Source organism: Cyanobacterium aponinum PCC 10605, assembly GCF_000317675.1.
Taxonomy (GTDB): domain Bacteria; phylum Cyanobacteriota; class Cyanobacteriia; order Cyanobacteriales; family Cyanobacteriaceae; genus PCC-10605.
In genome coordinates this window covers 3,402,617-3,460,287 of record NC_019776.1, presented here as the reverse complement: position 1 = coordinate 3,460,287, position 57,671 = coordinate 3,402,617, and the positions used below count along the sequence as shown (strand labels likewise).

Genomic DNA, 57,671 nt, shown 5'->3' with positions numbered 1-57,671 from the left:
CACTGGTTGTGCCTAGGTTTTGAGTAATTTTTTGTACATCTTTTTCATCTATTTTTGCCACTAAGTTATTAGTTGTTTGGGCAACCTGACTAATATCAGTAGCTGTTTGACTCAAGGATGCGATCGCATTTTGAAAATCAGTTTTATTATCAGCAATAATTTGATTAAGATTAGAGGCTAAAAGATTAATTTGAATAGCGGTATTAGTATATTCAGACCCTAATTTCTCAATTTGAGTGGTAGCAGTATTAGCGGTATTTGACAAAGTATTGGCGGTGTTTGATAAGCTATCGGCAGTCCTTCCAATACTGGTAAAAGTATTCGAGATAGTATCCATTTCTTTTTGAACTCTGTTAGTAACTCCTGTAACTTCTTGAGTTAAAACAATAAACTGCTCTGTAGCTTTGTTGGTATTATCAACAGCAGTATTCAGATTCTCAAAAAAAGTTTCATCATCAAAACTATCTGCCAATCGAGCTAAACTTTCGATCAAATCAGGACTAGCTTGAGCGGGTATTTTCTCGTTATTACACAATATCAACTGTTTTTGCTCACATTCTTTTCCTAAAGGATTAATATCTTCTCCTACGTTGCTTAAAACCCCTTGAGGAATAATATTAACACTCACTTCTCCCAATAAACCAGAGCGAGTAGTAGAAACAATTACATCTCTGGGGATGGGTAATTTATTATTAATTTCCGTCCACACTTCCACCCCATTACTTGTGGGCTGAATCGAAGCCACTCGCCCCACTGCTACTCCCCGAAAAAAGACCCTTGCACCTTCCCTTAAACCTCCAGCATTTTCAAACATCAATTTTATTTGATAATTACTGCCCCTTAATTGATCTTTTTTCAAGAAAAAAACTATACCCCCAAAAACCAGTAAACCGAGCAATAAAAACAAGCCCACAGAACCTTCTCTCATTAACCTTGAACGAATCATTAATAACCCCCAATTTATTGACTAATAACTTTAATCGGTCCTTGTGTGTTAGCACTAAAAAACTGACGTACTAAAGGATTCTCGGTAGTATCAATGTCTTTGACATTACCTTGCCATTGAATTTTACCATCATATAGGAAAGCGAGGCGATCGCCTGTTCTGCGAATCGTACTTTCTTGGTGAGAAACCATGACATAAGCACAAGATTCACAAACACTACTTTTAAGAGTACGCACAAGATCTTCTACCACCGTTGAAGCAATAGGATCTAATCCTGCAGTAGGCTCATCATACAAGATCACGTCAGGTCTTTCAAAGGGTTTTTCTGGATTGTAAATAACAGCCCTCGCAAAACTAACTCTTTTACGCATTCCCCCCGACAATTCTGCTGGAAAGAGATTCCCCGTAGAAGGAGGTAAACCCACCATTTCTAAAGCTCGATCGACCAATTGACTGATATAGTCATAATCAAGGTCAGAATGTTGATAAAGGGAAAAACCGACATTTTCTCTTACACTCAAAGAATCAAAAAGGGCGGCTTGTTGGAAAACCATGCTTATATGAATAGGATAATCCCCATCATCAATTAAACTGACTCTCTTTTCCCCTTTAATATAAATCTCTCCCGCATCGGGTTGCATAAAACCTGCGATTAATCTTAAGATGGTTGACTTGCCCGTGCCACTAGGGCCAATTACCACTAAAGCATCTCCCTCGTAAATTTTCAAATCGGCATCTTTGAGAATAACTTTATTCCCGAAAGCCTTGCTAACTCCTCTTAATTCTATTAGTGGTTCTTGTGCGGTCATTCCATTACTCTTAAATTCTTGACAACAACTAATTAATAATAAATAAAAAATACTTTTACAGTCTTAATTTTATACATCTTTTGAAATTTGTATCACTTTAGATTTTAATATTTATTTGTTTAGCAAGCTCTTAATGGTGAATAGTTTATAACTGGTAATGGTTTTAGAATGGAAAAGGAATAAGTTATCATGACTAGAAGTATAAAACTTTAACATACAAGGTATGAACCGCAGACCAAAATCTTCCTATTCCCGTTATTCTGAACCCCCAAGCCGTAAAAGTACAAAATCATCTCCTTTGGAAAATATTAACTATACTCTTGCCGCTATCTGTGCAGGTATCTTTATATTGGGGGTAGGAGTTGGTATTGCCTTAAGTTCTGGCCAAACTATAAGTACTCAAAATGTAGCATCAAGGGAGGTGATCGATCGCAGCGCTCCGAATCCCGAAATTTGTGTACAATTTGGAGCAAGTGCCATTGTTTCTGATTTAAGGGTATTTGTCACTCTAAATCCCTTTAATGTGTATGTAACTCAACCTAATATGCGTCCGGGGTGTGTTTTGAAAAGAAATAACTGGTCTATTTTAGAGCAAAGACGCTTAGTCAGTGATAATGATGTGAGACAGTGTAAAAATAGAATGAATACTTTTGGTTTCACTGGTACATTAGAAAGCTCTCCCAAAATCGACTGTATTTATCAGAATGACAGTGCCGGGAATCTATTTTTAAATCCAGAAGGGGCAGTTAATCCTCAAGGAGTTCAAGATTTTTAAATTGTCAAAAAAATCCTCGATCTCAATAATGCCCCACAGAATAATAGTACAAACAGCCAGTTTAATTAATTCTTTCAATACTATCACTCAAGCGTTGTTGTACTTTTGCCATCTCTGTTTCGTATTTAGAGGTAGCTTTAAAAATATCGTCATTAAATTGTTTTTGTGCTTCCATAAATGCCTTCTCAAATTTATCTTTTGCGGTAACAATATCATTTTCTAAATTGGTTGTTAGTTTTTCCACATCTGTTTTGGATTTATCAATTACTGACTGTAAATTTTCAATTTGATTGATTTTTTTTTCTAGTTCATTAATTTTATAAAGTAAAAAGGCATTACTTACTAGAAGGAGGACCAAAATTATCGAGAATATATTTAATAGTGTTCTTTCCGTTTTGTTGGATTTCGTCAATGATTTCTCCGAATCCGTAAATGATTTTGTTGATATTTGAGAAGTCTGTTTTTTCGTCTTTTTTTCATTTACTACAGGTTTTTTATTTTTATTTTCTAAAATAATCCATCCTTCACTAGAAATATTATTAGATAATCCACGCCACGGCTTTGCTTCCTCAAAAGTTTTTTGTGATTTGCTGTTAGTAATAAACACTAATAAACCCTTTTCCTTCGGTAAGCTACAGCTTTTTATCTCATCAATTAATTCTTGTTTATATTTGTCTAAATTACCAATTTTATAAATCAACCTTGCAGAATTTAAAGCATTACTTTCAAGATTATTATTACCAATACTCTCAATTTTTTGGTAATCAATTTTAATTTCTGGTGTCTCCGTAATGGCGTCAGCAATATCTTTTTCTAATCCATCTTTAGCTGTTAAGTATTCATAAATAATCGCCCTGATTTTAGCTTCTTCATCATTATCGTCAATCCAAATTAAAGAATTACGAATTGGACGAGTACGGTTATCAATTCTACCGCTTTTTAAAGCAGTTATTGCCAGAATTAATTGCCTTGATTCACGATATAAAACTAGAGATTCGAATTCAGTGTCTGCCAATTTTTTTACTAATTCAGGCAGTTGAGGTAATTGTTTTTTATTACTTTCTAAAGCATCAAACCAGTTATAAACTTCAGATGTTCCACGAGTTTCAATAAAAATTTTGCTCATAATATTTAATTTATGATTTAATTAATGGTTAATAAGTTTGCTCCTTGAAAAATGGTAAATGCTCCATTATTTCTACACCCGTTAGAAAATTCACTCATGGCATTGAGAAAAGTTTTGTCTCGATCGAGCATCATAAAAATTAATTCGAGAAAAGACATTTTACGTTTTTGTAGGTGAAGTTTTAATAAAAATCTGAGTAAATAACGAAGGGGTTGATCACTATTTTTTGGCTCATAAAAAAGGTTGGGATTAGGCTTCCGAAAATAGAAAATGGGTTGATGATTTTGATCTTCTTCTACCCTAGAAAAATCAACACTACCCAATGTTTCTACGGGAGTCATCACTACTGCAACATGAGGAACGAGAGCATCACTACGGAAAAAACTGAGCAAGTTGCTATATTTTTCTTGTATAGTTGTTACTAATTGATTTTCTCCCGTGCTTTCCCGTAAATATTTTTCACATTTAACAGGAGCAAAAATTACCAATTTAGGGGAATCAAGATCGGCAAAACTACTTTTAAATAAATCATAAATAACTTGAGGTTGATTTAATTCCTCATGCCATTGACTATTATTTTCTATTAAAGCAGGAGTATCGATGGCAATAATAATAGCTACAGATTCCTTGATAAATTTTTCTACTTCCTGTAAATTTTCATTTACACAATAGTCACCAGGATAGTCTTGAAATTGCAACTCAATGGAAGGAGTAACTCCTGTTTTTCCCAAATCGAAATTATAGGTTCTTGCTGTTGTGGTGGATTCTAATCCTCCTCTAATTTTAATGCTATTTTGTTGGGCGGATTCTTTTAATTGCTTTAAACGTTGATCTAAAATAGTTTTGGTATCATCATCAGGAGTTAATTGTAAATTAGTTTTCCCAATAATCTGGTCAAACTGATCATACATGGCACATAAAAGACTTGTTTTTCCCACTCCCGCATGACCTAGCATTGTTACTTTAAGAGTCTGTTTTTTGATTAGGGGTTGCAATATTCTTGAAAGCATAATTTTTGTTCCTTAATTAATCATGAGTTATTGAAGTAAAGAAGAATTGATACTTTCTGTTTCTTCTATTAATTGAATCCACTGTTGACGTAAACGGGTATTATCTCCCAAAATTTGAAACGTATCAGTCCAAATATCCGCTCTGTAAGTCAATAAAAACTTACGCCATTGTCTTTGAGCATCTTTACTTCTCAAAACTAAATCAACAAATTCCTCCACGATGGCAAAAGCCGCTTGACTTGGTACTCTTAAAAAATTATTATCAAGAGCGTTTTTACACTGATAAACTGTTTCTTTGTATAGTTCTTGCAGATTATCTAAAACATCTTGCTCTTTTCCTCCTTTTGGTAAAGGACTATTATCCTGTTTTAAATTATCCAAATTTCCTCGAATATGGTATTGAATTAAACCTCGATAAGATAACTCAAAATTAGCCAGAACAGTAAAACCTTCATGTAAAGTTGAAGATTCTTGAGGAATTAAATGTGCAATATCTGCTAAAAATTTACTACCACGATGAGAACTTAACCCCTTTAAATTACATTTATCAGCTAACAAATTTGTTATTTCTATTTTTAATTCTTCAATGGATTTTTTTAACCCATCATCTAAGTTAAGAAAACGACGAGACAAACCAGTTCTAACCTCATCAATATAGTAACCATAGGCACGGGCATAATCCCCTTCTTTATTTTTTCTCCGTTTTATTTCTTCTAAACTAGGAAAGATACTTTGATCTTTTTGGCACTCTTGAAAAACAGCTTCTACTTGTTCTTTAAAATAATCATCTTGATCATTTCTTTTTTCTCTCAAAACCTCTAACAAATCAGTTAAATCATTGGTTATGTTATCCCAAAAATCATAAAAAAGATCATCAAATTTTGACTCAGATTCAACACTGTCAACTTTATTTAATGTCTGTTTTGCTTTCTGTAATTCTCCTTTAATTGTTAACTGTAAATCAGCTAGTTGATCATAAAAAACTGTGACGTATTTTTGATCTAACTGGTTAATATTGTTACTTAAATAATCAAGAGTTTTTTCTAAAATTTTCTCGTTTACTTCTTCAGGATTCGCACAGTTGGCAATGATATAATCACTAACGTGAATGTGTTTTTCTGTCATGGATTCAATTAAATCTTGGCAGTTAGCGGAATTATCACCATACTTTGAATCCTTATTAGTTTGATTTAACACCATAAATGACCATAATTTTACGGGCAAATCAACTAAAGAAGCATTGACAGTATCGTAAAGTTTAACATCCACATCCGCCCAATAATCTCCCGAAGGTTTAGGCATTTTCACAAACAAGACAAAATCTACGTCTTCAGCTAAAGTTTGAATCATTCTTGTTTCATCACCAATGCCAGTATCTCCTAACCCCGGCATATCCACTACGGCAATTTGCCCTACTTCTTTGTTAGGAAATTGACAAACTATTTTGACTTCTTTAACAGCTAAATAGTTGAAATAAATACGCTCTCCGTTTTCGTCATCTTGGGCTACATATTGGCGAATTTCCTCTTGACGGATATTGCGAGGAGAAGGGGATTTTAAGAGATGACTATACTCGGAAAAATGGATGTGATAACGTTTTAAGTGTTCGTATTTAGCTTGATTTTCAGAGCCTTCTAATCTCAGTGTCGGTAAGGGATTATTGGCAAAATCTTGAATGGAAATGGGACTTTTTCCTAAATCTAAGGTTGTATAGTAAGGATAGATAATTTCGTGAAGAAAACTGCGTTCTGTATAAAACCATACTTCGCCGTAGGTTTCCACATGGGGATTATGATGAATAGTACTACGAACACCTGTACAATGTTGGCGATCGCCATCGGGTATTTCTCCTGAGACTAAACCCGTGATACTTTGTAATAATCGACTTTTACCTTGTCTAGCACGTCCTACTACCCCTATATTGAGAGTTTCTCTTTGAAAACGACTAGATAGTTTACTGAGTTTTTCTAACAATTCCAGTATTTTTGTTTTGGAGTCACTGAAATTGATTTCTTGTAATTTACTCAATACCTTTTCGTCTTGGGTTTTGAATTGTAACTGATTACGATAATCTTCGAGTTTATGCCAAGTAATCTGTAAGTGATTCAGGTTTTCTTCTACTGTTGTCAATTTTTGAGCGAGAGGTTGACGCAGAGAGATTATTTCTTGGATTTTTTGACTTTTATTCATGAGCATTATTGAGTCATAATAAAAAATTATACACTGTTTTGTATAATTAATATTTCATTTTGTTAAATGTCCCATTAAAGTTGATTTAAATAATTAAGTAAAATAATTAATGACTTTACCAAGAGAGCAACCGAAAGCAAAAGAACTAAATTTTAAACAAAAATGTTTTGGATTAATGAGTTATAGTCAATTTTTTATGCTTATAATGTATCAAAATTAAGATTATTGGGATAAAGTTATGTGTGGAATTGTTGGTTATATAGGAACACAAGGCGCGATCGAAATTTTGGTGAGCGGTTTAGAAAAACTAGAATACAGAGGGTATGATTCTGCGGGAGTTGCAACAATTGTCGAGGGGGAAATTCATTCTGTTAGGGCAAAAGGAAAACTATATAACCTCCGCACAAAACTAGAAAAAGAAACCAATATCTCACAAATTGGTATCGGGCATACAAGATGGGCAACTCATGGTAAACCAGAGGAATATAACGCCCATCCCCACCGAGATAATAAAGGTAGATTCGCAGTGGTGCAAAATGGCATTGTCGAAAACTATCAAGAATTGAAGCAGGAATTAATTAGTAAAGGACATGAGTTTATTTCGGATACCGATACAGAAGTTATCCCTCATCTTATTGCCGAATATTATAACCCTGAAAGTAATGATCCTTTTATGGATGCAGTGAATAAAGCTGTTACCCGTTTAGATGGAGCTTTTGCCATTGGGGTGTTATGTGCAGATTTTCCCGATGAGTTAATTGTTGCTCGTCAAAGCGCACCTTTAACCATTGGATTTGGGCAGGGAGAATTTTTCTGTGCTTCCGACGTTACAGCCCTTGTGCATCACACCAACACGGTTTTATCCTTAGATAATGGGGAAATTGCCCGTTTAACGCCGTTAGGGGTAGAAATTTACGACTTTACAGGCAAACGCTTACGGAAAAACCCTCGTACCCTCGATTGGAGTCCTGTAACTGTTGAAAAACAAGGTTATCGCCACTTTATGCTCAAAGAAATTCATGAGCAACCTTCAGTAGTACGTACCTGTTTAGAAGCCTACATTAATCCCGACTGGCATTCCCAAAACAGTGACGAGGAAAACCCCATTACCCTCAATCTCAAGCCTGAAATTTATGAAGATTTAGAACATATCCAGATTGTAGCTTGTGGTACTTCTTGGCACGCAAGTTTAGTGGGTAAATATTTATTAGAACAAATAGCACAAATTCCTACTTTTGTCCAATATGCTTCAGAATATCGTTATGCCCCTTCCCCAATGATGCGTAATACAATTACAATCGGTGTTACCCAGTCAGGAGAAACGGCTGATACCATTGCGGCTCTCGAGATGGAGCGTCAAAGACGTTCTAGTTGCGATCGCACCTATCAAGCTCGTATTTTAGGTATTACAAATCGTCCTGAAAGTACGTTAGGGGGCATGGTAGATCAAGTAATTAACACTTATGCAGGTATCGAGATTGGAGTAGCGGCAACTAAAACTTTTGTGGCTCAAGTGATTGCTTTTTATATCCTTGCTTTAGATTTAGCGGGGCGAAGAAAAACCATTACTCCTTCACGCATGGAGGAGATATTAAAAGGATTACTGCAATTACCCACTCAAATCGAGCAGATTATCCACTCAGAAGAGCCAAAAATCAGAGATTTAGCCCATCAGTTTCCTGATACCAAAGATTTTATCTTCCTCGGTAGAGGTATCAATTTCCCCATTGCCTTAGAAGGTGCGTTAAAACTCAAAGAAATTAGCTATATTCACGCTGAAGGCTATCCTGCTGGTGAAATGAAACATGGTCCGATCGCACTTTTAGATGCTCATGTACCCGTAGTTGCGATCGCCATGGGGGGAAGTGTATATGAGAAGGTGATTTCCAATGCTCAGGAAGCGAAGGCAAGGGATGCTCGTTTAATCGGTGTTTTACCTCAAAACCATCATGAGGATATGTTTCAAGATACTTTAATTGTGCCTGAAGTGGATGAAATCTTATCTCCTATCTTGGCGGTGATACCCTTGCAATTGTTATCTTATTATATTGCATCCATGCGCGGTTTAGACGTGGATCAACCTCGTAATTTGGCGAAATCCGTTACAGTAGAATAATCCTATGGGCGGTGCGATCGCCCCTGTGATAAGGGAATAAAGTTGTATAATTTTAAATTAAGTGATCATGGAAGCAACAAAAGTTATTGGGATGATTGATAATCAAGGACAATTAATTATTAAAGAAAAGATTAATTTAAGTCCGGGTAAAGTAGAAATTGTTATCTTAAAATCTGAAAATATAAATATCCAAGATAACGAGAAAAAAGAATCAAAGATTAAATTTAAAAACCAAACTTTTAGAGATTTATTAGAAAATCAAAATCCCACCGATGAAAATTATGATGTTGATGAGCAAAAATGGAGTTATTTAAAAGAAAAACATAACCTATGAAAGTTTTAATTGATACTAACATTATTCTTGATTTGGCATTAATTAGAAAGCCTTTTTATCAAGAAGCAGATGAAATTTTTACTTTCATTGAACAAGGTAAAATCACTGCTTTTATTAGTGCAACTACGTTTACTGATATTTATTATATTCTCCGAAAACAAAAGGGAAAATATTGGACTTTTGAATTTTTACAACGGTTAAGTGCTTTATGTAAAATTAATCCTATTACAGAAGAAGTTATTATTAAGGCTATCAATAATAGTTATAAAGATTTTGAGGATGATATTCAATATTATTCAGCAATTATTAATAATCTTAATGTGATCGTCACTCGTAATATCAAAGATTTTCCTAAAGATAATATCACTATTTTACAACCAGAAGAATTAATTTTTATTCTGACAGAGCAATAAAGTTATATAATTTTAAATGAAGTCGTATATTAAAAAACAAAGTTAATAAATTTGTGATTGATAAAGATAACCTTAAACAAGTATTAATTAATCTTGGATTTATAGCCAGTGAAAAAGAGAATATTTTAAAAAAAGAATTTCCTGTAGTGGAAGGGCGGATATTATGGTTAAAGATAATTCGGGTAAATCTTTGTTAATTATTGAGTGTAAAACCGCAGGAAATGAATTTGATAATGAATGGAAAAAAACATTAATTAATGGTAGACAAATTTTTTCCTATGCTAAACAAGCAGGAAGCACTCAATTTATTGCCCTTTATACCTCTGATTTGGTAGATGAAAAGATTACTTTTAACTATTATTTAATTACCCTTAAAGATAATGAAAAACTCTTAGAAGAAATAGCTGAGAAAGAACCATTATCTTATGAAAAAGCTAAACTTTTAGATAAAGAAGATATTTATCAAGCATGGAAAGAAACTTATAATCAAGATTTCGCTACTAAGGGAATTTTTGAGGATGATATACCTGCTTATGAAATCGGTAAAACTAAATATTCTTTAGCGGATTTAACCACTATTAACAGTAATGATATTCAAGGAATTATTTGAATGAACCTACAGTATGGACAACTCAAGTTACAAAAGAAGCTAATAAAGATGATTTACTTATTAGTGTACGCGCACCTTTAGGAGATGTCAATTTTAATCCTTTTGATAAAATATGTATTGGTAGAGGTTTGGCGGCAATTCAACATGAAAGTTTATTACTGAAAAAGTATCTTTTTGAATATTTGGTTAGTCATCAATTTCTTTTTGAAGGTTATAAAGGAGCAACTTTTGAGGCTATTTCAACAGATGATTTGAGACAAATAAAAATCCCTTTACCTCCCCTCGAAATTCAAGAGGAAATAGTTAAAGCCTGTCAAGTTATTGATGAAGAATTTGAGAAAGCAGAAACTATTATTAAAAGTGAAAAAGAAAAGATTGAAAATTTAATGAAACAAACTCTTGACACATTTAATAATAAAGATTACCAAATAACGATTGGTAACTTAACGGAAACATCATCAGGAGGCACTCCAAAATCATCAAATTCATTATATTATCAAGGTGGTAAAATTCCTTGGATCAATAGTGGAGAAGTTGCAAAAGGTGAAATATATTATGCTGAGAAATTTATCACAGATTTAGGTTTACAAAATTCCAATGCTAAAATTTTTCCCGAAGAAACAGTTTTATTAGCAATGTATGGGGCAACTGCTGGTAAATGTGCAGTATTAAAAATCAAAGCATCAACTAATCAAGCTATATGTGGAATTTTTCCTAATGATGAATTTATCTCTAAATTTTTAAAATATCAGTTAGATTTTATGTATGAGGATATTTTAGGATTAAGACATGGTATCGCTAGAGAAAATTTGTCGCAAGAAATAATCAAAAATATTTTAGTTATTATTCCCCCCAAAGAAAAACAACAAGAAATCATCTTTGAAATTGAAAAATGTGAGGCAAAAATTAAAGAAGCTCAAATAATAATTAACGGTATTGCTAAGAGAAAAGAAGCGGTAATTTATCAATATTTATAGCTAGATTATTAACTTTATTGATGTTAACTTAGTCATAAAAAAACAAGGTAGATTTCAGGGATTATTTTCCCCTTTCTTTAATGTTTTGAGATAATAGAGTGCGATCAAGTTTTCCATTGGTTAGTACAAAAATTCATGGAAAATAATTACTAATCCCACAGATAATAAAATTGGATGATTTAATTGCAAACAACACTCTCTATAACTTTTATGCTCCTTTTATTCCTCCTGAAAGGGCGACACAAATCAAGGAATCAATGAAATCCAATTATGGAGGAAATATCCATACCCGTATCGGACTTTCTGCAAGTAATATCTCCCAACCTCAATATTTCCGTTTTTGTAGTCAATGTTTACAGGAGGATGAAGAAAAATACGGGGAATTTTATTAGCATCGCATTCATCAACTATCTTGTGTGTTAGTTTGTCCAAACCATAATATCCCATTACAAAATAGCACCCTACTTTTTCAAGAATTAAATCAAGATCATTATCAAGTAGCGAATTGTAACAACTGTATTCCTGAAGGTTCGATCGCACCATACTCTCGGTAAAATCAGAACATACTATTCAACTTAGCCCATGATGTTCAGTTGAGTTAAGTCACTGCTTAGAAAATAAGAAACCTTTAGGAACATTTACTTGCAGTTGCGGAATGGTTTACAGTAGAACTCTATCGGAATCAGATCAATCGGATAGTTATAAACCGAATCGAATCATCACCTATGGAGATAAGTGGCATCAAAAATTACAAGATTGAGTAGAGAATAAAAATTTAGGATTAAGGGCGGTTGCTAGAGAATTAAAGGTAAATACAAGAACGATTAATCGCTCGCTATGTGGATAAGTTGGGATTAGATGCTTCATGGCAATCAGAAACAACTAAGTTTGCCCTAGTCAATGATAGTGAACTACCCAACACCGAATCGAAGATTACGGTGTGGGCTTCCTATCCAACAGATAGCGGTGTAGTGGATTTCTTACGTCCTCCTCTACCACGTCTTACATCTGGGCAATAGGCTTTATCCCCCGTTCCAGAGGTGAGGGGCTGTGTGCGGAATTTATTTCCGCTCCTTGTAAGCCCCGTCTTTAATATTCGTAGTCCTTCATCTCGGATGTTAATTGCCGCATTTATATCCCTGTCATGCTTTGTCTTACATTTTGGACATTCCCAATGTCTTATGTCCAAAGGCAAACTATCTACTCTCTTAAGGCATACATGACAAGTTTTAGAACTGGGGAAAAATCTATCTACTTCCATATATGTTTTTCCTTCTTGTTCCGCTTTATATTTAAGCATGGTACAAAATTGCCCCCAACCTACCTGTTGAATAGCTTTGGCTAGGCAATGATTTTTTATCATACCTTTAACATTGAGGTCTTCTAGCACTATAACTTGGTTTTCGTTTACTATCCTACGAGATAGTTTGTGTAGAAAATCCTCACGGCAATTAGTAATTTTTTTATGTACTTTAGCAACTTTTAATCTTGCTTTATTTCGATTATTTGACCCTTTTTGTTTACGGGATAATTGTTGCTGTTTTCTCTTTAAGTTAACTTCATGTTTTTTTAATATTTTTGGGTTATCAAACTTACTCCCATCACTGGTAATAGCAAAATGATTTAATCCTAAATCAATTCCTATAGCTTTACCTTCAGAGCTTACTTTTGGTTTATCTTTACCATCATCAACCAAGACAGAGGCATAATATTGATTACAACAATTCTTGGTAATAGTTACGGTTTTAATTTTTCCATCAATAGGACGGTGAATTTTTGCATAAACCAAACCAATTTTAGGAACATTAAGACAGTCGCCTTTAATACTGACATTACTAGGGTATTGTAAAGACTGCTTACCATGTTTGCTTTTAAAATTAGGATACTTTGCTCTTTTTTCAAAGAAATTATTAAAGGCTACTCCAAGATTTAAACAAACCTGTTGTAAGCACTGAGAGTAAGTTTCAGACAACCAAGAAGTTTCCTCCTGTTTTTTTAGCTCAGGGATTAACTTCTTAACATCGTAACCTGATAAACCTTTACCTGTCTGTTTATAAGTCTCATTCATTAAATTCAAAAAATGATTCCAAAGCCATCTACAACTACCAAAGGCTTTTGCCAGTGCTAGTTTTTGAGATGAATCTGGATAAATTCTGATTTTAATGACTTTTAACATTAAGTTAGAGCAAACGAGGTTTGATATAATTTATGTTAACACAAATTCGAGGAAATGTGGAATCCTTCGGATATTTTTTTTGTTGGGCGATTCATCCCACGCCTATTTGATGTATTTTTTTAGTCGAAAATTAGGCGTGAGGCTTCTCGCCAATTAAGCTAAAGAGGTTGATAATAAGGCGCAAAATAGACAAGACTGGTTAAACTTACAAAAACAGTATCCTCACGCAACAAAGACTGAACTGAGAAATTTATCTCCTGCCTTATATGCTAGATTGTATAGGTGCGATCGCATCTGGTTAAATAACAATTCACCCTCTTTACAAAAACCGTCTGTGTCAGTGAATAAAAGAGTGGATTGGGAAAAATAGAGATCGGGAAGTAAAAATGCAGGTAGAAAAAGCAGTTCAAGAAATTTTGCAAAAGGATAAACCAGAAAGAGTTACCTTGAGAAAAGTGGGTTTTATGACGGTATTAAAAGCACTTTTAGAGCATACATTAGATAAATTACCTCTAACAAAAACTTATCTACAACAAACTGTCGAGTCAGTGGAGATGTTTCAGGATCGAAGAATAAGATGGGCGATCGCAGTTTTAGAACAACGAGGAGAGGAAGTAAAAGCATGGAAAATTATGCAAATAGCAGGATTGAGGAATAATTGTTTGGAAAGAGTAGAGAAAATCATTAGTTCCACTTTCAGGACACAACTGTAAGTTCCCACTCAAAAAAGTTTAAGTTGGCTGAAAATGAAAATTTTGAAAAATGCGTGATTCCCGTTTACTTTTCTTAAAATAGCTCTGCTTTTTTAATTATTCAACTACAATGTAGTTATTGTGATCATAATACATAATTGCTGTGAACATTCATAATTATCTTTCTTGGAATGAAAGTTTAATTTCTTATTTTCTCACTGGAATTCCACAAGGTAGTACAATTTATCTAACTATTGATGAAGATTTAATTGACTTTATCGGAAAAAACTTTCTTCATTTAGATCATGATATTAATACTTTAGATCATTTTAGGTGTTCTGTCATTGATACTATTATTGAAGACGAAAAAGTTAATCTGAAGAATATACAGGGATTGAATCCGCAAGGAAAACCTAAATGTCTCGCTTTTCTATCTTTATCTGTTCTTGCCGCATTTCAAATGTCAGAAGATGATCAAGAAGAAATTTCTGAAAAAGACTATTTTACTCGTTTAAAAAGTTTACTAGGTTTATCGGGAGAAGGGCGACCAAATGGCATGAGGTTTGGTTCTCAGTCGGAAGAAATATTATGGCTAGAATGGAATAGATGGTTGTTAAAACAGGGATTTCAACCGACGGCATACAAGGGAACTGGTCCACAAAAATTTATAAAATATCCTAAACAATAAAAAGAATTATTAATAGGAATTGGTGTAAGAATCTATTTGCAGGAATATATAGAACTGAAGATCTTTTTTTAGGTGAAGTTAAATACTATTTATATCTAAAGCAACAAAGAGGACGAGAATTAGATTTTTTACAAATAAATTATCAAAACAACAAACAAGAACTTAGAAAAGATAGGCAGGGCTGGTTTTTACCTATTGGAAATCCAATAAATAATGAACATTTAGATAATGGATTAAGATTAACAATTACTTCTGAATATGAGTTAGAAAAACTTATTTTTCCTGCTAGAGATTTTTGGATATTAGTTCCAGATCCAGATGAACCAGAATCGGGTATTTACGCAAGTTGGGGAACTCCAGAATTAGGACAACAATTTATTATTGTTTGTAAAAAAGATTTACTTTCTGATTTAGAATTACTTCAAAATGAACAATTATTAAAATGGGAAGATGATGGTTTATTTTATCCTTTTGGGGAAGATTACAATTGGATTGAAATTTTTGGTTGTCAAATTTTATCTCAGGCATGGGAGGCGATTTTTTCACAAAATTTAGAACTTAAAAACGCTTTACAACCTAGAACTAAATTATCAATTAGTTTACAAAATGGTCTGTGTATTCGTCATCAAAAATGTTGGTTAAATGGTTATGAACCTAATGTAATTGTTTATGGTTTTTATCCAAAAGTAAATGTTGAAGTTTTTGATTTGCAAGAAGGTAAAGCTATTAAGCAAATAGAAAGTCAATCAACTAATGAAACTTTTTCTTTAAACTTGAATAAATCTGGTAATTACCTAATTAAAGCTAGTTCTCATGAAGAGTTTGCAGAAACTTTTTTGTCTTTAAAGGATTGGGATGAATTAGAGGTATCAACAATAAATAATACCCAAATTGAACAGGTAGGAAATGATTATTCTCTTGATAAATTTATTACCTATTACTGATGAAAATGGGAGGATTACTAAATATTAATACAAGCAACTATTAATTTAATAATTAGCTATAAGTTTAGGGTTTTTCAGATTAGTTTATTAATAATAAATATATTATTTTATATTCATTTAATGTCTTACCAATGATTCTTGATTAGTTTATAATTTATATTATTGTAAAATAAAAAAAATATGAACAATATTATTGCAAATAGAAAGCAAAATAGTAATCAAATTTTTAACAGTAAAAACAAGAAGGAAAGGATTTATTTAGGGTTTTGTTATCAAAGTAAACCTTCAGAGGTAATAGAGATTATTTCTCAAAAAGTTAATGAATATGATTTAACTAAATTAATCCCCCTGTTACGGGTGGAAAAAAAGGACAAAACCAAAATAGGTAAACGAAAAAAACCTGAGTTTTACTTTTTTGTGGCAATTGAAAAAGGCAATGATACGCAATCTGAAAGAATGTATCAAGAATTTCAGGAAAAATTATTAGTATTGAAATACTTTAAGCGTAATGCTTTTAAAAGTAAAGGTTTATCTATTTTTACTCATGAACAGATCAAAGATATGGTAGCAGGAAAAACTTATGATGTTCTTGATTATACAAATCCCATACCCTATGAAACTAAATCGAAAGAAAATTTAGTCAATGACAATCCTTTTGAAGTTGATAATATTAGTGATAATTTATCCACTGATAATAATAGTAAAAATTATCAAAAATTATTATATTGGTTATCTGTTGTCGGAAGTAGTAGTTGGCAATTATTTAGAAAAACTTGTCAAATATTACAGTTAGATAATCCTGCCAGAAATTTGCGAAAATTAAAACTATTAGGACATTTAGAGACATCGGCGGATGGACAGAAAATAGTAGTAAATAGTCCTACCTTAGTTCAAATAGAATCAAATACAGAAGAAAAAGAATTTATTTTATGTGGACAACAAAACGGTAAGTTAATTAATAATTTAGAAAAATTTGGTACAGTTAAGATAATAGAACAACCACAAAAAAATGCACCTAGTTGTATTAAGTTTATCCCTGATAATGATATTCAGCTACAAGAAATTATTGAACAAATCAAAAATAATTATTATTTGCAAATATATCAAGCAGATTTAGTAAGTCGAAAATTGGCTGATGCTTTACCTCATTGGCAAGAATGGTATGAAAATTTAAGTTCTTTGCAAGGTATTGTAACAAGTTTGTATAAGTGGAGACAATTTGATGGTAACATTTTTGTAGAGTGTTTAACTCCGCAAAAAACAGGAATGTATCAAATGTTTCAAGGAACAATAAAAAATTCTGGGGATAATCTTGATTTATCATCTCAAAAGCCCATTCGTACAGTTTTTTATGATGCAGATACTCAATGTTTTAAACAAGGGGATTGGTGTGGATTAAGATTTTTAGCAATGAAGGCAATCCAGCAAGAAATAGTAATTAAATATGATGAAATAAGTAAACGATTAGCAATACCTTATACTCAAAGATTGTCTCAATTATACGAACGAAGTTTGGTGTTAGCAAGTGGAATATTACCTAGTTATCAAAAAACTGAAGATAAAAATATTTGGTTAATTTACGAAAATATTAGCCTAAATTTATTACAAACATTAGCAAATAAACTTGATCTTAATTGGGAGGAAAAAAGAGAATGTATGATGTAATTGGTGCTTATCAAAGACTGGAAAAAATTTATCAGCTATATATTAAAAGTGCTTTTCCTCTCAGGTATCAAAGTTTAGCAAGGGAGCGCGATCGCATCTTGCAACAACCCGGTATCTTAAGTCAACCACCGTTAATTGAACCTGTACCGACTTATCCGTCATCAGGTAAAACTTTAAAAGATGCGGCGAATCAATTACTTTCACAATATCAAGATTTAGCTCATTTAGGACAAACAATTTTTGATAGTAATATCCAACTTTATCAACATCAATGGCAAAGTTTAGATGCTGTCATTAATCAAAATAAAGATATAGTCGTAACAACGGGGACATACACCACGTCCAAAAGCTCTCAGAGCCTTAATTTTGTACCCTTTGAATGCTTTAGTTGAAGACCAACTCAGACGCTTACGACAAGCCATAGAAGCTCCTCAAATTCATAATTGGTTAGATACGAATAGAGGTAAAAATCGTGTTACTTTTGGACGTTATACAGGGCAAACGGCTGTATCTGGAGTTCAAAATGACAACAGTTTAAGAAGATTGAGAAAAGAATTACAAGACAGAGAAGAAGAATGGAGACAAATACAACAAATTAATGACCCTGATTTACTATAATATTTTCCTCGGCTAGATGGTGGGGAAATGTGGTCACGGTGGGATATGCAGGATACACCTCCAGATATTCTCATTACTAACTATTCCATGCTCAATATTATGATGATGCGAGAAATTGAAAATAGTATTTTTGATCAGACTCGTGAATGGTTAGCAAGTGATAGTGAAAATCAATTTTTCTTAATAATTGACGAATTACACGCTTATCGAGGTACACCGGTACTGAAGTTGCTTATATTTTAAGGTTACTTTATTCTCGTTTAGGTTTAACTGCCGATTCTCCTCAGTTAAGAATTTTAACTACTACAGCGAGTTTAGATGATTCTGATGAGGGTAGAAAATTTTTAAGAGAGTTTTTCGGTAGGGATAACTTTGAGTTTATTACGGGTACTCAGGAAATGCCCCAAACAGGTGCTAGATTGTCTGTATCAACCTATGCTAATGCTTTTGCGAATTTTGCTCAAGCGGTGCAACCAGATCCTTTTAAACCGATGACACAACCTGATGATCCTGATAGTGGCACTCAAAAGGGTTCAGAAATACGTCAGGCAATGCTTACCTTAACGAGCAGTCTTGGCTTTCCACCGTCAACACTGGATGTAAAAGAAACTCTGGGTTCGGCTTTGGATAAAATCGGTGTACCTAATGCAGTTAAGGATGCTTGTGTAGAAATTGATCGCCAATTACAATTCAGTAAAACCCCCACAGTAAGAGCGGCAAAAGTTAAAAATAATGACCATCATTTAATGGATTTAGATCATCAGCTATTTCCTAATGCCAATCGAAATGGTTTTGTTTCTGACGCTTTAAGGGGTTTACTACTGGCATTATCCATGTCCAAGTTGAGCAACGGGCGATCGCCCCTCCCCGTTAGAGGTCATTTGTTCTTCCATAATTTACAAAATCTTTGGGCTTGTACTAATCCTCATTGTACAGATCATAATGTGGATGTAAATGCTCGACAAAATAATCCTAATCCCCCTTCTATTGGTGCAATTCATTCTACTCACCGTTTAAGTTGTTCCTGTGGTTCTCGTGTTTTAGATTTAATTATTTGTGAAGTTTGTGGCGAAGTATTTTTAGGCGGTTACAAAACTACTCGTCAAATTGGTCGTAGGAATGTGGAAATATTAACACCAGATCAAGCTGATTTAGAAGGTGTACCAGATAAACTTTCCCAAAATCAACGATCGTCTCGTAAATTAGTTATATTTTCTGATAGTCGTCAGGATGCCGCTAAGTTATCGGCTGGTATGGAGCGAGATCACTATCGAGACATGGCACGATCTATTCTAATTCAATCTTTTAATGATTATTGGAAAGATTTAGTGGCTTTTCTCCGTGTTACTTGTGCTTTTAATCCTAACAGTTTGAATATATTACAAAGTCTAAATCCTCAATTATATACAGATGTCAGTCAAAATCCACAAGCAGATGATCAGATCCGACGTAATCAATTTGCAAGTGTAAATTCTACTTTAGCAACCGAAGCATTATCTTGGGTTATCGGTTCACCTCCCATTAATCCTCAAGCTCATCAAGAATGGATTGGTTTACTGCAACGTTATCCAAATAGAGTAGCATTGCAGGATTTAGTTAAAAAAGTTAGAGATGATTTATTGAAGTATGGTATTTGTCCGGGGGGTTCTAATCGAGATGTCTTGAAATACTATGTTGGACAGGGTAGAGGTAGAGAAGAATATTTGTGGTTTAACTGTTATAACTGGACAGGAGAGAATGTAATTCCCATTTATCCCGTAAGTGAAGAACAAAATCGCCATATTCTACACATGGAAACAAGACTTACGGAAGAATTAATGTATGCACTGTTTCTCCATATTGCAAAAACTTTTGAGAGTTTAGGACAAGGATGGGTTAGTTATCAACCTCAAGGTAATCCCAACCCTACACTAATTCAAGCAGTTGATGCTGTGATTCGAGAATTGGGTATTAGAAAAAAACACAATTTTAGTAGCAGTAGTTTTATTTCCGGCAATGATAGTAATTTACGAGGATACGCTAAACGCTATATAGAATGTGCCAATTTATCTATTCAAGATGTACAAGAACAATTGCAGTTATCTCAAGTAAGTTATCCTAGTGTAGATGGAATAGTGCTTAATCCTGAAAAACTTTATCTTGTACCTCCTCCACCTGTTAATAATAATGGTCAGCGTCAAGGATATAGATGCAATCAATGTAATGCTTTTTATCTTCACCCTGCCGCAGGAATTTGTCCAGTTTGTAATAGCACTCAAAGTCAAAATGCTCCCATTCAAGTATTAACTCCTAGTCAAACTACTAGCGATTTTGATTATTACAATTATCTATCTGAGGATGCAGGTACAGCTTTTCGTATGAATGCCGCCGAATTGACAGGGCAAACGGATAAGGGCGATCGCCTGAAAAGACAAAGATGGTTTCAAGATATATTCATTAATGATGAAATTGCCCGTGTACAAGGTATTGATTTATTGAGCGTAACTAATACTATGGAAGCAGGGGTTGATATTGGTTCTTTGTTAGCCGTAATGATGGCAAATATGCCCCCTCGTCGCTTTAATTATCAGCAAAGAGTGGGAAGGGCAGGAAGGCGATCGGCTGGAGTATCTTTAGCGGTTACTTTTTGTCGAGGACGTAATCATGATGATTTTTATTTTCAACGCCTTGAAAGTATGACAGGAGATCCACCTCCTGCACCCTATGTCGATATGCGAAGTTATGAAATTTTCCGTAGAGTCTTAATTAAAGAGGTTTTACGACAAGCATTTCCTTGGGCGAGACTAAGTTTACAGGCTAATCAGGTAGGATTAACTGATAGTGGTACAGATAGTGTTCATGGTGAATTTGGTAAAGTAACAGATTGGGAGCATTACAGTTCACAAATACAAAATTGGCTAGACGATACTAATAACGAATCAGCCATATTAGAAGTTATTGACGCTTTAAGATTAGAAACTGACTTAACTAATGCTAGTGACAAAGAACTATTAGATTATTTACGTCATAATTTAGTTTCGGAAATTGATGAAGTAGTTAATGATCAATCTTATACTCAAGAGCAAATTAGTGAAAGATTAGCCAATGCAGGTTTGTTACCGATGTTTGGTTTTCCCACAAGGGTGCGGTTACTATATACTAAATTACCCACAAGTGGACATGAGTGGCCTCCTGACACAGGAACAGTCGATCGCAATCTCGACATTGCTTTAAGTCAATTTGCCCCTAATTCCCAAACAGTAAAAGATAAAGAAGTTCATAATGCCTGTGGGGTGGTGCAGTTTATTCCTCAAGGTAATCAAGTTGGTACTCAAGCAGGTTTATATCCTGATTTAACTCAAGGAAATGAATCCATCGGCTTATGTCGTAATTGTCAGGCGGTTGTTTTCCCTCAAAATATCTTGAATCAACCACCTCAAGGAGGATTAGAACCACCTATAACTCAATGTCCTGTTTGTGGAGCAAATGAAATGCGTTATCTTGATGCTAGAGAACCGAAAGGCTTTCTAACAGATCTCAATCCTCAAGATTATGACGGACAATTTGAGTGGACACCTCGATCAACTCGTCCTTCTCTCAGTGTCAATCCTAATCAAGTACAGGGAAATAATAACGGTACGGCAATAGCTAACACCAATGCTTCTGTATTGTCTTTTAACGATCAAATTCTTTCTATTAATGATAATGGTGGGCAAGGTGGTTTTGATTTTTATACCCAAGTAAGAATTTATGGACAGCAAAGACAAGGAGTTTATTCTATTCTGACTGATGATGATAGTCCAGTTAATGCTTCGGGTAACTGTTATCGCATTGCTTTATTATCGAAACGAAAAACAGATGTTTTGTTAGTGACGATTAATCAATGGCAAACGGGTATATCTGCATCACCTACGACTATCGAAGGAAGGGCGGCATGGTATTCTTTTGCTTTTTGGTTACAAGTAGGGGCGGCAGCATTATTAGATATTGATCCGCAAGAATTACAAGCAGGTATGCGTACTATTCAGGATTCGGCAGGAAATATCATCGGACAAGGGTTTTTATCAGATCAATTGGAAAATGGGGCAGGATATTGTCGTTTTCTGGCACAACCACAAGAATTTCAACGTTTATTAGCTCAAGCTGACGTTAATCTTGTTAATAGTCTTGCTAATAAATGGTTAGAGTCCAGACACGCTAATGAATGTGACACTTCCTGTAATCTCTGTTTGCAAGATTATCGTAATTTACCCTACCATCCTGTTTTAGATTGGAAGTTAGCCTTAGATATGGCTCGATTGGTGAGTGATGCAAATGCTATTACCGATTTACAAACACCTTGGGGTAATCAACCTAACCCTTGGAGTCGTTTGATACAAGATCATAACGCACCAATTCCTGCCACTCTTAAGGCATTAAAATATGATGATTCACCCCTGCAATTTGGCTCTTTAATTGGTTTTGTAAATCAACGCAAACAAATTCTAATTTTACGCCATCCTTTATGGACTGATGATCATCCTGAGTGGATTAATGCAAGTTTGATCGCTCTTAGTCAATATTCAGGCTATAATATCATAGCAGGTAATCCTTTTATCCTGTTAAGAAGACCTGCCGAATATGTTTAGCTTCAGTTTGGGATAAAAGCAAAAATATGTTGAACAGAAAATGTCCTAATATTACTGTTTAACTATAATACAATAACTCATTAATTGTGAAGATAATGGTTAATTTTGTAGGTTTTCATCCCTCAATTTCACCAAAAAGCGATCGCTCTTCCAAAAAACGATCCCAATTAACTTAATATCAAAATACTTTCTGTTTCACTATTATAAAATTCTCTAATAATGGAAAAATTATCCCTTAGAATTTCTACAATCTTTGAAGTGGGGTTATTGCCAATACGAAGATAGATAAACTTTGGTGGATAACCATATAATAAACTACGTTGGTGAAAATCAGAGTCTTTAGAAACAATCACAAAATCATTAAATTTGGCAAATTCCCAGATAAGAGAATCATCAGTATTGAGGAGAGATAAAGTCTTGACGTGGTGAGAATCAGGATACAAATCAATGATTTTATGAATAATTCGATCTGACAAATTTTCATCTAATAACAATTTCATACAGATGCCATAAATAATTTTTTCTCTCTATCCGCCGCAAAAGCCAAACAAGCCTTAATATCTTCAGGGGTTAATTCAGAAAAATCTTCAAGAATTTCTGCTTCTGTCATTCCACCTGCTAAATATTCCAAAATGTCGTAAACAGTTATACGCATTCCTCGAATACAAGGTTTTCCACTTCGCTTTCCCGATTCTATGGTAATAATATTTTGGTAACTCATAATGACTTTATAATCTTTAATTTTTTGATTATTTTTATTTTATAGTGAATATTGGTTATCCGTGTTGTTCTGAGTTGGTTAGAGTCAGAAATCTCTTAGAAAGTCTGTTACTTTGGGCGATCGTGTTGAAGATATAGCACAGGGCGATCGCTCTTAGCTAATTATTCAAACACAATATAATAGTAGATAATCCCCATCTTATTTTAAGAAATTCTGTGTGGAAAATGTTTAAAACAAATCTTAAGAAATAAATCTTATGAATGTAACTTTGAAAGATAAAAAGTCAAATTATGATAATTATGTGATAGAAACAGATGAAGATACACCTGAAGAATATGATGCCGATAATAGTAGTTTATATCCTTACGATCCTTTAAAAACAGATATTGATATTAGGGAAAATCCTTATACTGTCTTTGAGTTAAAGAGAAGATGTGATAAAGGGCAAATAATTCTCGATCCAGAATTTCAAAGAAATCCAAATATATGGACTCAAGAACAAAAAAGTAAATTCATAGAATCAATTATTCTTAATTTTCCTTTACCTTATTGGTATGTCAAACAAACTCAAGATGGAAAATATATTATTGTAGATGGACTACAAAGAACTTCAGCTATTCGTGACTTTATAGATAATAATTTTAAGCTAACTGGATTAAAAACTTTATCCGTATTAAACGATAATTATTTTGATAATTTAAAACAATTAAAGGGAGATTATGAAACAAGAATAGAAGATAAAAAAATTTCTTTATATGTGATCCCATATTCTGCATCTTCAAAAGTTGTTTATGATATTTTTGAGCGAGTAAACACGGGAGGTACTCAACTCAATCGTCAGGAAATTAGGAATTGTATTTTTGCAGGTAAAGCGACAAAATTATTAAAAAAATTATCAGAACAAGAGTATTTTAAACAAGCAATTGATTATGGATTTTCTCCTAAAAGAATGAAAGATAGAGAGCTTATTTTACGTTATTTAGCATTTAAAATATTCGATGATAATGAAGATTATCAAGGAGATATGAGTGATTTTATTGAGGAAGCCATGAAAAAAATTAATTTAATGTCAGATGATAAAATAGATGAATTGATAAAAGATTTTGAACGAGTAATGAAACTAACTTATGATTTCTTTGGCAAAGAAAATTTTCGTTTACCAAATGATAAAAGTAGAGGAAAAGTTAACATGATAATGTTTGAATCTATCTCCTACTTTTTTTCAACTCATAGTGATCAATTTTTACAACAGCATAAAGAAATAATCAAACAGAATTTTTTAAAGTTACGACAAAATCAAGAATATGTAGGCTTTATTAAACGGGTTAGAAATGATAAGAATATAGTTATTAGAAGATTTGATTTAGCACAGCAAATTTTGGGAAAAGTTTAAATTATGTTAACTAAAATAGAATTAGAAAACTTTAAATGTTTTAAAGAAAATACAGTTTTTCCATTAGGAAAATTAACTTTATTAACAGGCATTAATGGACGAGGAAAATCAACTTTACTTCAGTCTTTACTTTTAATGAGACAATCGATCGAATATGATCATCAAACAACTCAATTAATTTTAAATGGAAATTGTTTAAGTTTAGGCAGATTTGAAGAAATTAGAAATACTGGAATTTCAAGACAAGAGCCTATTATTTTTAGATATTACTTTACTGATAAATTTCAATTTCATGATTATACAGAAACTACGTTTAATAGAATCGTCGATTATTCTTTTATTGAAGATACAGTAGATGATCTGGTTGCTCAACTTAATCACATTAAACTTCAAGAAGAAGTTATTTGGACTTTTTTTGATACTCAAAATCAAAATTTTACATTTAAGATCGATGAATTATATAAACCGACTAAAGCAGACAATTTTGTAGCAAGAACTAACTCTGTAGAACACTGTCTTTTTGAACCTTATGATTTCCAAGAAAAATCTGGTGATTCAGTTTCTCGATTATCTAACTTTTTTCCTTATTCAGCAACAAATAGAACTTTTAAAATACCTATTAACCAATTGAAAAATATTGCCAGAAAAATTAAGTCATCTTCTAAAAATACAAATTATTGGGAATGTCAAATTAATGGCACAATCATATTTAATCTTAATAAAATTCATTATATATCAGCCGATAGATTAGGTCCTCAAGACTTTTACTTTAAATCAACTCTGCCTAAATTTCCTAATGTTGGTTTGAGAGGAGAACTAACTGGTAATTTACTTTACAGAAAGAAAGATCAATTAGTTAATGATAAATTATGTTTAGGGGAAGACGCAAAAACTTTAATTATTCAAACTCAAGAATGGCTCAATAAAATTTTTGATGGGGCAAAAGTTGAAATTTCAGGTACACAAACCAATATATTAGAACTAATGTTTAATGCTAGTTTATCAAAAGATCGTTTTCGTCCTGCTAATATAGGTTTTGGCTATCATTGTATTTTACCTATTATTGTTTCTGGACTTATCGCTCAAGAGGGTGAAATTTTAATAGTAGAAAATCCTGAAGCACATTTACATCCTAAAGCACAATCTGAATTAGCGAAATTCTTAGCTAAAGTTAGTAGTTGTGGTGTACAAGTATTGATAGAATCTCATAGCGATCATATTTTAAACGGATTACGAATTGCTGTTCTTGATGAAATTTTAAGCCATGAAGATTTAAGTATTTTATATTTTTCTCAAAAGATTGGTGAATCAGTTGTGCAAATACCTGTACATTCTGATGGAAAAATAGAAGAATGGCCTGAAGGATTTTTTGATCAAATGGATAAAGATTTTGAGCGTCTTTTTGGAATTTAAAGTGATGATAAAAATAGAAATATTTATAAATGAAATTTCTTTAAGTTGTTGTATTCAAATTGTCAAAAATAATGATGAACAAAATAAAATTTACTTGGATAGTACAGAAAGTAAAACTGGATTGGAGAATTGGCTAGAAAAAAATTGTCAATTAAGTCAATTTCAGTATGATGAATCTTCTTCATCACCACCAACTGATAATCAAACAATATTAAGAAATTCTAGTCGATTTGAGAAAATTGGACGTGAATATGATGGTAGAAGTATTTATCGAGAAAAAAAAACAGGATATTATTGGTATGTAGATAATTTACATTGTGGAGAAGCCGCTCATCTAGAAGTTTTTGATAGTCATGGAAAAAAACATATTGCAGAATCAAATTTAGAAGGCAATATAGATAAAACAAAATCTGATCCAGACAAAAGAATTGACAAATATTTATAATAAAAATTACCGATGCTCATCTTTTTGCTAATTTTATTTCTAAATAACTTTTACTATACAAAACCTTAATTTTTTCCAAAGAATATCATCTTCAGATATTTGTTCATAAAGTTTAGTTAAAGTCACTTCATTATTGGTTAATTCTTCTTATCATAAAATATTATAACCTCAGTTCGGTTTAAGAATATTGGATAAGGGTAGGTGTCAGGTTTCAGGTTGCAGGTTGCAGGTGTTGAGAGAAAGTAATGAGTAACAAATAATGAGTGTTCGGGGTTTTTAATTCCTAATTCTTAATTTTTCCTTTGCCCTCCCCCCTCTCGAGGGGGGATAAAGGGGGGTTCGCCTCTTGCCTCTTGCCTTTTGCCTTTTTTTCTCCATCATTCATAGATGAAAATTTATCCCGAACTCAGGTTATTATAGATTATTATTTTAAACGATTAGCTAAATCGCTAGTGCTACTTTGATCCAAAATATTTTTTAACTGATCTTCAAGGCTGAAAAATTCATTAACTAAATTACCTAATTCTAAATGATAAATAGGAAAAATTAAATTGTTATTTTGAAAATCACTAATTTTAGAAATTACGGAAATCTTTGATTTTACTTTTTTTTGCAGTTTTTCTAATACATTTTTAGAAATATCTTTAGAGATAACAATTAAACCATTTAAGTTTAAAGTTTCAATATAACTAGCTATTGAACTTGTATGATAGCCCCCACGATTTCATGAAAATTTCGATTCCAATAATAAGATCATCATTATTAATAGGAGAAATTGCCTTTATTTCCATGTCATGCCCAAACTCTCCTGATTTTCTGGGTTCAGAAATACTTTTTAGCCATAAACCCTCTTTTACAATTAAACCATGTAAATAATTAGAGTGATATAAAAAATGCTGAAAAGGTAGTTCTAAAGAATCTAATGGTTGACGATGTATTGCAATATTCCTTTGTAAAATAATCATCTCTGTTACTCTTAAGCAAATTATTTCTGTTGGAATATTTAAAACTGTACTTTGGACTAAATAAAAAGGAAATCAGGATACAAGAGACTTTCAAAGAAAATAGAGAGAAAATAAAAATAACCACAAATTTGATTCTCTCTCTATCTGACAATTCTGAAAATGGCTGAAAAGCTGAAAGTGTTAAGAATCAAACCATATGCTTAAATGAAAATGCCCAAAATATTTTTCCTAAATCATGAAATTTCATCTATCTAGCATAATTCAGATTTTCTTTGTCAGATTTAATAGATTATTTCCCTCTCATAAAATTGAAGCATTTGAAGCTATTATGATTTTAGCAATCAGTCATGCCTATGGCTGTTTTAATCCTAAATAATTGGCAGATTTCTTAGGAGTTAATCATCAAAAAATATATGCAGAAATTTCTTCATGGACATTATACAAGCTCCAAAAAGTTTTAAAATTATTGATGGTCAATGTGGCAGTAGAACAGTTACAAATTATTGAAAAAAAGAGTAATTCTACACAGTCAAGGGCAAAGATAACACTTGCCGTAGATGATAGTGTTATTGACAGAGTAGGAAAGAGGTTACGCCGTACATTTACTTGGTATAGTGGACGTTAGAAAAAAGTAGTAAATGGACAAAATATATTAGGAATCATATTAACAATCAATGGAAAAGCAATACCCATTGGATTAAAATATTGCTCCAAACAGGGAAGAAAAAATACGGATAAACCAAGTGTTTTAATTGCGATGTTAAAGGAAATTAAAGAAGAATGTCTCAAAGAAAATATCAATATTAGTAAATATCCTATTACTCTCGATTCTTGGGATGTATCAAAACAATTAAAAGAACAATTAGATGAACTAGGATTCACCAAAATTATTATGGCAGGGAAAAGTAGTTATGTATTTGAAGAAGAAGATTTTAAAGGAAAAGGAGGTGAATGGAAAAAAAGAGTGGATTATCAAGAAAATCAATGGGGAATAGATGTGCCTTGTGTGAGAAAAAAATTGTCAAATCCGACTTTTGGGGAGTTAAATTTGTGGTTCTTCTACAGTGGTTATGATAAATTAACAGAAAATAACTTCCATAACCTTTATTGAATAGTGTTTATAGTAAAACAAAAACTAAAAGTTTATAAATTATTATTTAATAATCCCCTATTGCCTATTGCCTCTTGCCTCTTGCCTACCCTAACGAATAATTTACATACTCAAAGTGATAGAGCCAAATTTGTTATTTTTTCAAAAAAGCAATAGTAGTTGTTATTTATTGATGGATTTAAGTAGTATATCGTTGAGAGGAGTAGAAATATGGCGGATATGGTCTCCACACAATATTATTGAACAGTTTTGGAAAATGTTAAAATCGGTACTAAAAATTGCGGAGATGAAATTAAGGAAACAGGGAATTTATATAGGATTATTAATTAAAGTAATAATGTATTTAATACTGTTATCAATGCAGTTTATGCCTAGTTTAGGTCGTTTATCATTGACGCAAATAATAAAAAAAATAGAATCAACAACTAAGCTACCTGATGTAATTAAAGAGCATTTTCAGCACGATTTTCTAGGGGTTTCAGCTATGGCATAGCTTTTAATGGTTTTTGGAATTATCAGTTACTATAAAATAATTAGTACAAACCTTAATCAATAAGGCTTTGCTCAGATAGAAAATTATAAATTAACAATTTTAATGAAACCTAAAATCCGCTACCTGAAACCTGACACCTTTTTTTCGGGATAATTTATTATATGCAAAGTAAGAGAGCCATACTAATATTATGAGTAAATATTCTAAATTAATTAGAGATAATATACCTGATTTGCTTGATAAAAATAATTTAAGCTATCAAGTAAAAATATTAAACCATGATCAATATAAACAAGGATTAAAATGGAAATTGATAGAAGAAGCTGGGGAAGTTTTTACAACGGATAACAAAGAAGATTTAATAGAAGAAATAGCAGATGTTTATGAAGTTATAGAGGCTATTCTTGAAGCAAATAATATCACTTCAGATTACGTTAATTTAGTTAAAGAAAAAAAAGCAAAACTTAAGGGAAAGTTCCGCAAAAAATTACAGTTACTGAACTTGATAAATTCGGAAGAAAAAAAAGACTTAAATTTGTCTATAAAAGAATTAGAAACTATTGATAAAGCAGAGGTTTTTTTACAAAAAAAAGTTTTGCCTCAAGCTAATATTTTAGATAAGGATAGCCAATTATTAAAAACTCATTTCTATGATTTCAATAGGATAGATTCTTCTTTTTTAAGGCTTAAAATAGATACTAAATGGCAGGGTTTAGCTATGAGTAATTTAGGTTTTTATTCATGGCAAATTATGATAGCAAAATATTCTGGGGCATTTGCTTTTTTACAAACGCAACATCAAAGTGCGATCGCATTTTTAAACAGTAGTGATAATGAGATTTTGAAAGAAAAATATTTAACTCAAATAGGAAAGGAAAATTATTTTTATGGAGTGGGTTTTTCTCATTTAAGAAGAAAAGAAAAGCCTTTAGTAAGTGCTACTGTTAGGGAAAAAGGATATGAGTTAAATGGGTTTATTCCTTGGATTACTGGTTATGATATATTCTCTCATTTTATTATCGGTGCAACTTTACCAGATGGTCAAGAGCTTTATGGTATCATTCCTTTCCAGAATCAAAATTCATATTTAGAATTAAGTCAACCCTTACAATTATGTGCGATGACAAGCACTAACACTGTGACGGGTAAGTTGAATAATTATTTGTTAAGAAAAGAGGATATTGTTACGATTAAGCCTAGGAATAATATTCACCTGAAAGATCAAGAAAATATTTTACATCATGGTTTTTTTCCGTTAGGTTGTACTTTTGCCAGTTTAAGAATTATAGAGGAAAATTTAGTCAAATTAGATTATCAAGAAATCAAAGAAACTTATTTTGAATTAAAAAATCAAGTAGAAAATTTACAAGAAAAAATGTTAACAGCTATGGTTGATAAAAATGTCAGTTTTGCAGAAAAATTAAAGTTGAGAGTAGAAGCTATTAATTTAGCTCACAAAAGTGCGATCGCATCTATTATAACATCAAAAGGAACAGCTAATATAGATTCTCATCCTGCTAATAGAGTCTATCGAGAAGCCCTAGTATATTCTGTTTCAGGGCAAACTTTACCCTTATTAAAAGACTCTTGTTATTCTCTAATCAAAGATAATTAATTAAGAAAATTTTTGCCTAGATTATTAATAATATTGTCTGCCATTATTTGTACTTCTGGAGATATTTGTTCGCCAAAATTAGTGTTTTTAATGGGAATAGTAATTAACCACCCTTGAGGAAATTTATTATATAGCTTATTGGTTAAATTAATTAAAGAAATAGGATTGAGATGATGAGTCCAATTTTGTTGAGGATAAGAGTTTATATTATCTATTTTAGTTATTTGTATCTTTTCACTATTTATCTGAGCGTCAATAAAAATTACTTGTTCAAATTGAATAATTTTTTCTACTAATTCTGGTGTCAATTGGTGAGTGGCAATAGTGGTTAGATTCTTTAAATTTAATTGAGAAAGTGCGATCGCAATTTTTTGTCCTATACCATCATCACTACGTAGGGAATTACCATAACCAATAACTAAAGTTGGTTTTTTCTCGATTTCAATCATTCTTAATTTAGGGCAAAAAATTTAGGTTCTTCAGAGTGTGGTTATGATAAATTAAAGCCAAGAGAAAAAGTTAAAAGGGCAATGGGCAAAGGTAAATAGTGAACAGTGAATAGTCAATAGTCAATAGTTGATAATTACTCGTTACTCATTACTCATTACTCCCCTAAACCTGACACCTGCAACCTGCAACCTGACACCTACCCTAACTAATAATTTACACGACGAGAAGTGATAGAGCCAAAATTTATGTCATAACTTAACAATATTCAAGAATAACTTTTTTTTGATTTTCTCTTAATAACTGCACTAATTCCTCAATTAAACTGCGGCGAATAGAAATATTTTTGGGTAAAAGAGGATTTTGATAAAACTCATTAATTTGTTGTCCCACTAAAAAATAAATAGAATCAGCTTCTAAAATTTCCTTTGCTAATAACACCGCACTATTACGCACCGTTGGTAATCTACTAATATCAAATTGACAAAAGTTTAACAACTCTTTCGCTTTAGAAATAGTTAAAATTCCCTCTGTGACTAAATCAATTTCTTTCAATTTACCGATAGGAGGTAGCTCTTTTGTCATCGTAGCAATATCTATATCAATAGTTTCTGCCATATAATTAGCAACAATATTACCTGTTGTACCACCACAAATAATTTTACGTCCAGCAAAACTTAATAATTGTTCTGCATAATCTTCATCTTTGCTAGGATCTAAAGGAGGCCCTGTAAATATCATTAAAGGCTTAGGTTTGCGCACATACACACCCACAAAAGTCGCATCATCACCGATATGATTACAGTAGAGCTTTTTGGTTTCTTGAACCACCTGTTCAATAATTTTACGAGAATTACTAGCTTTTGTCAGAAAAACAGTTTCTAAAAACTTGGCAATATTATCCCATCCCCAACCAAAATTCATAGTATTACCTAAGCCAGCATACAAAATACCATCGCTAATTGCTCCCAAAAAATCGCCTCTTTCTAATACTCCTTGATAATAGTTAATCTTTTTATCTAAAATCACTTCCGTTGTTGGAATAAGTTTTTCTATTCTGCCCTTTTTCAGAAGAAAAATAGGAGGATTATCAAAGTTAATTACCTCAAATTTATTGTCATGATGACTAATTGTAATAATAGTGAAAGTGGCATAAGCAATATTTCGCATCTGACATCGTGGCAAAGTCCCCGCAATGGTTTCTATCACTTCTTTTAAGGGCAAATCTGCATCAAGCATAGTAATTAACATCTCAGTGGTGAGAGTTGCTAATATATTCGCTTTAACACCACTTCCTAAACCATCAGAAAGAACAATAGTACTTTTAGATTCTCCTTTAGTAAATTTGACTTTATCCCCACATAATTCCTCTTTATGTTTATTTAAACTATGGTGATAAATATCAAAAAAATTATCTTCATTCATAAGTTATAGAAGAATCTTTGTTTTATGATGATAGGGTATTGGGGTATTAGGGAGATAAAGTGTCAGGGAAGCGTGTTAATTAAATAAACACTTTTGCCCTCCTCTCTCGAGAAGGCAAGGGAGGTTTCTTTTAAGGGGAGACACAGAGGGGTTTGCCTCTTGCCTTTTACCCCCTACTCTTTAAACTTAAACTTTTCTTAATTTCAAATTGAATTAATAACCTTTTTTAATAGCAAATTCTACTTGTTTAAATTCTTGTAAAAGACGCTTTTTCAACTTTTCAGGCATTGGGCGATTACCATAAGAAGTGTAATAACCCGCTAAGGAATTGAGGGCGGTTTGCATAGTGGTAAAAGATTTTAAACCGCTATATTTATTATTTTTACGGTAGCGAGAAACGTAATCATTAATCTGTTTACGGGCAAGGGTTTGATTTTCTCTTTTTACTTCAATAGAAGCGTCTGCAGGTGTTTCAATAACTTGGGTTAAATCTTCAATAACAGTTAAAGTATCATCAGTATATTTACCTGTAAGTGCGATCGCACCTTGACTAAAACTAAATAAAGCAATAGTAACAATTAAAACTAAAGAGATTATTTTACGTAGATATGATTTAATCATGATTATGGGAAATTGTATTTTATCCCTTAAAATTTTATCTCAATTATGACCATCTTCACGGTAATAGTTTTCTAATATTAACCTCAGTTCGGTTTAAGAATATCGGATAAGAGTAGGTGTCAGGTGTCGGGTTTCAGGTTGCAGGTGTTGGAGAAAGTAATAAGTAACGAGTAATGAGTAATGAGTTTTGATAATTTATTATGATTAATTGATTGTTTCAAGATTTTTTATTCTTACTTAAAATCTGCAAGTCAAAAATCCCCCCATCTCCCTCTCCCCTTATCTCCCGCTCTTTTTTTTCTCGAAAATGAAACAGCCCTGCCCCTCTCGAGGGGGGATAAAGGGGGGTTTGCCTCTTGCCTCTTGCCTAACCTAACCGACAATTTTATATCGAACTCAGATTAATTAGTTGTTTCAGCAAATACAGGATGTTCATCTATAGTACCCACTCTTTGAGGAGGCCAAAAGCGAACAAATGCTCTGCCAATAATTTTATCATCAGGCACAAATCCCCAATAGTGAGAATCATAGCTATTATTACGGTTGTCTCCTAATACTAAATACTCGTTTTCAGGAACAGTAACGGGGCCATAATTGTATTCTGGTTCTTCCTTAATATAAAATTCCCTTAAAACTTTGCCATTAACTATAACTTCTCCATTTCTCACCATAACGGTATCTCCGGGTAAACCAATGATACGTTTAATGAAAGCGTCATAAAAATTTTGTGCTTGTAGGGCTTCTGTGGCGTTAAAAACTATGACATCTCCTCTTTCTGGATTTCTGAAGCGATAGGTCATTTTTTCGATGATTAGACGGTCATTTATTTGTAGAGTGGGTTCCATAGAAGAAGATGGAATATAACGAGCTTCAGCAACAAAGGTACGAATTCCGAAAGATAATACTGCCGCCATGGCAAAGGTTTTAGCTATTTCTATCCAAGGATTTTCCTGATTTTGCTTAGAATTAATTTGATTTGGGGATTCTTGCTCTGAAAAGTTTTGCGTCATAATCTCTTAACTAAGATTAGGTTATGGTTATTTAGTGTAACTGAAAATTAAGTAAAGTAGGGGATGTCTTTAGATTAAGTCAATCCGATTAAATAATTTTAGATTGAACTGAGGTTATGATAGATAAGTTCTATTTTGTAAAGAGTCCTAGGGGACATGAATAGTCAAACTCTATTAAACAATCGCTATCAAATTATCAGAAGTCTTGGCAGAGGGGGCTTTGGAGAAACATTCTTGGGGGTGGATACTCATTTACCTTCCTCAAGAAAATGCGTTATCAAGCAGTTAAAGCCGATTATTCATGAACCAAATTTACCTTCTTGGATGTGCGATCGCTTTTTACAGGAAGCTCGAATTTTAGAGTCTTTAGGGGAAAATCATCCTCAAATACCCCAACTGTATGCTTATTTTCAAGAAAACAATAATTTTTTCTTGGTGCAAGAATGGATTGATGGCTTAACTTTAAAAGAAATGATAGAGCAGAAAGGGGTTTTATCTTCCCAAGCAGTAGAAAAGATTTTAATTCAGATTTTGCCTGTTTTGCAATTTATCCATGAACGCAACATTATCCACCGAGATTTAAAGCCAGATAATATTATTTGCCGTTACGATGATCAATTACCCGTTTTAATTGACTTTGGAGCGGTTAAAGAGGCAATGACGGAGTTAGCCCACGATAAAAGTCATTATACCAGCTCGATCGCAATTGGTACTCCGGGTTATATGCCTTCAGAACAAGCGGCAGGGCGCCCCATTTATTCCAGTGATTTGTATAGCTTAGGTTTGACGGCTATTTATTTATTGACGGGGAAAAATCCTCAATATTTACAAACTGATTCCCGTAGCGGTGAAATTCTCTGGCGACAGGAAATATCTTCTCTTCATACTAATTTAGCTGGAGTTATTGATCGTGCCATTCGCTTTAATCCGAGGGAAAGATTTGCTAGTGCAGAGGAAATGTTGTCTGCTTTAAAACCGCCTGTTTATCCATCGGAAGCGAAAACCGTTGCTTTTGGTCGCAAATTAACGACTAACTCTGTAGCTTCTTCTCAATATTCTAATACATCAACTCCTACTTCTTTAAAAACTAAGGCAGTTGTTCAAAATCGTAATTCATCTCACCTTTCTCGTAACTCAACCCAAAGAGTTATATCTAAATCCGAATCAACTTTTAGCCTTAATCCTTTTATACCCTTAATTTTTCTGTCTTTAGTTGCGATCGCATCTTTCTTTTTTGGTTATAAATTTTTCTGGTCAACCGACAATGATACTACTTTTAATAACCTCAAATTAGAAAATCCAGTGGATGGAGATTTACCACAACAAAAAGAAAATAATCCTTTAACTCAAGATAAACGTTCAACTTTCCCTTTTAATAAACCCAAAACCTCTGATAACCAAATTCCAGAAAGTACTGATAACAATAATCCTGCTGATAAAACCATTGATAATGAGCAACCTCAGACAAATCAAACTGAGATAGGAAGCAATCAAGGCAATATTACCGAGAAAAAACCTGACACAGTGCCTCCTAACTCAACTCCCGTCATAATAACTGCTTCCCCTCTCGCAATTTCTAATATTGGGGCATCCGCCAGCGAATTGAATCAAAGATGGGGACAACCCTTAAATAAAAACTTAACCGATTCAGGCAATACCGTCGTTAGTTACAATGGAAATTCTCCTCAAATCCAAGAAATTAGCTATATCATCGATAATCAAACAGACAGAGTGATTCAAGTAGAGTTAATTATCTCCCCTCAAAGTAATCTTGAAACCATTACTGCCACTGTCAATAAAGCTATCAACGGTAATATTACCTCTGGAGTACAGGATGCGATCGCACAAGTAATGAACAATGAAACAGATTTACGCTCATTCAATTTGAGCAACTATCAAGGCATGATTCAAAAACGGCAAAACCGATTAGAGATTCGACTCTGGAGCAAGTAATTTTAAGAGTTCGGAGTTTGGAAAAAGGTTTCAGGTGTCAGGTTTCAGGTCGTAGGTTTCGGGGAGTGGCAGACATCTCCATAAATCGGGGTCTTATGCCCGAAATACCGTTCAAAAATCATAATTTTTGGATAAGTCTAATAAGTAATGAGTAATTATCAACTATTCACTATTCACCCCAACACTATTTAACCTCAGTTCGGTTTAAGAGTATTGGATAAGGGTAGGTGTCAGGTTTCAGGTTGCAGGTTGCAGGTGTTGAGAGAAAGTAATGAGTAACAAATAATGAGTGTTCGGGGTTTTTAATTCCTAATTCTTAATTTTTCCTTTGCCCTCCCCCCTCTTGAGGGGGGATAAAGGGGGGTTCGCCTCTTGCCTCTTGCCTTTTGCCTTTTTTTCTTCATCATTCATAGATGAAAATTTATCCCGAACTCAGGTTATTTACCTTTGCCCTTTGCCCCTTGCCCTTTGACCTTTTTTCTTTGCCTTTTGCCCTTTCTCAATTCCTAATGGAAACCTATTGATACTTTTGCACTAACTCAATAGAACGACTCACACTTTCAGGGAAAATCACCACTAAACCATCTTTATCTACTTTTTTCAAAGCAGTTTCTATGGCTTCAATTTCGTCCAAAATGACTATATGTTCTTGATTGGGATTTTCTGAAAGCATACCTTTAAGGATTAAATCGGCAACTTCACCCTTTTCTCGACCCCTTCTATCATCGTCTTCTTTAATAATGATATAGTTAAAAATCCGAGCGGCTATTTGCCCTAAAAGCATTAAGTCTTCATCTCGTCTATCTCCAGGACCACCAATAACACCAAGGCGATCGCCCTGCCAATTTTTGACAAATTCTCCCACTGCCTCATAACCAGCAGGATTGTGGGCATAGTCAATCAAAACAGAAAAATCTCTCAGATCAAATAAATTCATTCTGCCGGGAGTTTGGTTTGCACCCGGGTTAAAAGTTCTTACTCCTTGACGAATTAACTCTATATCAACCCCATTAACGAAGGCGGCTAAACAAGCGGCTAAAGCGTTGGCAATCATAAAAGGTGCCATTCCCTTCATGGTGACGGGCATATTAACTGCTTTTTCTACCCTGAGAGTCCATTCTCCTTCATATATAGAGACATAACCATTTTCATATATTGCCGCCATGCCATCTCGTCTTAGATGATCTGTAATAATAGGGTTATCAGGATTCATGGAAAAATAAGCCACCTTCCCCTTGACATTTTGAGCCATTTGCGCTACCAAAGGATCATCTGCATTTAAAACCGCATAACCATCAGCACTCACTGCCTCTGCAATAACCCCTTTAACCCTTGCCATTTGCTCAATGGTGTCAATATCTCCTAAACCTAAGTGATCAGCCGCAACATTAAGTACAACGCCAACATCACAGCGATCAAAGGCTAAACCTGAGCGTAAAATACCCCCTCTAGCACACTCTAACACCGCAACTTCTACCGTAGGATCTTTCAAAATAACCCCTGCACTTAACGGTCCAGTATTATCTCCTTTTTCAACTAAATATTCTCCTAAGTAAATACCATCAGTGGAAGTATAACCCACCACTTTGCCAGTTTGACGATAAATATGGGCTAAAAGTCTTGTGGTTGTGGTTTTACCATTTGTGCCTGTTACAGCTAAGATGGGGATGCGACTAGATTTATCTTCAGGGAAAAGCATATCTAATACAGGAGCGGCCACATTACGAGGAAGTCCCACACTAGGAGCTACGTGCATTCTGAAACCGGGAGCGGCATTTACTTCCACAATCACCCCGTCAACTTCCCTTAAAGGTTTGGTGATGTCGGGGGTAACTACGTCAATCCCTGCAATGTCTAAACCGATTATTTTTGCAACCCTTTCCGCTATCCAGATATTTTCTGGGTGTATATCATCAGTGCGATCAATAGCAATACCACCGGTACTAAGGTTGGCGGTTGCTCTCAAATAGGCTATTTCTCCTTCTTTGAGGCGAGTATCCATATCATAGCCTTGTTTTCTCAAAACTCCTAGGGAAGTGCGATCGACGCTTATTTTTGTTAAAACGTTATCATGGCCATCTCCTCGATTAGGATCTTGATTTGTTTTTTCAATTAACTCCTCAATAGTAGAATAACCGTCTCCCACAACATGAGCAGGTATTCTTTCCGCAACGGCTACCAGTTTGCCATTTATGACTAAAATACGATGGTCATTACCCTTATAATATTTCTCTACAATAATAGATCTACTTTTAGAAGCGGCACTAGCTACATCATAGGCTTCTTCTGCTTCTTTTGGTGTTTCTACATCAATGGTGATACCCCGACCATGATTACCATCAAGGGGTTTAATTACCACAGGATAACCACCCACATCTGCGATCGCATCTTCTAATTCATCCAGATAGTGAATTACAGTACCTCTAGGAACAGGGATACCAGCTTCTGCGAGGGTTGTTTTCGTACCTTCCTTATCACAGGCTAATTCTACTCCTAAAATACTCGAATGAGTGCTTAAAGTAGCTTGAATGCGTTGTTGATTAACTCCGTAACCTAACTGAACCATTGCCCTTGCACTTAATAAACACCATGGAATGTCTCTTGCTTCGGCTTCTTTGATAATAGTTTCCGTGGAAGGACCTAAAGCAGAATTTGCCCGTAAATCCCTTAAATCCGCTAAATCCTGTGCTAATTCTTCTGGAGGATAAACACCATGATTGATAATAGCATTACAAAGCCTTACTGCTGCTCTTCCTGCATATCTCCCGGCTTCCTCATAAACATACTCAAAAACAACATTATAAACTCCAGCAGTAGAAGTTTCTCTGGTGCGTCCAAAACCGACGGGCATTCCTGCCAATTCTTGTAACTCTAGGGCAACGTGTTCCACAATATGCCCCATATAAGTTCCCTCTTGTACTCTTTCTAAAAACCCCCCCCGATGATCCCTTGAACAATAATGCTCAATTAAACTGGGCAAAATTTCCACTAAGCCTTCATAAAACCCCGGAATGAGATTAGATGGCTTTTCGGCCACATCTTCCAAATCCAAACGCATTTGAATTAGTTTTTGTCTTCTAATGCTCCAGTAATTAGGTCCACGTAATGTTTGTGTTTTGAGGATTTTCATGATTTCTAATTAAGTTTCCCAACGGTTCAATCATATTAGACGCAATTTTAAGTGTCTCGTTTTTAAGCTCTTTTTAACTGTTCAACTTGAACATTTCTTTATTTTTTTGAGAACTCTAGTAACAGACGACAGTTTCTCGGCTTTAAAGGTCATGGATATTAATTCATAATTAGGCGTTGCTGATTTTAGACATAGTCTCTCGTTTAGGTGGGGAATAGGAAATAGTGATAATATTTTGATGTGTCAATTTTGGCATAATTCCAGTACATTTCATATCATAATTAAGCAACACCCATAATTATTCAACAACTGCGGCAATGGGTTGATGATTCTTGATATTATATCGATCACCATGTCCCAAAATATGTAATCTCAGATTATGAAGAGCTAAAGGGGCTTCTGCCGAAACATCTCCCTGATTGGTGTAACTCATGGCTTGGGCATCAACAATTGTAACGGTTCCTCTACCCAAAACTTCTATAAATTCATTATGGTGATGGAAAACAGCACAAGTGTCTTCATCAATACCGATACCCAATCTTTCAGGATGACTAGAAATAGCACTCAATAATCTTGCCATACGGTTACGGTTGTGGAAATGTTGATCCACAATTACTTCGGGAATGATTCCCAATCCCATGGCCATATCTACCAACGCTCGATTTGGGGATTCTCCACTACTTCCCCCTGCTATCATATGATGACCCATTACTGCCGCTCCTGCGCTTGTTCCTGCAAGGGTGACTTCTCCTAATTTTACTCTTTGACGGATTCTTTCCATTAAAGGGGTATCTGCTAATAATCCACACAATCGCAGTTGATCCCCCCCAGTCATAAATATACCTGTACACTCTTCTACATATTCTTGATAACCCTTATCTTCTCCATGGATGCGATCGCGCACATCAAGCACTCTGATATCTTTAGCACCCATATCCCGGAAAATATTAAAGTAGCGCTCCCCGATGATAGTAGGCTCTCTTGAAGCCGAAGGAATAATACCGATGATAGCAGATGTTCCCCCTGCACAATGCCAAAAACTCTGTAAAATTTCTTTTCCGTGTACCTTATCTTCTGCACCTCCTATAACTAGGATTGAGCTTCTTTGATATTGCTTCATGTTATTTTCTAACTTAACTTAAGATGATTCCCTACTTAGACTAAAATTAAATTCTAAGAGATTTTTATACCATTAACAGTAAAAGCGAGTAAAACATCTGTCGGATTCAGATTTTTTTCACTCACCTAAGACGAATATTTCCCATGATCAGATTATCATAATCTTTACCATCGAAGATTGATCAAGGTCAACAATTGCTCATAAATAGTCAATTATGAATAATAATGATATAACAAGCCCTTAAAATAATTAAATTTAACTTTAAACAAAAATTATAAATTTTCAATGGCTATCCCATATAATCATGAAAATTTGGGCTAAACTGTCATTTTTTTGACCATTATTACTTTTTCTTTTTTCTTCGATTAAATTACCTTAAATATAATTCTTAGTTGTGCAAATAGACGTTATTACTTTATTTCCAGACTTTTTTTCTTCTCCTTTGAGTTGTGGCTTATTGGGTAAGGCTTTAAATAAAGGTATTGCTTCCGTAAATTTAGTTAATCCTAGAGATTTCACCACCGATAAACACCATCAAGTTGATGACGAACCTTATGGAGGGGGTGTTGGTATGGTATTAAAACCAGAACCTATTTTTGCGGCGGTTGAATCTTTACCTATTTTAGAATCAAGAGAGGTGATTTTGCTTTCTCCTCAAGGGCAAACAATGGATCAACCTCTTTTACGAGAATTAGCAAATTTCGAGCAGTTAGTCTTAATTTGTGGACACTACGAAGGTATTGATGAGAGAGTACAAAATATTGTTACCAGAGAAGTATCTTTAGGGGATTTTGTCTTAACCTGTGGAGAAATACCTGCTTTAGCCTTAATAAATGGGGTTATTCGACTACTACCGGGTACTGTGGGCAAGGTAGAGTCTCTTTATGCAGATAGTTTTGAGGATGGTTTATTGGATTACCCTCATTATACTCGTCCCGCAGTTTTTAGGGGGTGGGAAGTTCCGCCAGTACTACGTTCAGGAAATCATAAAAAAATAGCCCAATGGCGCAAGGAAAAGCAGTTAGAAGTGACAAAAAAGAAACGCCCGGACTTGATGGAAAAGTATTATTTAGAATTGAAAAACAAGAATGAAAAGTCATAGGAATTCATAAAAAACTCATGTTTATTGATATTTTTCCTTTCAATCTTGTCACTGACTGATTAAATGTTGGAAAAAAAATAAGGTTCTATCACTTCTCGTCGTGTAAATAATTAGTTAGGGTAGGTGTCAGGTTGCAGGTTGCAGGTGTCAGGTTTAGGGGAGTAATGAGTAACGAGTAATTATCAACTATCAACTATTCACCCCAACACTATTTACCTTTGCCCATTGCCCTTTTAACTTTTTCTCTTGGCTTTAATTTATCATAACCACACTCTGAAGAACCAAAAATAAAACCTGCTACTAAAATCAATTTAAATTTATTTTATATCAATTATAAGTACTATTTACCGCTCACTACCTCCACCGATAATTTTATGTCGGACTGAGAAGAAATCTTAAATCTGAAACCTATCTAAATCTTATGAATTCCCAATTATCTGATTTATTAACCCCATTTCCCACGGGAGAATATGTCTGTTTAACGAACTTAAATTTATACGCCCAACCCGACTGTAAAGAATTAGCAACCCAACTACGAAAAGGCAGATATTTAAAAGTTCTTTCTTCTGAGATAATCGATAATACTGTAAAAGTTTGCTCCTTAGAAGATCAATATTATGCCTATTTACATATCACTAATTTAACGGAACTAGAAATTGCATCTCAACCATATCAACCTGTTTCAGTGACAAGGGAAAAAATAGAAACCCTTATTTCTCAGGTAATAGAATTTACCTACCAAGCCATGAAAACCCCTAATTATTATCTATGGGGTGGCACCGTTGCACCTAATTATGACTGTTCTGGTTTAATGCAAAGTGCTTTTGCTAGTGTAGGAGTATGGCTACCTAGAGACTCTTATCAACAAGAAGATTTTACTACCAGAATATCAAGAGATGAGTTACAAAGAGGAGATTTAATTTTTTTTGGCGATGCAAGGGTTAATCATGTGGCTTTATATTTAGGAGAAAACAAATATATTCACAGTTCAGGAAAAGAAATTGGTAATGATGGTATTGCCATTAACCAACTAAGGGACGATTTAGACCAAGTTAGTCTGAATTATTATCAAAAATTGTGGAGCTATGGAAGACTCGATCGCAGTTTTATCCCAGATATACAAAAACTAGAACAACTATAAACCATTTTCATCACCAAAATAAAAATAATCATCAAAAATGAATTAAACAACAAAATTGTTGCTAAAGTACCCTAAAATAGATACCCAGATATTAAATAAAAGTAATAAACTAAAAAAGACCGATTATGAATCAACCTATATTAACTGTTCGTAACTTAACTGCAAGTGTTGATGACACCCCCATTCTCAAAGGAGTTAACCTCGAAATTAAAGCAGGGGAAATTCACGCCATCATGGGGCGTAATGGTTCAGGAAAAAGCACCTTTTCCAAGGTATTGACAGGGCATCCTGAATATGAAGTTACAGGGGGTGAAATCATCTATCAAGGAGAAAACCTACTAGAAAAAGAGCCAGAAGAAAGAGCCTTAGCAGGAATTTTCCTCGCCTTTCAATACCCCTTAGAAATCCCCGGAGTAAGTAACCTCGACTTTCTCAGAGTTGCTTATAATGCCCGTCGTAAACATTTAGGCTTAGAAGAATTAGACGCATTTGATTTTGAAGACTTAGTCGAAGAAAAATTAGAGGTAGTAAAAATGAACCCCAGCTTCTTGCAAAGAAGTTTAAATGAAGGCTTTTCCGGGGGAGAAAAAAAACGTAACGAAATCCTACAAATGGCTTTACTTGAACCAACATTAGGCATTTTAGATGAAATCGATTCAGGATTAGACATAGATGCTTTGCGCATCGTTTCCGAAGGAGTCAATCAATTACGTAAACCCGATAATGCTTTTCTTTTAATTACCCATTATCAAAGACTTTTAGACTATATAACCCCTGATTTTGTCCATGTTATGTATGAAGGAAAAATCGTCATGAGTGGTGACAAAAATCTAGCCCTTGAATTGGAAGCAAAAGGTTACGATTTCCTCGATAAAGAGCAGTTAACCAACGTTTAATTTAATTTTAGAAGATTCGGGGTTTAGGGAGAAAGGAGGGGAAGAAATGAGTTTGGAATTCGGGAGAGAGGGTGACGAGGGGAGAGAGGGAAACTAACTCTTAACTCGCAATTTTTGCTAATTACTAATTGAAAATAGATGATGATATTGACACAAGAAAATTTGAAAAACACCAAAGATGGATATTTAGGCTGTTTACTGCAAATTGCCGAAAATCAACCCCTTCATCTGGAAGGAAAATTACAAACTATTGTCCAAGAAATTAGAAGAAAAGCGGCGAATAAAGTCGTTAAATTAAATCTGCCCACCACTAAAGATGAATCATGGCGTTTTACCGATTTATCTGAATTATATAAACAAGATTTAGTGTATGCACAACCTCAAGATTTAGAAAATCAAACTTTACAAGAATTTATCCTCAAAGAAGCATCTAATTCTCGTTTAGTATTCGTTAATGGTTATTATCAAGCTAATTTATCGGATACTTCTGGTTTAAATTCAGAGCAAATTTATGTGGGTAATCTAACAAATTTAGATGATGATAAACAAGAAAAAATAGCTCAATATTTAGCTAAAAATGAGCCTGAAAATGAAGTTTTTACCGCTTTAAATTCCACCAGTTTAAATGATGCTTTTGTGGTGTGGGTAAAAGCTAATCAAGAAATAAAAACTCCTATTCATTTACTACATCTTAGCGTTAAAGAAAAGACAGGAAGTTGGCATCAACCTCGCATTTTAGTGGTAGCGGAGGCTAATTCAGTCCTAGAATTTATTGAATATTACGGTGCAACTTCTTTTGGTTGCTCTGATTCGGCAAGACAACAATATTATTTTACCAATGCCGTTACGGAAATTCATTTACTAGATAATGCCCAAGTTAATCATAATCGTATTCAAAGAGAATCTGGAGATGGTTTTCATATTGCTCAAACTATGGTAAATCAGGCAAAAAATAGTCGTTATACCATCAATGAAATTAGCTTGGGGGGTAAGTTATATCGTCATAATTTACAAGTTAATCAAGAAGGGGAGCAAACAGAAACTTACTTGCATGGACTAACAATGTTACAAGGCAAGCAATTAGGAGATACCCATAGTGAGGTTAACTTAAATCATCCCTATGGCACTGTTAATCAACTTCATAAATATATTCTTGATGATGCAGGGCATGGGGTTTTTAATGGTAGAGTTTATGTACCAAAGTTAGCCCAGTTGACTAATGCGGCACAATTAAACCGTAATTTACTTCTTTCCCCGAAAGCAAGAATCAATACTAAACCTGAGTTACAAATTACCGCCGATAATGTTAAGTGCGCCCATGGGGCAACGGTTAGCCAATTAGAAGCGGATGAAATCTTTTATCTTCGTAGTCGTGGTTTAAATGAATATGATGCCCGTCATTTGTTGATTGATGCTTTTGCGGCGGAGATTATTGATAATATTCCTTTTGCTTCTTTGCGTCAACGTTTAACTCAGTGTGTTACTTGTCGTACGATTAATGACTAATGATTAATCAAAAAGCATGACACTAATTTAACCTCAGTTCGGTTTAAGAATATCCAACAAGGTTAGGTGTCAGGTTGCAGGTTGCAGGTTGCAGGTGGTAGGGGTTTTTAGCAAGGGGCTTAAGCCCCTTGTTTAAGTCAGTTCGGATTAAGGCAATTTTATCGTTGTTTCTAAGAAGCTATAAGGTTTTCTGACTAGGAGAAAATAATGCTTTCAGCTTATCCCGAACTCAGGTTATGTAACTTAAGTTAATGGTTAGAAATGGACAAGAATGAAAAACCAAACTAACCTTTTAAATGAAAGAAAGATGTACTATAACTGATACCGTCTTGAGTTCCTTCTGTGGTGATAGTAACAGATTCAAGATTGTCAAACAGAGGCTTAAAAGCTAATTCGGCTATTTTGATGATGGGGAAACGATTACGTAAATAAGGGGCTAAATCTTGCCATCGAATGAATAAGTAACCGTTGTTTGCTTGGGGTAAGGCTTTAATACTTTCTTGAAAGTCGCTAGATTGTAAAAGACTCTCGAAGGGGGTGGAAAAAACTTTGCTAAGAAGATTGACAGAATTAGTAATAATTTCTTCGTTAGATGTTTCTGAGTGAACCCCTTTGACTTCTGCTTGTAAGCGAGAGAAGTTATTTTCTGAGGTGGTGACTAATTTTGTCCATGCCGTCATAGTAGTATTCTCAAGGGGTAGTTGCCCTACGCTTAAACCTCTATTCTGAGCTATATTATCAAGGGTTTTGGCGAGGGAGTTTTCTTGTTTTTGATTGATAAATAACCACTCTAATGAATTGTTGATAGTATTTTTGCTTAGGGATAAGGCGTATTCTCCACTAACAGAAGAAAATATTTCTTCATTGAAATCTAATTCTGTTTTTAATTCGAGGGGATGAATGCCCTGATAGATAATTTCTGCAAGGGGGTTGTGATTGGTGATGCCATTACTGATATTTTCTCCTAATTTGGTTAGGTTAATTCCAGCTATGGTTAAAATACTGTCTTCAGGGATGTAGTTGAGAGTTTGAGGGGGAGAGGTTAGGGAAGGTGCTTGATTTTTTTCTGTATTTACACCCGATAAGGCTGTATGAGTAATTAATCCTTGAGGATTCAAAGCAAGGGAAAGGGTTAGGCTTTGATAGATGTCGGGGTTTGCAATGGTGCTTTGATTCGTAATCCATGCGGAGGTTAGAGGTAAATTACCATAAACGATACTAACTTTTTTTTGGGGTAAAGATGCGATCGCACTTTGATAGTCTAAATCATGTGCTAAATTGAGATCTACAGCTTGAGCATTATTAATGGCATCTTTTAAAACAGGTAAATCATTAGCAAATAAGACAAAATCAGCAACTACGGCGGCGGCTACTTGTTTCACAGGAGAATCATCTGTCAGAGGATGTTGATAAACAATGTTAACTCCCTGATAGTCTTCGAGGATTAATTCAACTTCATTGGAAACTATTTCACGACTATAGTAAGTTTGTAAGAATTCTTTTGCCAGCTCAGGGGACTTATTTTTTACTGCTAATAAATATCCGGGTTGGATACCATTTTCTGGAGAGTAATCATAATCGAGAGATGTAACGGCTAAAGTAATTTCATCTCCTAACCAAGATTTAATATCTTCCGGAGAATCCACTCTCGCTGAGGTTAGTAAATTTGAACGTAATTGCTCCATTGCCCTGACAACTCGTTTTTGTTCACCATTGTTAGGTAGTAATTGAGCTAAACTACTTAATTTATCAGGATTAATTAGTAGGGATACCATTAAGGGGGATTTTTTGGGAATAAATACCACTCCTTCAGGATTTTTTTTCACTCCTCCTGTTTTCAAATAAGAGGAATTACTGGCAATCAAACAATAGCTGATAAATACTAACAAAATTACACCCATAATCGCAAGAATAACTTTGGGTGTTGTAGAACGAGTTTTCATAGCAACAATAAATACCAATTACATTTGATACTATAGCAACAAATCTGTAAGAGATTTTACTTTACTATCAAACAAATTCTTTTTCCGTTAAACGCCATGATGCAGAGATTACTTTAGGTTCAAGACTAAGTCGGCTGATAACTTGTTCTATCAGTTGATCATTATTAGATTTACTAACTATTTCTGCTTCTATTTTTACTTTCCCTTTTGTCTCATCCTCTAAGAATTCTCTATACATAGAACGTAGTTTAAAAGTACCATTTTCCCTTAAGGATTGTAATAACAAAGCCCTAATCTGAGTTTCATGTTTACTATTACAGATAACTTTACACTGATAGCATAAATATAATTCTGTATTTTCTAGGGGTTGTTGATTAATCATTTCTCCGAGGGGAGGTAAGATAAGATGAGCCACTAAAACAGCGATCGCACCTAAAAAAGCCTGAGACATAAAACCAGAACCAGTTAAAGAGCCAATAGCCGCCGCACACCATAGAGTTGCCGCAGTATTCAATCCTCTAACATTTAGTCCCTCACTCAATATTACTCCACCTGCCAAAAAACCAATACCAGAAACTACCTGAGCAGAGATTCTTGAAGGGCTACTATCCCCTTCAATTAAAACCGATAACATCACAAATAAACAAGCCCCCACTGAGACAAGAGTATTCGTTAACAATCCTGCCATTCTTTGTCGCCACTGACGCTCAAACCCCAAGGATGCACCTAGGGTAAAAGCAACGGTGATACGGATAATAAATTCTAAATTAGTCATTTAGCAATTAGAAAAATAAAAAGGGCAAAGTTAAAAGGTGAAAGGGTAAACCCCCCTTTTTCCCCCCTCGAGAGGGGGGAAGGCAACAGGCAAAAGAGTTTAATTAACACAAACCCTAAGCCCTAACTTCTGATTTCTAACTCCTGATTTCTTTTCAATCCCCCAATCAGCTCAAACCTTGCTCATTCATTATTCATAATAGACCTCTTGCAAAATTAACATTAAAATTAAAATCAATTTATATGGGTTTGGGGTCGATTTTGTTACCGTTGCCTGTTGCCTGAGAGAGCAAGAAGTCTAATGAAATGAATTGAAAGAGTTAGACAACCACAAAGTTAACTAATTTATTCGGTACAACGATTACCTTCTTAATCTCCTTGTCAGCAATGTATTTTTGAGCAATATCCGAAGCACGGGCGATCGCCTCTAGTTCGTCTTTACTAGCAGAAGCAGGAGCAGAAATTGTACCTCTGGTTTTGCCTTTTATTTGAATAACGAGGGTGATTTCGTCCACCGTTAAGGCTTCTTCATCGATAATTAGCCAGTTAGCTAAATGCACCGATTCGCTATTGCCGAGTTTGTGCCACAATTCCTCACTTATATGGGGGGCAAAAGGTGCTAATAATAAGATGAGGGTTTCAACTCCTTCTCGATATACAGGAGAATTTTTGATTTTGGCATCCCTTAAGGCGTTGCTTAACTTCATCAACTCCGAAACCGCCGTGTTAAATTGATAATCCCCGCTTAAGTCTTCGGAAATCTCCTTAATTGCCGTATGAATTGCCCTTCTTAAGTCTTTTTCCTCTTTACTCAAATTCGCTTTATTAATAGTTTTATCCTCGGCAGAATCAGGATTTTCGATAAATTCATTCACCAGTAACCAAACTCGGTTAAGGAAGCGATACTGCCCTTCTACGTCTGCATCATCCCATTCTAAATCTTTCTCAGGAGGTGCTTTAAAGAGAATAAACATCCTAGCAGTATCTGCACCGTATTTTTCTAAGACTAATTTCGGATCAACGCCATTATACTTAGATTTTGACATTTTTTCATAGAAAATATTAACGGGTTCGTTAGTTTCCTTGTCTCGACATTCCCCATTTTTATAGATAATTTGTTCAGGTGTTAAATATTTTCCTGTTTGCTTCGTTTTATAGGTTAAACCCTGCACCATTCCTTGAGTTAAGAGGCGTTTGAAAGGTTCATCTACACAAACTAAACCCCTATCTCTGACAACTTTAGTGAAGAAACGAGAATAAAGTAAGTGCAATATTGCGTGTTCAATACCACCTACATACTGATCCACCCCCATCCAATCATTCACTCTATCGAGGTTAAAAGGCTCATTTTGGTTGGTTGCGTCGGTATAACGTAAAAAATACCATGAGGAGTCAATAAAGGTGTCCATAGTGTCGGTTTCCCTTTTCGCAGGTTTACCACATTTCGGACAAGTCACGTTTACCCAATCATCGAGTTTGGCAAGGGGAGAGGGTCCTCGTCCAGAAAATTCTACTTGTTCAGGTAATTCAACTGGTAATTGTTCTGTAGGTACAGGAACTGTGCCACAATCTTGGCAATGAATGACGGGAATAGGGCAACCCCAGTAACGTTGACGGGAGATTAACCAGTCTCTAAGGCGATATTGGATGCGTTTTTTACCAAATCCTTTATTCTCCGCTAGTTTAATAACTGCTTCTTTGCCTTGGGTGGATTCCATGCCGTTAAATTCCCCTGAATTAACCATAATACCCGTTTCGGTATAGGCTTCCACAAGAGAAAAATCAGTTTCTTCCACATTCTCAGGCAGGATAACCACTTTTATGGGGAGGTTATTTTCTTTGGCAAATTTGAAGTCTCGCACATCGTGGGCAGGTACTCCCATTACTGCTCCTGTGCCGTATTCATATAAAACATAATTGGCGATCAAAATAGGAATTTCTTCCCCTGTGAAGGGATTGATGGCTTTACCTCCTGTCAATATGCCTTTTTTCGGTTTATCGTCGGCAGTGCGATCGATTTCACTTTCACTGCTTACCTCTTGGATAAAGGCGGATACTGCTTCTTTCCTCTCAGGAGTGGTCACTTTTTCGGTGAGGGGATGCTCAGGAGCTAAAACTACATAAGTCACTCCATATACTGTATCAGGACGGGTAGTAAAAACAGGGATTTTTTCGTCACTACCGACAATGGGAAATTCTAAATAAGCCCCCACAGATTTACCAATCCAGTTTTCCTGCATGGTTTTGACTCTATCGGGCCATCCTTCTAGCTGTTGTAAGTCATTCAATAACTGTTCGGCATAATCGGTAATTTTCAAAAACCACTGTCTTAATAATTTACGCTCGACTTTTGCTCCACTACGCCATGAATAGCCTTCTGAGTCAACTTGCTCATTAGCTAACACCGTTTGATCGATCGGATCCCAGTTAACGGCGGCTTCTTTTTGATAAGCTAGTCCTGCCTCATAAAATTGTAAAAATAACCACTGTGTCCATTTATAATAATCAGGGGAACAGGTAGCAACTTCTCGACTCCAATCAATGGATAGTCCTAACTCTTGAAGCTGCGATCGCATCTGTGCAATATTTTCATAAGTCCATTTAGCCGGTGGAATACCTCGATCAATTGCTGCATTTTCAGCCGGTAAACCGAAAGCATCCCAACCCATAGGATGTAAAACTCGATGTCCTTGCATTCGCTTGAAACGGGCGATAACATCGGTAATAACATAGTTGCGTACATGACCCATGTGTAATTTCCCTGAAGGGTAAGGGAACATAGAAAGGGCATAAAATTTAGGTTTATCTCGATTTTCTTCTGTTAAATAAAGGTTAGAATCAGACCATTGTTGTTGCCATTTTGATTCTATATCACTAGGTTGATAAGGAGATTGCATAATATAAAGGGAAAACTATTTATATACTTTAATTTAGCCAATTTTCTATTCTAATTGAAATTGGAAATGTCTTCTTATTATCTATCTTTCTTCTTTGTATGAATGATTTAAATACAAATACTGTTGAACAATCAAATATTTATTCATTTCTCAAAACTACTAAAAGAGTCAGAGTCAGTGACGGGAAAGAAATTTCTATATTTAATGGTACTTCTTCTGCTAACTATATTCTCTTACTTGTCTTACCCCAATTAGGAGATTTTGATAGTCTTGAATACGCTTGGTGGTTAAATAAATATCAAGATATTTTGCATGAAAAAAAAATTGCCCTAAGAGCGATCGCAATTGGTAACTTAAAATCAGGGGAAAAGTATTGTCAATATACAGGATTTAACCCAGAAAATTTATTTTTGGACGAAACAGCAGAAATTCATCAACAATTAAATTTATATCAAGGTTTAAACTGGCAATTTCCTACCTTTAATTGTAGTCAAAATCAATGGCTGAACTTGATCTTAATGTGTGCAGGAATAGGTAGTAAAGGAACATTAAAAGAAGTTTTACGTGGTTATTTTGGAGATAAAAAAGCACCATCTCTATTACAAGAAAATGAAATTGTTAACATAAAATTTTTACCGCCCATTAAAGGCTCACTATTTAACAAAGTAGGGAAAAACTATCAGCGCCCTTTTGAGTTAGCAACCATTAGATTAAAAAATATGATTGAGGTATTGACTAACTGGCGAACCTATGTGCCTAACGATAACTATTTAACCCAAAGAGGAGGCACTTTTTTATTTAACAATCAGGGAAAAATTATTTATCAACATCGAGATGAAGGCATACTAGGATTTGCTGAAAACAAAAGTAATCCTCTCGCCTTTTTACCTTGAAAAGGGGCAATGGGCAAACCCCCCTTTATCCACCCTCTCGAGGGGGGAAGGCAATGGTGAATAGTTGATAATTAAGAATTAAAAATTCCGTTCACGACTGAAAGGGGTGTACGAGCGATCGAGCGTTTTCTCCGAACTCATTTCCCTCGACATTAGGTAAAGTATTTTCTAATTTATTCATCTAAAAGTAAAGTAGATCACCTTTTTATGTCATAATCATTAATAATCGTCTATTTTAGATTTAATGCCCGTGGTAGCAACGAAACTAGATCAACCATCAACAACTTATCATGTTAAAGCAGGGTGGAAAGGCTTAATAGAAGAATATAAGCACTATTTGCCTGTCACAGAATCTACTCCTATTATTACTCTTAGAGAAGGAAATACACCCTTGATACCTGTGTCATCCATCTCAAAAATGATTGGCAGAAATGTCAAAGTTTATGTTAAATATGATGGCTTGAATCCCACGGGTTCATTCAAAGATAGAGGAATGACAATGGCTATTTCCAAAGCCAAAGAAGCGGGGGCTCAAGCTGTGATTTGTGCCAGTACAGGCAACACATCTGCCGCCGCCGCCGCCTATGCCACCAGAGCAGGAATGAAAGCATTTGTTATTATTCCTGACGGTTATGTTGCCCTTGGTAAGTTAGCACAGGCTTTAATTTATGGAGCGGAAGTATTAGCCATTGATGGTAATTTTGATGACGCTTTAACAATCGTCAGAGAAATGGCGGAAAGTTATCCTGTTACCCTCGTAAATTCCGTCAATCCCTACCGTTTGGAAGGTCAAAAAACAGCCGCTTTTGAGGTAGTTGATACCCTTGGTTATGCTCCTGACTGGTTAGCTATTCCTGTGGGTAATGCAGGAAATATTACTGCTTATTGGATGGGTTTTTGTCAATATCACAGTGAGAATAAGTGTGACATATTACCTAAAATGATGGGTTTCCAAGCCGCAGGTTCAGCTCCTTTTGTGGAAGGGCATCAGGTATTAAAACCAGAAACCATCGCAACAGCCATTAGAATTGGCAATCCCGCCAACTGGGAAAAGGCTTTATCTGTTAGAGAGGCTTCTCAAGGACAATTTAATGCGGTCACGGATGAGGAAATATTAGAGGCATATCGTATTTTGGGCAGGGAAGAAGGGGTTTTCTGTGAACCTGCTAGTGCGGCTTCCGTGGCTGGAGTCTTAAAACTGAAAGAGCAAATTCCTGATAATGGTACTGTTGTTTGTGTTTTAACGGGTAATGGATTAAAAGATCCTGATAGTGCCATGAAATTAAGTGAAAGCGGCATTAGAGGGGGCATTAAAGCTGATTTGAATGAAGTTGCCCGAATTATGGGATTTATTAGTTAGGGAAAAATAGGTAATGTGATTATATTGAGTATCAGGTGGTAATAAGTAAGAGGTAATGAGTATTGAATAATCGATTTTTGGAAAATTAAACCTAAAACTTGATACTTGCTTTTCTCTAATATTCTTATGCAGAACCGAGATTAATTATTATCAAGAGGGGGAAGTATAGGATAAGGTAAATTATCTCGCTGAAAATATCTTTTTGCCCTTCTAACTAAGTCTGTTTGATAAATAAATTCATCTCTAGCATCGATGGGATAACATTTTAGTTTGAAATAAGTTGCCCAAGGTTTCTCTTCCATTACCACTAAAATGGGTAAGTTTAGTTGGGTATATTTACTAGTTTGTGCCACCCTATATAGTAAGTAAAAAACATTTTCAATGTCCACATCATGGCTAAAGTAAAAACTGATAACGGTTTGGGCTTCTAAATTACCTTTATTGGCATTACTAATGGATTCAGTCCATAGTTTATTATGAGGAATAGTGACAATATTATCGTCAGGGGTTTGAAGCATAATTCCTCTTAATCCATAGCTAATAACTTCTCCGTAATCGTCTCCTATTTTGACGCGATCGCCTACTTGATAAGGATTTTCAAAAAGTGCTAAAACACCAGCAATAACCGAACTAGCATAGTCTTTAAAGGCAAAACCTAAAGCAACTGCGATCGTACCTGTGAGGGGTAAAATATTATCAGCAGACAGATTAAGAAATAAATTAATTAATGAAACACCCACTATACCTAAGACAAAAGCTCTCCAAAAAGGTAGGGACTGCTTCACCTTAAGACGATACTTTAAAGGAACTTTTTCCGCCAACCAATTAATAATTTTGGCAACAAAAATTTGTCCCCAATAAGCAAGAACAACTAAAAGGACACCTTGTATAACCTTGCCTAAAGTAATATTATCTATTAAACGGGATATTTTTTCAGAATTGGACGCATCTAACTGTAACAAATAACCACTAACAAACATTGTCTTATAAACCACTAAAATAATGTTAAATTATCAATAATTGAATTTTGTTTTTTCTTATGCCTAATTTTTTTTTAATCCGATTCAACCAAGAAGTGATTATCTTTTAAATCTTTAGTTAACTTAGAATAAAAAAGAGGATTAATAGCTATATTTTGATGATCTAAAAAATGAATTAAATTAAGATTTACTAAACATTCTATTTGAGAAGTTATATATATTTGATCATCTCCTAAAATATTAGCTAAATCTGATTTATTTAAATGACCGTGTAATCCTATACAAAATAATAAATAGCGATCGCTTTGAGTAATACTAGGAAAATCAGGGAGTTGAGGATTATTAATTTTGAGATTAGATAATTCTGTTTCTTCATTTTTTACATATCTCAAAGAATAAAAGCATAACTGACTGGCAGTACCTAAACATCCTTGAGACAAATTGGCTAAATTTTCAAAATACTTAGCTTGTAATTGAGAAATAATCTTATGGTCATCTTCATTTTGATTAGGTAATTCCACTAAAAATCGTCTTAAATCATTCCAATCAAATTCAACTAAATCTAAAACAGGCAATAAAATATCCTGCAAATTTTCCTGAGATAATAACGGTAAATCCCGAGCATTTTCTATATAGGCATCCCAGTGATAAATTTTCACCAAAAACAACCATAACCAATGATTACAACCTATAATCCAAAATTTATTTTCATCTTCATCGAGAAGTTTTAAAAGTTTTTCTAATACCTCTAAACCCTCTATGGTGCGAGAAAAATAATAACTTAAATCAGGAATAAGAATAATTTTTTTGTCAGATTGTTGTTGAATTTCTAATATTTTTTCCTGTAAATAATTTAATCTATCCCTTCGATTTTGCTTTAAATTTTCTAAAGAAAAAATTTGATAATCTAATTCTATTGTTTCCTTACTTAAGCTAGATTTTTCAGAAAAAATAGATGTTAAAATATTGTATAAATTATCAACACAATTACCTTTTATAACTAAACAATTCTTGCGATTTTGCTCCTTATTAATAATCCACTGATGTATATAATCATGAACATTAATAGTTAATGTGTCATAGTAAGATTCATAAACAGGTAAGCTATTTAATTTTGTGTTTAATCGCTCAATTAACTTAGAGGGAATAATCTCTTTTGGATCATAATTATTAATGGAATTTTCCAGTTGAGAAGCACCCTTTTCTATTTTTGATTTTGCTAAAGGTAGCCAATGTTTAAATTTCTTCGTCAGATTATTTAATAACATTATTGCTCACAATATTTTCAAGGATTGATAATTAAGTTTAAAAGATCTTTCTCAGAATGAAGCAAATAAAGTATCGCTATGATTAACAATGAGCTTTCGTAATGAGTAACTTATATATTCCATAACTATAGCTGACATGAGAACATCAAAAGGACGCTCCTAATGGCAGTATAATAGTCACAATTATTAGTCTAATTAAATTTATTTTGGCACAAGCTAGTACACATAGACTAAAAGTTAATAATACCTTTTATTTTGGAGCGTTAACATGAGTGAAACTTTAGAAAATAAAGACAAACAACCTGCCAATAAACTGACAACTCCCACTGCTACCACGACGAAAGAAAGTTCGGCTTTGAAATTAGCCGATAAATCTGCGGCATTGTTACCAGGTAATCGTCCTGTTGAAGCCAATCATTTACAAATAGTTCACACTTATACCTCTGTAGGCAGTATTCGCCCTGTAACTAAGAGTAATTTGGATATTAAGAGTATGATGACTTTATCTGGCAATCGTCCCATTGCAGCTAGTCACTTACAAATCAGTCAAGAGTTTAAAATTATGGGTAATCGTCCTGTGGCTTCTAATCATATTGATGATCCCCTTTTGTTGATGGGTTATCTTGATTAAAAAGTTTAATGGTGGGCAATGCCCACCCTAAGTTATTCCAAACTAGAATTATATTTCTTTGACGGAAGGTTTACCGTCTATGATTTCTCCTACCAAAATGACATCGGCAACGCCGACAAATAAGCCATTCTCTAAAACGCCGGGCATATTATTAATGGTTTTTTCTAATTCTGCGGGATTATCAATAGATTCAAATTTAACATCAATAACTAAATTACCCTGATCTGTAACTACAGGACCAGCTTTTTTTATACCCATTCTTAATTCTGGTTTGCCCCCCAATTGTTCTAATTTATTCATGACTGGAGTTACTGCCATGGGAATGACCTCCACAGGAAGCAAAAAAGTTGAGCCTAGCTTATCGACCAGTTTACCGCTATCTACCACAACGATAAATTGATTAGCGAGACTATCTACCACTTTTTCACGGGTATGAGCGGCACCACCCCCTTTAATAAGATTTTTATGGGGATCAACTTCATCCGCACCATCAATGGCAACATCAATATGTGTAACAGCATCTAGGGTAGTTAAAGGAATACCATATTTTTTGGCTAATACTTCAGCTTGAAAAGAAGTAGGAACACCGACAATATTAGTTAATTCTCCTTTTTGTAATCTCTCACCAATATATTGAATAGCATAAGCAGTAGTAGAACCTGTACCTAAACCAACAATGGAATTAGATTGAACTCTATCGGCGGCGGCTTTACCGACTTCCTGCTTCATAATTACAACGGGATCTGTTGTAGTCATATTTACCTTTTTTACTAATTTACACCCCTTATTATCAGTGATCGGCGATCATTAAACAATCTTCTAAGTTAACCTCAGTTCGGTTTAAGAATATTGGATAAGGGTAGGTGTCAGGTTTCAGGTTGCAGGTTGCAGGTGTTGAGAGAAAGTAATGAGTAACAAATAATGAGTGTTCGGGGTTTTTAATTCCTAATTCTTAATTTTTCCTTTGCCCTCCCCCCTCTCGAGGGGGGATATAAGGGGGGTTTGCCTCTTGCCTCTTGCCTTTTGCCTTTTTTTCTCCATCATTCATAGATGAAAATTTATCCCGAACTCAGGTTAAGTTAGTTTGCATTCAAGATGTAAACCTTCGGGTAAGAAAAAGAAAATCGTTAAGAGTTTGAGTTAATTTGTTAGCTAAACTATTGATCAATTAAATCCAAACCACAAATAACATTTTCTCGATTCGATAAATCGCCAATAATTCTCTGTAATGGTGGAGGAAGTTGTTTTATCAAAGTTGGTGTCACAAGGATTTTTTCTCTTTCCGCCCTTGCTGGTTCTTCCAAAACGTCAATAATCTCCACCTGATATTTATTGTTTAATTCCTCTCGACACAATTTCAACAAATTAGCGATCGCTCTTTGTGAGTTAAGAGAATTACCAGTGATATACAGCCTTAATAAATAGTTACTCATGAATTAAATATCATCCGAATCGGAACTAGATAGAATAGTAAGATTACTCAAACCGATATAATACTTACGATAATAAGAAGTTAAATAACCCATTAATTCTAATAATCTTAATCTACCTTCATCCACATAGGCTTGAACTTTAGCTAAATTAACATTTTTACATCTTTCCTTTAAGGCTTTAGTATGAATGTCCACAACATCTCTTGGACTAGCCTTAAAAAAGCCCAATTTCGCCGCCAATTGTCGTAACTGCTCCGCTATATTATAATCCACTTTCAAGGCCCTCTCT

The 57,671-nt window shown here is 34.3% G+C and carries 54 protein-coding genes and 2 pseudogenes (2 of these 56 running past the window's edge); 33 read left to right on the top strand and 23 right to left on the bottom strand.

Features of this window, described 5'->3' with window-relative positions:
* Positions 1 to 946, bottom strand: partial view of an MlaD family protein gene (locus CYAN10605_RS14470; RefSeq protein WP_015220689.1) — the 5' portion only. 356 nt of this gene lie to the left of the window's left edge; 946 of the gene's 1,302 nt are visible here — the first part of the coding sequence; it begins with the start codon at positions 944 to 946; the stop codon falls past the left edge of the window.
* Between the two features lie 14 nt (positions 947 to 960).
* Positions 961 to 1,755: an ABC transporter ATP-binding protein gene (locus tag CYAN10605_RS14465; RefSeq protein WP_015220688.1), complete on the bottom strand. Its 795-nt coding sequence runs from the start codon at positions 1,753 to 1,755 to the stop codon at positions 961 to 963.
* A 223-nt stretch (positions 1,756 to 1,978) separates the two neighbouring features.
* On the opposite strand from CYAN10605_RS14465, the gene CYAN10605_RS14460 reads away from it, so the two are divergent.
* Positions 1,979 to 2,530 (top strand): DUF3172 domain-containing protein, encoded by a 552-nt coding sequence (locus tag CYAN10605_RS14460; protein ID WP_015220687.1) that lies wholly within the window; start codon positions 1,979 to 1,981, stop codon positions 2,528 to 2,530.
* Between the two features lie 61 nt (positions 2,531 to 2,591).
* Here the strand turns inward: CYAN10605_RS14460 and CYAN10605_RS14455 are convergent, their stop codons facing one another.
* Genes CYAN10605_RS14455 through CYAN10605_RS14445 form a run of 3 tightly spaced genes read right to left on the bottom strand, consistent with a single transcriptional unit; the run spans position 2,592 to position 6,856 of the window.
* Positions 2,592 to 3,656 carry a hypothetical protein gene (locus CYAN10605_RS14455; protein ID WP_015220686.1) on the bottom strand — a complete coding sequence of 355 codons (1,065 nt, stop codon included), beginning with the start codon at positions 3,654 to 3,656 and terminating at the stop codon, positions 2,592 to 2,594.
* A 17-nt stretch (positions 3,657 to 3,673) separates the two neighbouring features.
* The gene (locus tag CYAN10605_RS14450; RefSeq protein WP_015220685.1) at positions 3,674 to 4,666 is read right to left on the bottom strand and encodes a TRAFAC clade GTPase domain-containing protein; all 993 of its coding nucleotides are present in this window, start codon (positions 4,664 to 4,666) and stop codon (positions 3,674 to 3,676) included.
* Between the two features lie 27 nt (positions 4,667 to 4,693).
* Positions 4,694 to 6,856 carry a GTPase family protein gene (locus CYAN10605_RS14445; RefSeq protein ID WP_015220684.1) on the bottom strand — a complete coding sequence of 721 codons (2,163 nt, stop codon included), beginning with the start codon at positions 6,854 to 6,856 and terminating at the stop codon, positions 4,694 to 4,696.
* A 238-nt stretch (positions 6,857 to 7,094) separates the two neighbouring features.
* Between CYAN10605_RS14445 and glmS the strand changes: the two genes are divergently transcribed.
* From glmS to CYAN10605_RS19460, 8 genes and pseudogenes are all read left to right on the top strand, one after another.
* Positions 7,095 to 8,972, top strand: coding sequence for a glutamine--fructose-6-phosphate transaminase (isomerizing) (gene glmS / locus CYAN10605_RS14440; protein ID WP_015220682.1), 1,878 nt, complete (start codon positions 7,095 to 7,097; stop codon positions 8,970 to 8,972).
* A gap of 67 nt (positions 8,973 to 9,039) precedes the next feature.
* Positions 9,040 to 9,306 (top strand): hypothetical protein, encoded by a 267-nt coding sequence (locus CYAN10605_RS14435; protein ID WP_015220681.1) that lies wholly within the window; start codon positions 9,040 to 9,042, stop codon positions 9,304 to 9,306.
* The gene (locus tag CYAN10605_RS14430; RefSeq protein WP_015220680.1) at positions 9,303 to 9,719 is read left to right on the top strand and encodes a type II toxin-antitoxin system VapC family toxin; all 417 of its coding nucleotides are present in this window, start codon (positions 9,303 to 9,305) and stop codon (positions 9,717 to 9,719) included. The genes CYAN10605_RS14435 and CYAN10605_RS14430 overlap by 4 nt, the downstream gene beginning before the upstream one ends.
* 163 nt (positions 9,720 to 9,882) lie before the next feature.
* A complete protein-coding gene (locus CYAN10605_RS14425) occupies positions 9,883 to 10,329 on the top strand; it encodes a hypothetical protein (RefSeq protein ID WP_041922539.1) in 447 nt (148 codons plus the stop codon).
* A complete protein-coding gene (locus tag CYAN10605_RS17945; RefSeq protein ID WP_015220679.1) occupies positions 10,326 to 11,306 on the top strand; it encodes a restriction endonuclease subunit S in 981 nt (326 codons plus the stop codon). Before CYAN10605_RS14425 ends, CYAN10605_RS17945 begins: the two co-directional genes overlap by 4 nt.
* Before the next feature lie 170 nt (positions 11,307 to 11,476).
* The gene (locus CYAN10605_RS14415; protein WP_041922538.1) at positions 11,477 to 11,698 is read left to right on the top strand and encodes a TniQ family protein; all 222 of its coding nucleotides are present in this window, start codon (positions 11,477 to 11,479) and stop codon (positions 11,696 to 11,698) included.
* Between the two features lie 24 nt (positions 11,699 to 11,722).
* The gene (locus tag CYAN10605_RS18915; RefSeq protein WP_155084690.1) at positions 11,723 to 11,860 is read left to right on the top strand and encodes a hypothetical protein; all 138 of its coding nucleotides are present in this window, start codon (positions 11,723 to 11,725) and stop codon (positions 11,858 to 11,860) included.
* 53 nt (positions 11,861 to 11,913) lie between these two features.
* A pseudogene (locus CYAN10605_RS19460) lies at positions 11,914 to 12,066 on the top strand (TnsD family Tn7-like transposition protein); the annotation flags it as partial.
* A gap of 189 nt (positions 12,067 to 12,255) precedes the next feature.
* Here the strand turns inward: CYAN10605_RS19460 and CYAN10605_RS14410 are convergent.
* Positions 12,256 to 13,482 (bottom strand): RNA-guided endonuclease InsQ/TnpB family protein, encoded by a 1,227-nt coding sequence (locus tag CYAN10605_RS14410; protein WP_015218772.1) that lies wholly within the window; start codon positions 13,480 to 13,482, stop codon positions 12,256 to 12,258.
* A gap of 181 nt (positions 13,483 to 13,663) precedes the next feature.
* On the opposite strand from CYAN10605_RS14410, the pseudogene CYAN10605_RS19455 reads away from it, so the two are divergent.
* The 9 genes and pseudogenes from CYAN10605_RS19455 to CYAN10605_RS14385 all read left to right on the top strand — a co-directional run.
* A pseudogene (locus tag CYAN10605_RS19455) lies at positions 13,664 to 13,852 on the top strand (TnsD family Tn7-like transposition protein); the annotation flags it as partial.
* Positions 13,827 to 14,195: a TnsD family Tn7-like transposition protein gene (locus CYAN10605_RS14405; protein WP_306302781.1), complete on the top strand. Its 369-nt coding sequence runs from the start codon at positions 13,827 to 13,829 to the stop codon at positions 14,193 to 14,195. The pseudogene CYAN10605_RS19455 and the gene CYAN10605_RS14405, both read left to right, overlap by 26 nt.
* Positions 14,196 to 14,337: 142 nt before the next feature.
* Complete coding sequence (locus CYAN10605_RS14400) at positions 14,338 to 14,862, top strand: hypothetical protein (protein WP_041922536.1); 525 nt, start codon at positions 14,338 to 14,340, stop codon at positions 14,860 to 14,862.
* Positions 14,863 to 15,569: 707 nt separating this feature from the next.
* On the top strand, positions 15,570 to 15,806 hold the full coding sequence (locus CYAN10605_RS14395; RefSeq protein WP_041922535.1) for a hypothetical protein: 237 nt from the start codon (positions 15,570 to 15,572) through the stop codon (positions 15,804 to 15,806).
* A 180-nt stretch (positions 15,807 to 15,986) separates the two neighbouring features.
* Positions 15,987 to 17,471, top strand: a complete 1,485-nt coding sequence (locus CYAN10605_RS14390; protein ID WP_015220678.1) for a hypothetical protein — start codon at positions 15,987 to 15,989, stop codon at positions 17,469 to 17,471.
* Positions 17,459 to 17,863: a hypothetical protein gene (locus CYAN10605_RS19045; protein ID WP_206536258.1), complete on the top strand. Its 405-nt coding sequence runs from the start codon at positions 17,459 to 17,461 to the stop codon at positions 17,861 to 17,863. Before CYAN10605_RS14390 ends, CYAN10605_RS19045 begins: the two co-directional genes overlap by 13 nt.
* Positions 17,847 to 18,089, top strand: a complete 243-nt coding sequence (locus tag CYAN10605_RS19040) for a hypothetical protein (RefSeq protein WP_206536257.1) — start codon at positions 17,847 to 17,849, stop codon at positions 18,087 to 18,089. The genes CYAN10605_RS19045 and CYAN10605_RS19040 overlap by 17 nt, the downstream gene beginning before the upstream one ends.
* A gap of 27 nt (positions 18,090 to 18,116) precedes the next feature.
* Entirely contained in the window at positions 18,117 to 18,332 is a 216-nt protein-coding gene (locus tag CYAN10605_RS19035) for a DEAD/DEAH box helicase family protein (protein ID WP_206536256.1), read from the top strand.
* 155 nt (positions 18,333 to 18,487) lie between these two features.
* Complete coding sequence (locus CYAN10605_RS14385) at positions 18,488 to 22,696, top strand: helicase-related protein (RefSeq protein WP_206536255.1); 4,209 nt, start codon at positions 18,488 to 18,490, stop codon at positions 22,694 to 22,696.
* Between the two features lie 167 nt (positions 22,697 to 22,863).
* Here CYAN10605_RS14385 and CYAN10605_RS14380 read toward each other — a convergent pair whose 3' ends face one another.
* Together CYAN10605_RS14380 and CYAN10605_RS14375 are read right to left on the bottom strand one after the other, a co-directional pair.
* Entirely contained in the window at positions 22,864 to 23,196 is a 333-nt protein-coding gene (locus CYAN10605_RS14380) for a DUF5615 family PIN-like protein (protein WP_015220677.1), read from the bottom strand.
* Entirely contained in the window at positions 23,193 to 23,417 is a 225-nt protein-coding gene (locus CYAN10605_RS14375; protein WP_015220676.1) for a DUF433 domain-containing protein, read from the bottom strand. Before CYAN10605_RS14375 ends, CYAN10605_RS14380 begins: the two co-directional genes overlap by 4 nt.
* Before the next feature lie 256 nt (positions 23,418 to 23,673).
* Here CYAN10605_RS14375 and CYAN10605_RS14370 point away from each other — a divergent pair, with 256 nt between their 5' ends.
* Genes CYAN10605_RS14370 through CYAN10605_RS14360 form a run of 3 tightly spaced genes read left to right on the top strand, consistent with a single transcriptional unit; the run spans position 23,674 to position 26,668 of the window.
* Positions 23,674 to 24,810: a DUF262 domain-containing protein gene (locus tag CYAN10605_RS14370; protein WP_015220675.1), complete on the top strand. Its 1,137-nt coding sequence runs from the start codon at positions 23,674 to 23,676 to the stop codon at positions 24,808 to 24,810.
* Between the two features lie 3 nt (positions 24,811 to 24,813).
* Positions 24,814 to 26,223, top strand: coding sequence for an AAA family ATPase (locus CYAN10605_RS14365; RefSeq protein ID WP_015220674.1), 1,410 nt, complete (start codon positions 24,814 to 24,816; stop codon positions 26,221 to 26,223).
* Positions 26,224 to 26,227: 4 nt separating this feature from the next.
* On the top strand, positions 26,228 to 26,668 hold the full coding sequence (locus CYAN10605_RS14360; protein ID WP_015220673.1) for a hypothetical protein: 441 nt from the start codon (positions 26,228 to 26,230) through the stop codon (positions 26,666 to 26,668).
* A 689-nt stretch (positions 26,669 to 27,357) separates the two neighbouring features.
* Here CYAN10605_RS14360 and CYAN10605_RS14355 read toward each other — a convergent pair.
* Positions 27,358 to 27,633, bottom strand: coding sequence for a hypothetical protein (locus tag CYAN10605_RS14355; RefSeq protein WP_015220672.1), 276 nt, complete (start codon positions 27,631 to 27,633; stop codon positions 27,358 to 27,360).
* A gap of 376 nt (positions 27,634 to 28,009) precedes the next feature.
* On the opposite strand from CYAN10605_RS14355, the gene CYAN10605_RS14350 reads away from it, so the two are divergent.
* The 4 genes from CYAN10605_RS14350 (at position 28,010) to CYAN10605_RS14335 (ending at position 30,852) form a co-directional block, all read left to right on the top strand.
* Positions 28,010 to 28,258 carry a hypothetical protein gene (locus tag CYAN10605_RS14350; RefSeq protein WP_015220202.1) on the top strand — a complete coding sequence of 83 codons (249 nt, stop codon included), beginning with the start codon at positions 28,010 to 28,012 and terminating at the stop codon, positions 28,256 to 28,258.
* 132 nt (positions 28,259 to 28,390) lie between these two features.
* Positions 28,391 to 28,744, top strand: a complete 354-nt coding sequence (locus tag CYAN10605_RS14345) for a hypothetical protein (RefSeq protein WP_015220671.1) — start codon at positions 28,391 to 28,393, stop codon at positions 28,742 to 28,744.
* A 115-nt stretch (positions 28,745 to 28,859) separates the two neighbouring features.
* A complete protein-coding gene (locus tag CYAN10605_RS14340) occupies positions 28,860 to 29,237 on the top strand; it encodes a hypothetical protein (RefSeq protein WP_241212770.1) in 378 nt (125 codons plus the stop codon).
* 190 nt (positions 29,238 to 29,427) lie between these two features.
* A complete protein-coding gene (locus tag CYAN10605_RS14335; protein WP_015220669.1) occupies positions 29,428 to 30,852 on the top strand; it encodes a hypothetical protein in 1,425 nt (474 codons plus the stop codon).
* Here the strand turns inward: CYAN10605_RS14335 and CYAN10605_RS14330 are convergent.
* The 4 genes from CYAN10605_RS14330 to lepB all read right to left on the bottom strand — a co-directional run bounded on the left by CYAN10605_RS14330 (position 30,849) and on the right by lepB (position 34,355).
* Positions 30,849 to 31,301, bottom strand: a complete 453-nt coding sequence (locus CYAN10605_RS14330) for a hydrogenase maturation protease (RefSeq protein WP_015220668.1) — start codon at positions 31,299 to 31,301, stop codon at positions 30,849 to 30,851. The genes CYAN10605_RS14335 and CYAN10605_RS14330 overlap by 4 nt on opposite strands.
* A gap of 256 nt (positions 31,302 to 31,557) precedes the next feature.
* Complete coding sequence (locus CYAN10605_RS14325) at positions 31,558 to 32,724, bottom strand: SpoIIE family protein phosphatase (RefSeq protein WP_015220667.1); 1,167 nt, start codon at positions 32,722 to 32,724, stop codon at positions 31,558 to 31,560.
* Between the two features lie 213 nt (positions 32,725 to 32,937).
* Entirely contained in the window at positions 32,938 to 33,345 is a 408-nt protein-coding gene (gene psb27 / locus CYAN10605_RS14320) for a photosystem II protein Psb27 (protein WP_015220666.1), read from the bottom strand.
* 401 nt (positions 33,346 to 33,746) lie between these two features.
* Positions 33,747 to 34,355 carry a signal peptidase I gene (gene lepB / locus CYAN10605_RS14315; protein ID WP_015220665.1) on the bottom strand — a complete coding sequence of 203 codons (609 nt, stop codon included), beginning with the start codon at positions 34,353 to 34,355 and terminating at the stop codon, positions 33,747 to 33,749.
* Between the two features lie 156 nt (positions 34,356 to 34,511).
* Between lepB and CYAN10605_RS14310 the strand changes: the two genes are divergently transcribed.
* Entirely contained in the window at positions 34,512 to 36,308 is a 1,797-nt protein-coding gene (locus CYAN10605_RS14310; protein ID WP_015220664.1) for a serine/threonine-protein kinase, read from the top strand.
* A gap of 517 nt (positions 36,309 to 36,825) precedes the next feature.
* Here the strand turns inward: CYAN10605_RS14310 and cphA are convergent.
* Both cphA and CYAN10605_RS14300 read right to left on the bottom strand, forming a co-directional pair.
* A complete protein-coding gene (cphA, locus tag CYAN10605_RS14305; protein WP_015220663.1) occupies positions 36,826 to 39,438 on the bottom strand; it encodes a cyanophycin synthetase in 2,613 nt (870 codons plus the stop codon).
* Between the two features lie 298 nt (positions 39,439 to 39,736).
* Positions 39,737 to 40,558 carry a cyanophycinase gene (locus tag CYAN10605_RS14300; protein WP_015220662.1) on the bottom strand — a complete coding sequence of 274 codons (822 nt, stop codon included), beginning with the start codon at positions 40,556 to 40,558 and terminating at the stop codon, positions 39,737 to 39,739.
* A gap of 394 nt (positions 40,559 to 40,952) precedes the next feature.
* On the opposite strand from CYAN10605_RS14300, the gene trmD reads away from it, so the two are divergent.
* The 4 genes from trmD to sufD all read left to right on the top strand — a co-directional run bounded on the left by trmD (position 40,953) and on the right by sufD (position 45,203).
* Positions 40,953 to 41,660: a tRNA (guanosine(37)-N1)-methyltransferase TrmD gene (gene trmD / locus CYAN10605_RS14295; protein ID WP_015220661.1), complete on the top strand. Its 708-nt coding sequence runs from the start codon at positions 40,953 to 40,955 to the stop codon at positions 41,658 to 41,660.
* A gap of 421 nt (positions 41,661 to 42,081) precedes the next feature.
* Complete coding sequence (locus tag CYAN10605_RS14290) at positions 42,082 to 42,801, top strand: C40 family peptidase (protein ID WP_015220660.1); 720 nt, start codon at positions 42,082 to 42,084, stop codon at positions 42,799 to 42,801.
* Between the two features lie 125 nt (positions 42,802 to 42,926).
* A complete protein-coding gene (gene sufC / locus CYAN10605_RS14285) occupies positions 42,927 to 43,697 on the top strand; it encodes a Fe-S cluster assembly ATPase SufC (protein WP_015220659.1) in 771 nt (256 codons plus the stop codon).
* 138 nt (positions 43,698 to 43,835) lie between these two features.
* A complete protein-coding gene (sufD, locus tag CYAN10605_RS14280; RefSeq protein ID WP_015220658.1) occupies positions 43,836 to 45,203 on the top strand; it encodes a Fe-S cluster assembly protein SufD in 1,368 nt (455 codons plus the stop codon).
* A gap of 284 nt (positions 45,204 to 45,487) precedes the next feature.
* Here sufD and CYAN10605_RS14275 read toward each other — a convergent pair whose 3' ends face one another.
* The 3 genes from CYAN10605_RS14275 to leuS form a co-directional block, all read right to left on the bottom strand.
* Positions 45,488 to 47,146 carry a DUF3352 domain-containing protein gene (locus CYAN10605_RS14275; RefSeq protein WP_015220657.1) on the bottom strand — a complete coding sequence of 553 codons (1,659 nt, stop codon included), beginning with the start codon at positions 47,144 to 47,146 and terminating at the stop codon, positions 45,488 to 45,490.
* Between the two features lie 67 nt (positions 47,147 to 47,213).
* Complete coding sequence (locus tag CYAN10605_RS14270; protein WP_015220656.1) at positions 47,214 to 47,921, bottom strand: MgtC/SapB family protein; 708 nt, start codon at positions 47,919 to 47,921, stop codon at positions 47,214 to 47,216.
* Positions 47,922 to 48,240: 319 nt separating this feature from the next.
* Complete coding sequence (gene leuS / locus CYAN10605_RS14265; RefSeq protein ID WP_015220655.1) at positions 48,241 to 50,817, bottom strand: leucine--tRNA ligase; 2,577 nt, start codon at positions 50,815 to 50,817, stop codon at positions 48,241 to 48,243.
* A 98-nt stretch (positions 50,818 to 50,915) separates the two neighbouring features.
* Between leuS and CYAN10605_RS14260 the strand changes: the two genes are divergently transcribed.
* Positions 50,916 to 51,710: a peroxiredoxin-like family protein gene (locus CYAN10605_RS14260; protein ID WP_015220654.1), complete on the top strand. Its 795-nt coding sequence runs from the start codon at positions 50,916 to 50,918 to the stop codon at positions 51,708 to 51,710.
* A 244-nt stretch (positions 51,711 to 51,954) separates the two neighbouring features.
* A complete protein-coding gene (gene thrC / locus CYAN10605_RS14255; protein ID WP_015220653.1) occupies positions 51,955 to 53,070 on the top strand; it encodes a threonine synthase in 1,116 nt (371 codons plus the stop codon).
* Between the two features lie 140 nt (positions 53,071 to 53,210).
* On the opposite strand, the gene CYAN10605_RS14250 is transcribed toward thrC, so the two are convergent.
* Positions 53,211 to 54,050, bottom strand: coding sequence for a mechanosensitive ion channel family protein (locus tag CYAN10605_RS14250; protein ID WP_015220652.1), 840 nt, complete (start codon positions 54,048 to 54,050; stop codon positions 53,211 to 53,213).
* 74 nt (positions 54,051 to 54,124) lie between these two features.
* Positions 54,125 to 55,318: a hypothetical protein gene (locus CYAN10605_RS14245; protein ID WP_015220651.1), complete on the bottom strand. Its 1,194-nt coding sequence runs from the start codon at positions 55,316 to 55,318 to the stop codon at positions 54,125 to 54,127.
* Between the two features lie 268 nt (positions 55,319 to 55,586).
* Between CYAN10605_RS14245 and CYAN10605_RS14240 the strand changes: the two genes are divergently transcribed.
* A complete protein-coding gene (locus CYAN10605_RS14240) occupies positions 55,587 to 55,949 on the top strand; it encodes a hypothetical protein (protein WP_015220650.1) in 363 nt (120 codons plus the stop codon).
* Between the two features lie 48 nt (positions 55,950 to 55,997).
* On the opposite strand, the gene rpiA is transcribed toward CYAN10605_RS14240, so the two are convergent.
* The 3 genes from rpiA to CYAN10605_RS14225 form a co-directional block, all read right to left on the bottom strand.
* Entirely contained in the window at positions 55,998 to 56,705 is a 708-nt protein-coding gene (rpiA, locus tag CYAN10605_RS14235) for a ribose-5-phosphate isomerase RpiA (RefSeq protein WP_015220649.1), read from the bottom strand.
* 401 nt (positions 56,706 to 57,106) lie between these two features.
* Complete coding sequence (locus CYAN10605_RS14230) at positions 57,107 to 57,382, bottom strand: circadian clock KaiB family protein (protein WP_015220648.1); 276 nt, start codon at positions 57,380 to 57,382, stop codon at positions 57,107 to 57,109.
* 3 nt (positions 57,383 to 57,385) lie between these two features.
* Positions 57,386 to 57,671, bottom strand: the end of a protein-coding gene (locus CYAN10605_RS14225; protein WP_015220647.1) for a response regulator transcription factor. It continues 602 nt past the right edge of the window; 286 of the gene's 888 nt are visible here — the last part of the coding sequence; the start codon falls outside the window, past its right edge; it ends in the stop codon at positions 57,386 to 57,388.

What these genes read in the sequence shown, in the direction of transcription:
- lepB (WP_015220665.1), bottom strand. Translation starts at nt 34,355, where the DNA reads ATGACGCAAAACTTTTCAGAGCAAGAATCCCCAAATCAAATTAATTCT.
- CYAN10605_RS14270 (WP_015220656.1), bottom strand. Translation starts at nt 47,921, where the DNA reads ATGACTAATTTAGAATTTATTATCCGTATCACCGTTGCTTTTACCCTA.
- CYAN10605_RS14410 (WP_015218772.1), bottom strand. Translation starts at nt 13,482, where the DNA reads ATGTTAAAAGTCATTAAAATCAGAATTTATCCAGATTCATCTCAAAAA.
- CYAN10605_RS14345 (WP_015220671.1), top strand. Translation starts at nt 28,391, where the DNA reads ATGTTAAAGGAAATTAAAGAAGAATGTCTCAAAGAAAATATCAATATT.
- CYAN10605_RS14445 (WP_015220684.1), bottom strand. Translation starts at nt 6,856, where the DNA reads ATGAATAAAAGTCAAAAAATCCAAGAAATAATCTCTCTGCGTCAACCT.
- cphA (WP_015220663.1), bottom strand. Translation starts at nt 39,438, where the DNA reads ATGAAAATCCTCAAAACACAAACATTACGTGGACCTAATTACTGGAGC.
- CYAN10605_RS14390 (WP_015220678.1), top strand. Translation starts at nt 15,987, where the DNA reads ATGAACAATATTATTGCAAATAGAAAGCAAAATAGTAATCAAATTTTT.
- CYAN10605_RS14335 (WP_015220669.1), top strand. Translation starts at nt 29,428, where the DNA reads ATGAGTAAATATTCTAAATTAATTAGAGATAATATACCTGATTTGCTT.
- CYAN10605_RS14460 (WP_015220687.1), top strand. Translation starts at nt 1,979, where the DNA reads ATGAACCGCAGACCAAAATCTTCCTATTCCCGTTATTCTGAACCCCCA.
- CYAN10605_RS14455 (WP_015220686.1), bottom strand. Translation starts at nt 3,656, where the DNA reads ATGAGCAAAATTTTTATTGAAACTCGTGGAACATCTGAAGTTTATAAC.
- CYAN10605_RS14380 (WP_015220677.1), bottom strand. Translation starts at nt 23,196, where the DNA reads ATGAAATTGTTATTAGATGAAAATTTGTCAGATCGAATTATTCATAAA.
- thrC (WP_015220653.1), top strand. Translation starts at nt 51,955, where the DNA reads ATGCCCGTGGTAGCAACGAAACTAGATCAACCATCAACAACTTATCAT.
- CYAN10605_RS14310 (WP_015220664.1), top strand. Translation starts at nt 34,512, where the DNA reads ATGAATAGTCAAACTCTATTAAACAATCGCTATCAAATTATCAGAAGT.
- sufC (WP_015220659.1), top strand. Translation starts at nt 42,927, where the DNA reads ATGAATCAACCTATATTAACTGTTCGTAACTTAACTGCAAGTGTTGAT.
- CYAN10605_RS14425 (WP_041922539.1), top strand. Translation starts at nt 9,883, where the DNA reads ATGGTTAAAGATAATTCGGGTAAATCTTTGTTAATTATTGAGTGTAAA.
- CYAN10605_RS14260 (WP_015220654.1), top strand. Translation starts at nt 50,916, where the DNA reads ATGAATGATTTAAATACAAATACTGTTGAACAATCAAATATTTATTCA.
- CYAN10605_RS14250 (WP_015220652.1), bottom strand. Translation starts at nt 54,050, where the DNA reads ATGTTTGTTAGTGGTTATTTGTTACAGTTAGATGCGTCCAATTCTGAA.
- CYAN10605_RS14330 (WP_015220668.1), bottom strand. Translation starts at nt 31,301, where the DNA reads ATGATTGAAATCGAGAAAAAACCAACTTTAGTTATTGGTTATGGTAAT.
- glmS (WP_015220682.1), top strand. Translation starts at nt 7,095, where the DNA reads ATGTGTGGAATTGTTGGTTATATAGGAACACAAGGCGCGATCGAAATT.
- rpiA (WP_015220649.1), bottom strand. Translation starts at nt 56,705, where the DNA reads ATGACTACAACAGATCCCGTTGTAATTATGAAGCAGGAAGTCGGTAAA.
- CYAN10605_RS19045 (WP_206536258.1), top strand. Translation starts at nt 17,459, where the DNA reads ATGTATGATGTAATTGGTGCTTATCAAAGACTGGAAAAAATTTATCAG.
- leuS (WP_015220655.1), bottom strand. Translation starts at nt 50,817, where the DNA reads ATGCAATCTCCTTATCAACCTAGTGATATAGAATCAAAATGGCAACAA.
- CYAN10605_RS14430 (WP_015220680.1), top strand. Translation starts at nt 9,303, where the DNA reads ATGAAAGTTTTAATTGATACTAACATTATTCTTGATTTGGCATTAATT.
- CYAN10605_RS14300 (WP_015220662.1), bottom strand. Translation starts at nt 40,558, where the DNA reads ATGAAGCAATATCAAAGAAGCTCAATCCTAGTTATAGGAGGTGCAGAA.
- CYAN10605_RS14435 (WP_015220681.1), top strand. Translation starts at nt 9,040, where the DNA reads ATGGAAGCAACAAAAGTTATTGGGATGATTGATAATCAAGGACAATTA.
- CYAN10605_RS14385 (WP_206536255.1), top strand. Translation starts at nt 18,488, where the DNA reads ATGCCCCAAACAGGTGCTAGATTGTCTGTATCAACCTATGCTAATGCT.
- CYAN10605_RS14240 (WP_015220650.1), top strand. Translation starts at nt 55,587, where the DNA reads ATGAGTGAAACTTTAGAAAATAAAGACAAACAACCTGCCAATAAACTG.
- CYAN10605_RS14355 (WP_015220672.1), bottom strand. Translation starts at nt 27,633, where the DNA reads ATGATTATTTTACAAAGGAATATTGCAATACATCGTCAACCATTAGAT.
- CYAN10605_RS14245 (WP_015220651.1), bottom strand. Translation starts at nt 55,318, where the DNA reads ATGTTATTAAATAATCTGACGAAGAAATTTAAACATTGGCTACCTTTA.
- CYAN10605_RS14275 (WP_015220657.1), bottom strand. Translation starts at nt 47,146, where the DNA reads ATGAAAACTCGTTCTACAACACCCAAAGTTATTCTTGCGATTATGGGT.
- CYAN10605_RS14465 (WP_015220688.1), bottom strand. Translation starts at nt 1,755, where the DNA reads ATGACCGCACAAGAACCACTAATAGAATTAAGAGGAGTTAGCAAGGCT.
- CYAN10605_RS14230 (WP_015220648.1), bottom strand. Translation starts at nt 57,382, where the DNA reads ATGAGTAACTATTTATTAAGGCTGTATATCACTGGTAATTCTCTTAAC.
- CYAN10605_RS14360 (WP_015220673.1), top strand. Translation starts at nt 26,228, where the DNA reads ATGATAAAAATAGAAATATTTATAAATGAAATTTCTTTAAGTTGTTGT.
- CYAN10605_RS14375 (WP_015220676.1), bottom strand. Translation starts at nt 23,417, where the DNA reads ATGAGTTACCAAAATATTATTACCATAGAATCGGGAAAGCGAAGTGGA.
- CYAN10605_RS14325 (WP_015220667.1), bottom strand. Translation starts at nt 32,724, where the DNA reads ATGAATGAAGATAATTTTTTTGATATTTATCACCATAGTTTAAATAAA.
- CYAN10605_RS14365 (WP_015220674.1), top strand. Translation starts at nt 24,814, where the DNA reads ATGTTAACTAAAATAGAATTAGAAAACTTTAAATGTTTTAAAGAAAAT.
- CYAN10605_RS14370 (WP_015220675.1), top strand. Translation starts at nt 23,674, where the DNA reads ATGAATGTAACTTTGAAAGATAAAAAGTCAAATTATGATAATTATGTG.
- CYAN10605_RS19035 (WP_206536256.1), top strand. Translation starts at nt 18,117, where the DNA reads ATGTGGTCACGGTGGGATATGCAGGATACACCTCCAGATATTCTCATT.
- CYAN10605_RS14450 (WP_015220685.1), bottom strand. Translation starts at nt 4,666, where the DNA reads ATGCTTTCAAGAATATTGCAACCCCTAATCAAAAAACAGACTCTTAAA.
- CYAN10605_RS14290 (WP_015220660.1), top strand. Translation starts at nt 42,082, where the DNA reads ATGAATTCCCAATTATCTGATTTATTAACCCCATTTCCCACGGGAGAA.
- psb27 (WP_015220666.1), bottom strand. Translation starts at nt 33,345, where the DNA reads ATGATTAAATCATATCTACGTAAAATAATCTCTTTAGTTTTAATTGTT.
- sufD (WP_015220658.1), top strand. Translation starts at nt 43,836, where the DNA reads ATGATGATATTGACACAAGAAAATTTGAAAAACACCAAAGATGGATAT.